This is a genomic window from Streptomyces sp. NPDC091292 (assembly GCF_044757265.1).
In the GTDB taxonomy this organism is placed as follows: domain Bacteria; phylum Actinomycetota; class Actinomycetes; order Streptomycetales; family Streptomycetaceae; genus Streptomyces.
On record NZ_JBIVUQ010000027.1, the window covers coordinates 56,620 to 97,579 of the forward strand.

Sequence of the window (40,960 nt, forward strand, 5' to 3'; positions counted from 1 at the left end):
CGATCGTGACGGCCGCGAACACCAGGACCAGGGGCGGGATGCCGAGGATGTAGGAGTCCCGCTCACCCAGGTTCAGGATGCTGTCGATGCTGATGACCTGGGTCTTGCCGTCGGTGATCTGGAGGGCGAGTCCGCGCGCCGACGCCAGCATGGCGAGCGTGGCGATGAACGGGACCATTCCTCCGTACGCGATGAGCACCCCGTTGACGAGTCCGCAGCCGAGGCCGACGAGTACCGCCGTGAACAGGACGCCCGCGAAGCCGTACTCCTGGGTGGCGAGGGTGGTCGCCCAGACCGAGGAGAGCGCGACGATCGCACCGACGGACAGGTCGATGCCGCCGCTCATGATGACGAAGGTCATGCCGACCGTGACGACACCTATGACGGACGACTGGGTGAGCACCAGCTGGAGGTTCCTGGTGTCCAGGAACGCGTCGGGCTTGGTGATGCCGCCGATCAGGACGAGGGCGGCGAGCACGCCGAGCAGGGACAGGGTGCGCACATCGGCGCGCGCCCACACGGCACGCACCGGGCCGCCGTTGTCCGCGGGTTCGTTCTTGCGGAGGGCGGGGCGCGTGTCGGCCCCGTCCTGCTGGGCCGGCGAGGCGGGCTGCGTCATGACGTCGGGCTCCCTTCTGCTCGACTGGACGCGGACTCCGTGGGCACGGGGCTTCCTTCCATGACGAGATCGAGTACGCGGTGTTCGTCCAGCTCCTGGGCGGGCGCCGTATGGACGACCCGGCCTTCGCGGAGCACCAGCACACGGTCGGCGAGGCCCAGCACTTCGGGGACCTCGCTGGAGACCATCAGGACGGCGAGGCCGTCGTCGGCGAGGCGGCGCACCACGGCGTACAGCTCGGCGCGGGCGCCGACGTCGACACCACGGGTCGGCTCGTCCAGGAGCAGGACCCGGCAGCCGCGCAGCAGCCAGCGGGCCAGGACCGCCTTCTGCTGGTTGCCGCCGGACAGGGTGCGGATCCGTGCGTCCGGGTTGTCCGGGCGCAGGGACAGCTCTCGGGTCGCCTCGCGGGCCGCGGCGCGTTCGGCGCCCCGGTCGAGCCAGCCGCCGCGTGAGAAGCGGGACATGGAGGAGACCGACACGTTGTTGGTGACGGACTCCAGCATCAGCAGCGCCTGCGCCTTGCGCTCCTCGGGCGCGAGCCCGAGTCCGGCGCGCACGGCGGACCGTACGCTGCCGGGCCGCAGCGGCTTGCCGTCGACCAGGACGCGGCCCGCGGTGGGTTTGCGGGCGCCGTACACGGTCTCCAGGATCTCGGAGCGGCCGGAGCCGACGAGTCCGGCGAGGCCGACGATCTCGCCGGGCCGCAGTTCGAGGTCGAGCGGCGCGAACTCGCCGTCGCGGGCGAGCCCTTCGACGGTGAGGACGGGCGCCGGGCGGTCGGTGAACTCGGGGCGCGGCGGGAACACGTACTCGACGTTGCGGCCGGTCATCAGCGAGACGACCTCGCGGGTCGGCGTCGAATCGGCGGGCAGTCCCCCCGCGACCGCCCGCCCGTCCTTGAGGACGGTGACCCGGTCGCCGATGCGGCGGATCTCCTCCAGGCGGTGCGAGATGTAGACGACGGCGACTCCGTCGGCGGTGAGGTCGCCGACGATCCGGAAGAGGTTGTCGACCTCGTCGGGGTCGAGGGCGGCCGACGGCTCGTCCATCACGATGAGCCGGACGTCGTGCGAGAGGGCCCGTGCCATGGACACGACCTGCTGGTGCGCGGCGGACAGTTCACCGACGAGGCGGGCCGGGTCGATCTCCGCGTGGCCGAGCCGGCGCAGCAGGGCCGCGGCCGACGTCCGGGCCTCCCGGCCGCGTACGACGAATCCGGCGGTGGTCGGCTCGTGCCCGAGGTAGACGTTCTCGGCGACCGAGAGGTGTTCGACCAGGTCGAGTTCCTGGTAGATGGTGGCGATCCCGAGGCGCATCGCGGCGATCGGGGACTTCAGGGTGACACGGTCGCCGCGCCAGGTGATCTCGCCGTCGTCGGGCTGGTGGGCCCCGGCGAGGACCTTGATGAGCGTGGACTTCCCGGCGCCGTTCTGGCCGAGCAGGCAGTGGACCTCGCCCGCGAGGACTTCCAGGTCGACACCGTCGAGGGCGCGGACTCCGGGGAACGACTTGGTGATGCCGGACATGCTGAGCAGGGGTGGTTCTGGGGCCATGACGGGTTCCCCTCGGCGGTTCGGCCGGTTTCAGGGCAGGGCTGACGTACGCAGGGCGTGGGTGAGGGTGGAGTGGATGAGGGTGGAGTGGATCGGGGTGGGGTGCGGATCAGGCAGGGCGCGGATCGGGCAGAGCGTGGATCAGGGCAGGGCTGATGTGCACGGGTGCGGTGATGGTGCCGGTGGTGCGGCTCGTGCACGTGGTGCGTCGATGGTGCGGCTCTTGCACGTGGTGCGGGTGGTGCGTCAGTGGTACGGCTCGTGCGCGGTGGTGCGGCTCTTACGGTTGGTGCACGTGGTGCGCGCCGGTCAGGCCGGCGAGAACAGGTGGTCGCTGATGAGCCGGGCGCCGCCGATGACTCCGGCGGCGGGCCCCAACTCGCCCAGGACGATGGGCAGATTGCCGGTCGCGAGGGGAAGCGACTGGCGGTAGACCTGGGTGCGGATCGCGGCGAGCAGGGTGTGGCCGAGTCCGGTCACACCGCCGCCGATGACCACCAGGCCCGGGTTGAAGAAGCTGACGAGTCCGGCGATGACCTGGCCGGTGCGGTTGCCGCCCTCGCGGATCAGGTCGAGTGCGGTGGAGTCGCCGGCCGAGGCCGCCGCGGCGACATCGGCGGCGGTCAGCTCCCCCGCCGTCTCCAGGCGGCTCGCCAGCTCCACGGACCGGCCCTGTTCGGCGGCCTCCTGGGCGTCGCGAGCCAGCGCCGCACCGCTGAAGTGGGCTTCCAGGCAGCCCCGGTTGCCACAGGCGCAGGGGCGTCCGTCGGGCTCGACCTGGATGTGGCCGATGTCGCCCGCGCTGCCGGTGGTGCCGCGGTGGACCTCGCCGCCGACGACGATCCCGCAGCCGATACCCGTACCGATCTTGACGCAGAGGAAGTCGCCCACGGAGCGTGCGACGCCCGCGTGCTGCTCCCCCATCGCCATCAGGTTCACGTCGTTGTCGACCATGACGGGGCAGCCCAGGTCCTGGCTGAGCGCCTCGCGGACCGGGAAGCCGTCCCAGCCGGGCATGATCGGCGGGGCGACCGGGACGCCTTCGGGGAAGCGGACGGGGCCCGGGACGCCGATACCGGCGCCGTCGAAACCTTCCGCGAGCCCCGACGCGCGCAATTTGGCCGCCATGGCGAGAACCTGCTCGAAGACGGCGACCGGTCCTTCGCGGACGTCGAGGGGCTGGGTGATGTGCCCGAGCACCTCCAGTTCGGCATTGGTCACGGCCACGTCGACCGAGGTGGCGCCGATGTCGACGCCGAGGAACCGCAGGGCGGGTGCGAGCCGGATGTTGTGGGAGCGGCGGCCACCGCGCGAGGCGGCGAGTCCGTCGGCGACCACGAGTCCGGTCTCCAGGAGCCGGTCCACCTCGACGGCCAGTTTCGACCGGGAGAGGTCGACCTGGTCGCCCAGCTGGGCCCGGGAGTTGGGGCCTCCGTCGCGCAACAGCCTGAGCAACTTGGCCTGATGCGCGTTCGCGGGTCGAGCCGTCATGCGTCTCACGTGCCCCTCCCCGCCACCTTGGCTGTGTTCCTTCGTGCTTTCGAGGGGAACGTAGCAGTGCTTTGCCGGGCTGGGAAGAAGTTGAGCGGGAATTACCCATGACTTTCTCCAGCCACAGGACAAAGGTCCGGACGCGGGCGCACCAAAACGGGCCCTGTACGCACAGGGCCCGCACGGTCAAATCGGGAGGAGGGTTACTTTTCGCGCTCGTGGTAGGTCGTGCGCGTATGTTCCGTATGGGCGCGCATCACTTCGGTCGCGCGCTGCTCGTCGCGCCCCGAGATCGCCGCGATCAGCTCGCGGTGCTCGATCCAGGACTGCCGGCCGCGCTGCCGGGCGACGGGTGTGTAGTACCAGCGCACCCTGCGGTCCACCTGTCCGGCCAGCTCGGACAGGACCAGGTTTCCGGCCAGCTCCATCACCTTGGCGTGGAAGGCGGCGTTGGTCGCGACGACCAGGTCCACATCGCCGTCCTCGACGGCCCGCTCGCCCCGGGCGCAGAGCGCTTCGAGGGCGGCGATCCCGTCCGAGCCCGCCTTCGCGGCGGCGAGCCGGGCGGCCTCGGCCTCCAGGAGGGTACGGACGGACAGGAGCTGGTCCGCCTCCTCCTCGGTGGGCTCGTGCACGAACGCGCCCTGCGCGGGCCGCAGATCGACCCACCCCTCGGTGTTGAGGCGCTGCAACGCCTCGCGTACGGGCTGCCGTGACACCCCCAGATGTCCGGCGAGTTCGGACTCCACCAGGTGCTGCCCGGGTTGCAGCGCCCGGGTCGTGATGAGTTCGAGCAGCGCTTCGTACACCCGCTCGCGCAGGGGGCCCGGCCGCTCAAGGCGCGGAACCGCTCCCTGCGGCAGTCCTTGGGACAACATCGAGGGTCCCCCTCCAGCTCGACGGAGTAGACAAGTAGCCGAAAAGAATCGATTGGTTATCGTCTACAGTCTACCGAGCACAAAGGGTAGGGCGGGCGTGAGTTCGTCTCGTCACATGTCCCTGACAGGCCCGCACCGCGCCGGCGGCCTCACGGGCAGCGGACGACCTGCCCCGCGTACGAGAGGTTTCCGCCGAATCCGAAGAGGAGTATCGGCGCGCCGGACGCGATCTCGCCGCGCTCGACCAGCTTGGAGAGGGCGAGCGGGACGCTGGCCGCCGAGGTGTTGCCGGAGTCGACGACATCGCGCGCGACGACCGCGTTGACGGCGCCGATCTTCTCGGCGAGGGGCTCGATGATCCGCAGGTTGGCCTGGTGCAGGACGACGGCCGCGAGGTCCTCGGGGGTGAGCCCGGCGCGCTCGCACGCCTGGCGGGCCAGCGGGGGCAGCTTGGTGGTGGCCCAGCGGTAGACACTCTGCCCCTCCTGCGCGAACCGGGGCGGCTCGCCCTCGATCCGGACGGCGTTGCCCATCTCCGGCACCGATCCCCACAGCACCGGACCGATGCCCGGCTCCTCGTCGGGCCCGCATGCCTCGATCACGGCGGCGCCCGCGCCGTCGCCGACCAGGACGCAGGTGGTGCGGTCGGTCCAGTCGGCGACCTGGGTCATCTTGTCGGCGCCGATGACCAGGGCACGGGCGGAGGCCCCGGCCCGTACCGCGTGGTCGGCGGTGGCGAGGGCGTGCGTGAACCCGGCGCAGACGACGTTGACGTCCAGGGCGGCCGGGCTCGGGATGCCGAGCCGGGCGGCGACGCGCGCCGCCGTGTTCGGGGACCGGTCGATCGCGGTCGAGGTGGCGACCACGACGAGGTCGATGTCGGCGGGGCCCAGGCCCGCGGCGGCGAGCGCCTTGGCACCGGCGTGCCCGGCCAGCTCGTCCACGGGCTCGTCCGGGCCCGCGATGTGCCGGGTCTTGATGCCCACGCGTGAGGTGATCCACGCGTCACTGGTGTCGACCATGCCCGCGAGGTCCGCGTTGGTGAGCACACCCGCGGGCTGGTAGTGGCCGACGGCGGTGATGCGCGAGCCGCTCATGTACGGGTCCCCCTGGGGTGCCGGTGAGATCACGGACCTGCCAGTCTGGTCAGCGACTCACCGGTAACCGGACAGGTAAAGCGACAGTATTGCGGCGAAGTCCTTGTGGGCTTCCGCATCGCTTCATGATCAACAGCGGGATCCGTCACAGAAGGTCACCAAGAGGGTGCGGTCTGTTCCGTGACCGGGGCTCACGACCCCGGAACAAACCATCGCAACCTTCACCCGGTGAAGAGTTTTGTCGCCTTCTGTACGAGTTCATACACCCCGTACCCGAGGGGCGCCCCCACCCAGAGCCAGGCGAAGACGATCAGGCCCCGGCGGCGGGGCGGGGCGTCAGGCGGACTGCTGGTGGCGCGCGGTGTCTCCATCGGCTGCCTCCCTCGGTGCGGGGATGTGGTGACGCGGGTGGACGGGCCGTACGAGTTCGTTGGCGACGAAGCCGACGACGAGCAGGCAGATCATGATGGAGAGGGAGAGGCCGTAGAGGCCGGAGCCGTGTTTGCCCGCCTCCTCCTGACGGTCGGCGACCCAGTTGACGATGAGGGGCCCGAGCACCCCGGCGGTGGACCAGGCGGTGAGCAGCCGGCCGTGGATCGCGCCGACCTGATAGGTGCCGAAGAGGTCCTTGAGGTAGGCGGGGACGGTGGCGAACCCGCCGCCGTAGAAGGAGAGGATCACCAGCGCGCAGATCACGAACACCGGTTTCGACGCGTCGCCGAACTGCGCGATCAGCAGATACATCAGGGCGCCGACACCGAGGTAGAGCCGGTAGACGTTCTTGCGGCCGATCAGGTCGGACGTCGAGGACCAGCCGATACGGCCCGCCATGTTGGCCGCCGACAGGAGCGCGACGAACCCGGCGGCGGCCGAGGCCGATACGGGGGCGCTGGTGTCCGAGAAGAAGTCCGTGATCATCGGCGCGGCCTTCTCCAGGATGCCGATGCCCGCGGTGACGTTCATGCAGAGCACCACCCACAGACACCAGAACTGCGGGGTGCGCACGGCCTGTCGGGCGGAGACCTGGGGGCCGTCGAGCGGCGCGGGTCCGCCCGGTTTCGCGGGCCCTTCGGCGCGCGGCACCCGGACGAGGAGCACACCGAGGCTCATGAAGACGGCGTACGTCAGTCCGTGCACCAGGAAGGCGAGGGCGATTCCGGAGGAGTCGGCGCCGAAGGAGTCCAGCATCTGCGCGGACCAGGGCGAGGCGATGAGGGCGCCGCCGCCGAAGCCCATGATGGCGATGCCGGTGGCCATGCCGGGGCGGTCGGGGAACCACTTGATCAGGGTGGAGACCGGGGAGATGTAGCCGATGCCGAGGCCGATGCCGCCGACGAATCCGTAGCCGATGACGATCAGCCAGTACTGGCGGGTCGCGGCGCCCAGGGCGGCGATCAGGAAGCCCGAGGAGAAGCAGACGAGGGCGACCGTCATCGCCCAGCGGGGGCCGCGGCGCTCGACGAGCGTCCCGCCGAAGGCGGCGGACAGGCCGAGCATGACGATGGCGAGTTGGAAGGGCAGGGCGCTCTGGGTGCCGCTGAGGCCGAGCGCCGACTCCAGCGGGGGTTTGAAGACGCTCCAGGCGTAGGCCTGGCCGATCGAGAGGTGGACGGAGAGCGCGGCGGGCGGCACGAGCCAGCGGCTCCAGCCGGTGGGGGCGACGGGTGGGCTCATGATCCCGAACCCTAGGAACCCGGGACGGTGTTGGGAAGATCCCGCACGGAACCGCCCGGGAACCACCCCGGAACCGCCCGGGAAGTACCCCGTTCCCCATGACTCCCCCAAGAGCCGCCCAGGTGCTGCGCGAACCCTTGCTGAGGCAAGTTCCATACTGTAGACAATATTTCGTCGACACAGTCGGGACCCCCTTCACTCCCTTCCCGGTCCTCCAACCGATCGGAGCGCCCCACGTGAAAGTCGCAGTACTCGGCGCCGGTGCGATCGGCGCCTACGTCGGGGCCGCGCTGCACCGCGCCGGCGCCGATGTGCATCTCATCGCCCGTGGACCGCATCTGGCGGCCATGAGGCAGCACGGAGTGCGCGTACTCAGTCCGCGCGGTGACTTCACCGCGCGGACCCACGCCACCGACGACCCGGCCCAGGTCGGCCCGGTCGATTTCGTCTTCCTCGGTCTCAAAGCCAACTCGTACGCGGCGTGCGGGCCGCTGATCGAGCCCCTGCTCCATCCGGCGACGGCGGTGATCGCCGCCCAGAACGGCATCCCCTGGTGGTACTTCCACCGGCACGGCGGCCCGCACGACGGGCAGCGCATCGAGAGTGTGGACCCCGGCGGCGCGGTCAGTGCGGTGCTCGCGCCCGAGCGGGCCATCGGCTGTGTCGTCTACGCGGCGACCGAGCTGGAGGGTCCGGGCGTGGTCCGCCATCTGGAGGGCACCCGGTTCTCGATCGGCGAACCGGACCGCTCGGTCTCCGCCCGGTGCACCGCCTTCAGCGAGGCCATGCAGGCGGGCGGGCTGAAGTGCCCGGTCGAACCGGAACTGCGCGGCGACCTCTGGATCAAGCTGCTCGGCAACATCTCCTTCAACCCGATCAGCGCCCTGTCCCGCGCGACGATGCGTCAGATGTGTCTGCACGGCGGCACCCGGCGCGTCATCGAGATCATGATGGCCGAGACGCTGGCGGTCGCCGCGGCTCTCGGCTGCGAACCGGACATCTCCATCGAGCGGCGCCTCGCCGGCGCCGAACGCGTCGGCGACCACCGCACCTCCACTCTCCAGGACCTGGAGCGCGGCAAACCGCTCGAACTCGACGTGCTGCTCGCGGCCGTCGTGGAACTGGCGGAGATCACCGGAGTGCCGGTGCCCACGCTCCGTACCGTCCACGCCATCTCGGACCTGCTCGCGTCGAGGAGCGCCGCATGAGCAAACGCGACCGAACACCGAAGACGTACACCCGGCTCACCCACCCCCTGGTGCGTGACTCCCGTGACGCGCCCTTCCGGCGGGCCACCTGGGACGAGGCCCTGGACCGGGCCGCCGAGGGGCTGGGCGCAGCGCGCGGCTCCTTCGGGATGTTCTCGTGCGCCCGCGCCACCAACGAGATGAACTACGTGGCGCAGAAGTTCGCGCGCGTCGTGATGGGCACCAACAACGTCGACTCCTGCAACCGGACCTGCCACGCGCCCAGCGTGGCGGGGCTGACCGCGGCGTTCGGCTCGGGCGGCGGCACCTCCTCGTACGAGGAGGTCGAGCACACCGATCTGATCGTGATGTGGGGCTCCAACGCCCGCTTCGCGCACCCGATCTTCTTCCAGCACGTCCTCAAGGGGATTCGGGGCGGCGCCCTGATGTACGCCGTCGACCCGCGCCGCACCTCGACGGCCGAGTGGGCGGAGAGCTGGCTCGGGCTGAACGTCGGTACGGACATCCCGATGGCGCACGCGATCGGCCGCGAGATCATCCACGCGGGCCTGGCCAACCGGGCGTTCATCGACCGGGCCACCTCCGGCTTCGAGGAGTACCGGCAACTGGTGGAGCCCTGGACGCTGTCGCTCGCCGAGAAGGTCACGGGCGTACCGGCGGCGGCGATACGGGAGTTGGCGCACGTCTACGCCCGTGCGGAGCGGGCCCAGCTGTGCTGGACGCTCGGCATCACCGAGCACCACAACGGCACCGACAACGTCCGGGCGCTGATCAACCTGTCCCTGCTGACCGGGCACGTCGGCCGGTTCGGCTCCGGGCTCCAGCCGCTGCGCGGCCAGAACAACGTCCAGGGCGGCGGCGACATGGGGGCCATCCCCAACCGGCTGCCCGGCTTCCAGGACATCCTCGACCCGGCGAGCCGGCTGAAGTTCGAGACCGCCTGGGACACCGTGATCCAGCCGCACTACGGGCTGAACCTCACGGAGATGTTCGAGGCGATGGAGGAGGGCACGCTCAAGGCCGTCTACTGCATCGGCGAGAACCCCGCCCAGTCCGAGGCCGACAGCGAGCAGGCCCTGCGCCGGCTGCGGGCCCTGGACTTCCTGGTCGTGCAGGACATCTTCCTGACGAAGACCGCCGAACTCGCCGATGTGGTGCTGCCCGCCACGGCGGGCTGGGCGGAGACCGACGGCACCACCACCAACAGCGAACGCCGGGTGCAGCGGGTCCGCAGGGCGGTCACCCCGCCCGGCGAGGCCCGCGAGGACATCGACATCCTCTGCGACCTGGCGGGCCGGCTCGGCCACGACTGGAAGTACGCGGACGCCGAAACGGTCTGGAACGAGCTGCGGTCCGTCTCACCCGACCACTACGGCATGACCTATGAACGGCTCGCCGAGCACCAGGGCATCCAGTGGCCCTGTCCCAGCACCGACCGGCTCGAACCGACGTATCTGCACGGCAGGCTGTGGGAGTCGGACCCCGCGCTGCGCGGTGTGCCCGCGCCGTTCGGCCTGGTGCGCCACGACCCGCCGGTGGACCTCACGGACGAGGAGTACCCGATCCGGCTCACCACCGGGCGGCGCCTGGACTCGTACAACACCGGGGTGCAGAGCGGTGGTTTCGCGTCGCCGCTGCGGCGCGGCGAGTACGTCGAGCTGTGCCCGGAGGACGCGGAGCGGTACGGGGTCGCGGTCGGCGAGGAGGTCCAGGTCAGCTCGCGGCGGGGTGCGGTGGTCGCCCCGGTGTGGGTCGATCCGGCGCTGCGGCCCGGCCTCGCCTTCATGACCATGCACTTTCCCGACGAGGTCGACACCAACCAGCTCACCATCGAGGCGAACTGCCCGATCGCGGGCACCGCGGAGTTCAAGGCGTCGGCGATCCGTATCGACAAGCTGCCCGTCGCGGCCGTGAGGAGCTGAGGCAGGACATGGATCTGCGTTTCGGTGACAGCAAGCCGACGGACGAGGAGCGGGCGGCGATCGACGCGCTGCTCGGCCCGCCCGATTCGGCGTGGGAGGCGCCCGCCGGGGTCTGGGTGGACCGCCCGGACGAGGATCTGCGCTGGGCGCGCGGCGGACGCGCGGCACGGGACCGGCGCGACCAGCTGTTGCCGGGACTCCACGCCGTCAACGACCGGATCGGCTGGATCAGCGAGGGGGCGCTGGACTATCTGTGCCGCAGGCTGACCGTGCCGCCGGCCGAGGCGTACGGCGTGGCGACGTTCTACTCGATGTTCGCGGTGAAGCCGCGTCCGGCGACCGTGCTGCACGTGTGCACGGATCTGGCGTGCGCGGCGGCGGGCGCGGCCGGGGTGTGCGCGGGGGCCGAGGCACGGCTCGGCCCCGGCAGCGGGGTCACCGTCGAGCGCAGCCCGTGTCTGGGGCTGTGCGAACGGGCCCCGGCGGCGCTCGCGGTGCGCGCGGGCGACCCGGTGCGTACGGCGGTGGCCGCGCCCGCGACGGCGGAGTCCGCGGTGTTCGCCGCGACGGCGCCCGACGCGGCGCCCGAGGAACCGCCCGCGGCGATGGCGGTGCCGCAGGCCGGGGACGAGTCGCTGGTGCTGCTGCGCCGGATCGGCGCGGTGGACCCGGCGTCCCTGGACGACTACCGGGCGCACGGCGGCTACACGGCGCTGCGCCGGGCCTTCGCGATCGGCCCGGCCCAGGTGATCCGTGAGGTCACCGACGCGGGGCTGCTCGGCCGGGGCGGCGCCGCCTTCCCGACCGGCGTCAAATGGCAGGCCACCGCGTCCCAGCCGGACCATCCGCACTACGTCGTCTGCAACGCCGACGAGTCGGAGCCCGGCACCTTCAAGGACCGCGTCGTCATGGAGGGCGATCCGTACGCACTGGTCGAGGCGATGACCATCGCCGGATACGCGGTCGGCGCGCACAAGGGCTATCTGTATCTGCGGGGCGAGTACCCGCGCGCCCTGGAGCGGATGGGCCACGCCATCGAGCGGGCCCGCGCGCGGGGTCTGCTCGGCGACGACGTCCTCGGGCAGGGCTACGCCTTCGACATCGAGATCCGGCGCGGCGCGGGCGCCTACATCTGCGGCGAGGAGACCGCGCTGTTCAACTCCATCGAGGGCTATCGCGGGGAGCCGCGCTCCAAGCCGCCGTTCCCGGTCGAGAAGGGCCTGTTCGGCAAGCCGACGGCCGCGAACAATGTCGAGACCCTCGTCAACGTGTTGCCGATCCTGACGATGGGCGCGGAGGCGTACGCGGCGATCGGCACCGGCAGGTCGACCGGGCCGAAGCTGTTCTGCGTCTCGGGGACCGTGGCGCGGCCCGGGATCTACGAGCTGCCGTTCGGCGCAACCCTCGGGGACCTCCTCGACCTCGCGGGGAAGCCTCCGGCGCTGCGGGCGATCCTGCTCGGCGGCGCGGCGGGCGGTTTCGTACGCCCCGACGAACTGGACATCCCGCTCACCTTCGAGGGCACCCGCGAGGCCGGTACGACGCTGGGCTCCGGTGTGGTGCTCGCCTTCGACGACACCGTCCCGCTGCCCCGGGTGCTGCTGCGCATCGCCGAGTTCTTCCGCGACGAGTCCTGCGGGCAGTGCGTGCCCTGCCGGGTCGGCACGGTCCGCCAGGAGGAGGCCCTGCACCGCATCGCGGACCGCACGGGCGCCGCGGCGGCCGGTGACATCGCCCTGCTCAGAGAGGTGGGGCGGGCCATGAAGGACGCCTCGATCTGCGGTCTGGGGCAGACCGCGTGGAACGCCGTGGAATCCGCCATCGACCGACTGGGGGCGTACGAATGACCGCGATCCCGCTGCAACCGCCGCGCCGCCTCCTGGAGTTCACGCTCGACGAGGAACCGGTGCTCGTGGTCGAGGGCGCCACGATCCTCGACGCCTGCCGCGCGGCGGGCAAGGACATCCCGACGCTGTGCCAGGGCGACACGCTGACCCCGAAGAACGCCTGCCGGGTCTGTGTGGTCGAGGTCGAGGGCACCCGGACCCTGGCGCCCGCGTGCTCCCGCAAGGCGGAGGCGGGCATGACGGTCCGCACGGACACCGAGCGGGCCCGGCACAGCCGCAAGATCGTCCTGGAGCTCCTCGCGTCGTCCGTCGACCTCTCCACGACCCCGAAGGTCGCGGACTGGCTGAAGGAGTACGAGGCGAAGCCGGACCGGTTCGGCCCGGACGCGGCCCGGGTGGACGAGGAGCCGAAGGTCGACAACGATCTGTACGTGCGCGACTACGACAAGTGCATCCTCTGCTACAAGTGCGTCGACGCGTGCGGCGACCAGTGGCAGAACACCTTCGCCATCTCGGTCGTGGGGCGCGGTTTCGACGCCCGGATCGCCGTCGAGCACGACGCGCCGCTGACCGACTCGGCGTGCGTGTACTGCGGCAACTGCATCGAGGTGTGTCCGACGGGGGCGCTGTCGTTCAAGTCCGAGTTCGACATGCGGGCGGCCGGTACCTGGGACGAGGAGCGGCAGACAGAGACGACGACGGTGTGCGCGTACTGCGGTGTGGGCTGCAACCTCACCCTCCATGTGCAGGACAATGACATCGTGAAGGTCACATCGCCGCACGACAATCCGGTGACCCACGGCAACCTCTGCATCAAGGGTCGCTTCGGCTATCAGCACGTACAGAACCGGGACTGATCACCCATGGGACGAGTCACCGAGCGCCGCCGTGTCATCCGTGTCAGGGACGGGCAGGTCACCACCCGCCCGGACACCCTCGTCGCCGAGGAGCCCCTGGAGATCCGGCTGAACGGCAAACCCCTCGCCATCACGATGCGCACCCCGGGCGACGACTTCGCGCTCGCGGCGGGCTTCCTGGTGAGCGAGGGCGTGCTCGGCTCGGCCGACGAGCTGCGGGGCATCGTGTACTGCGCGGGAGCGACCCAGGACGGGTCGAACACCTACAACGTGGTGGACGTGCAGCTCGCGCCCGGTGTCCCCGTCCCCGACATCACCCTGGAGCGGAACGTCTACACCACCTCGTCGTGCGGCCTGTGCGGCAAGGCGAGCCTGGACGCGGTCCGTACGACGGCCCGTTTCACGATCGACGACGCTCCCCCGGTCCGGCTGGAACCCGAACTGCTCGCGAGCCTCCCCGACCGGCTCCGCGCCGCCCAACGGGTCTTCGACCGGACCGGGGGTCTGCACGCCGCGGCCCTCTTCACGGAGGGAGGGGAGCTGCTGGACGTCCGCGAGGACGTGGGCCGGCACAACGCGGTCGACAAACTGGTCGGCCGCGCCCTCCAGAACGGCGGTCTGCCGCTGTCCCGGAGCGTCCTCCTGGTCTCCGGGCGTGCCTCCTTCGAGCTGGCGCAGAAGGCCGTGATGGCGGGCATCCCGGTGCTCGCCGCGGTCTCCGCGCCGTCCTCGCTCGCCGTCGACCTCGCCGCCGAATCGGGCCTCACCCTGGTCGGCTTCCTGCGGGGCGCCTCCATGAACGTGTACGCCGGCGCGCACCGGATCGCCCTCGCGGCCCCGGCCGCCCAGGGCTGACCCCGGGCCCGCCGACGACACGGCGGTGGGGCCCCGACCGGCGGGGAGCGCCCCCTGCGCCGGCGGGGCCCCGCCTTTTTCCCGTTCCGCGCCCGGCCGACTGGGCCGTCTGCGCCGCCGGTGTCATCCGTTGGGGTGAAGGCGGTCCCGCGCGGATACGCGACATTCGCATGGCGCACGGTTCTTGTGGGGTGCCCGAAGGCCCAAGTAGCGTCTGTTCCTCGCACGTTGGACGTGGGATGTCCAGATGTCCAGACGCCGTGAAGGGCAGGTCGCACCATGCCGTCGAGTCTCCGCGCACGTCTCAGATCCACACGTTCCCCTCGTTCCCTGCGTTCCTTAGGGGTTCTCCTCCTGGCCCTGTGCACGGCGGCGGTCGCCACCCCGCCGGCCACCGCACAGACCGCCGGACAGACCGTCACCGGACCCGCCGCGAGCGGCTTCGAGCAACAGATCCTGTTCAAGGCCGTCCAGGACCCCGGGTACACGTGCTTCCGTATCCCGGCCGTCGTGAAGACCAAGGCGGGCACGCTGCTCGCGTTCGCGGAGGGCCGCGTCAACGACTGCGGTGACGCGGGCGACATAGACATCGTCGTCAAACGCTCCACCGACAACGGCCGTACGTGGGGCCCGCTCACGGTGGTGAACGAGGGCGCCGGGGACACCCACGGCAACCCCGCGCCCGTCGTGGACCGCAAGACAGGCCGCATCCTGCTCGCCGAGACGTACAACACCGGACGCACGGACGGGCGCGGCTGCTCGGTGCCCTGCGACCGGACCCCGCACCTCCAGTACAGCGACGACGACGGTCTGACCTGGTCGCAGCCGCGCGATCTGAGCGCCGAGATCCGGCCGCCGCACTGGAACTCCTGGTACGCGACCGGGCCCGTGCACGGCATCCAGCTCACCCGGGGCCACCACAAGGGCCGGCTGGTGTTCTCCGCCAACACCGAGACCTGGGACGGCACCCGGATCAGCGCCAACCATGCCGCGCTGATCGTCAGCGACGACGGCGGCGACCACTGGAAGATCGGCGCGCAGGACACGTGGCCCATAGCGGCCGACGGCACCTTTCGCCAGAAGCCGTCCGAGATGACCCTCGCCGAACGCGCCGACGGCACGATCTACGTCAGCGGCAGGGAGCAGGACGGCACCGACCTGGGCCACCGCACGCACGCGGTCAGCCGGGACGGCGGCGACAGCTTCGCGTCGCCCTTCGCGGCCATCCCCGACCTGTACACACCTCAGGTCCAGGGCTCGGTACTGCGGGTGGGCAGAAGGCTGCTCCTCGCCGCCCCCGCCGACCCGGACCGCCGCCGCACCATGATGCTCCGCTCCTCCTACGACGGCGGCCGGACCTGGGACAGCGTGGACCGGGGCACGGTCGTCACCACGGACTGGTCCGGCTACTCCGACCTCGTCCAGGCCCAGGACGGCACGCTCGGGCTGATGTACGAGGGCGGCGCGGTCGACGCGCGCGACGAGATCCGATTCACGCGCTTCACCGAGGGCTCGCTGACGCCGCGGCGGGGCCCCGACCCGACGACCGACGACCGCGCCTTCGGGGCCTCCCGGGCCGCCGTGCTCGGCGGTGCGCGCATGACCGGCGGGCGGTTCGGCAACGCGCTGGAGTTCGACGGCACCGACGACGCCGTGCGCCTTCCGTTCAGTAAGCGACTGCCGCTCGGCGCCAAGGAGTTCACGGCGTCCCTGTGGTTCCGCTACGACGCGACGACGGGTGAGCAGCCGCTGTTGTGGATGGGCGGGATCGGCACCACGCAGCCGCAGGTGTGGCTGCGCGGCGAACCCGCGTCGAACCGGATCACCGGGCTGATCACGGCCCGTGAGGGCGGGTCAGCGGCGCGCACGACGTCCGTGCGGACGACGAGCGCGTACAACGACGGCCAGTGGCACCATCTCGCCCTGCGCAGGGGCGGCGGCCAACTGGCGATGTTCCTCGACGGGGCGCCGGTCGGCTCGGTCGCCGACATCCCGGGCTCCGTCAGCCGCAACTCGCCGTTCGGCGTGCACATCGGCCAGCGCATGGACAGCCGTGTCTTCTTCACCGGCGCGATCGACGAGGTCCGGGTCTACGGCCGGGCGCTGAGCGACACCGAACTCACCCGGCTCAGCACCGCACCGGGGACCGGGGTCGCGGGCCGGGACACCGTCCTGTGGCTGCCGCTGGACCGCTGACGGCTCCGCCGGAAGACCGGTGCGGAAGCCGCGGGCCTTCGGTGGCCGATCGCGCAGTTCCCCGCGCCCCTTGAAAGGCGCAGCACCGCACCGGACTCCCCGGCACCGCTCCAGCACCTCACCGTCGACCGGGGTCGCGGGCCGGGACACCGTCCTGTGGCTGCCGCTGGACCCCTGACGGCTCCGCCGGAAGACCGGTGCGGAAGCCGCGGACCTTCGGTGGCCGATCGCACAGTTCCCCGCGCCCCTTGAAAGGCGCAGCACCGCACCGGACTCCCCGGCACCGCTCCAGCACCTCACCGTCGACCGGAGTCGCAGGCCGGGACACCGTCCTATGGCTGCCGCTGGACCGCTGACGGCTCCGCCGGAAGACCGGTGCGGAAGCTGCGGACCTTCGGTGGCCGATCGCGCAGTTCCGGCACCGCTCCGGATTTCCCGGTACCGCTTCAGCACCGCACCGTCGACCGGAGTCGCAGGCCGGGACACCGTCCTGTGGCTGCCGCTGGACCGCTGACGGCTCCGCCGGAAGACCGGCGCGGAAGCCGCGGGCCTTCGGTGGCCGATCGCGCAGTTCCGGCACCGCTCCGGATTTCCCGCTACCGCTTCAGCCGCCCTTCCGGGCTCCGACCGGGAGGGCGGTGGCGTGTCCGCGCGGAGACGGGAGCACCACGGGTTCGGGGTCGCGCGAGCGGCGCTTCGCGATGACCGCGCAGACCATCAGCTGCAACTGGTGGAACAGCATCAGCGGGAGCACCGCGAGCGACGCGTGCGCGCCGAACAGGACGCTGGCCATGGGCAGTCCGGCCGCGAGGGACTTCTTCGACCCGGCGAACTGGATGGCGATCCGGTCCCCGCGCCCGAAGCCGAGCCGCTTCGCGCCGTACCAGGTCAGCGACAGCATCACCGCGAGGAGCACCGCCTCCACGCCGACCAGCGCGAGCAGCCGCAGCGGGGTGACCTGGTGCCAGATGCCCTGGACCATGCCCGCGCTGAACGCGGTGTAGACGACGAGCAGGATCGAGCCGCGGTCCACGAATCCGAGTACCTGCTTGTGCCGGGTGACGAAGGGGGCGAGCCAGCGCCGCAGCAGCTGTCCCGCGACGAACGGCACCAGGAGCTGGACGACGATCTTCCCCACCGCGTCGGCCGAGAACCCGCCGCCCCTGTTGCCGAGCAGCGCCGCCGCGAGCAGCGGGGTCAGCACGATCCCGGCGAGCGAGGAGAAGGAGCCCGCGCAGATCGCGGCGGGCACGTTCCCGCGCGCGAGCGAGGTGAAGGCGATGGACGACTGGATCGTCGAGGGGACGAGGGTGAGGAAGAGGAAGCCGCCGTAGAGGGCGGGCGTCAGGACGTACGGCACCAGGCCCCTGGCGGCCAGGCCGAGCAGCGGGAAGGCGACGAACGTACAGGCGAGGACGGTGACGTGGAGCCGCCAGTGGCGCAGCCCGTCCAGCGCCTCACGGGTCGACAGGCGGACCCCGTAGAGGAAGAAGAGGAGGGCGACGGCGCCGGTCGACGCGCCGGACGCGACCTCGGCGTACACGCCCCGGGCGGGCAGCAGCGCGGCCAGGCCCACGGTCGCGAGCAGCGTCAAGATGTACGGGTCGAGCGGCAGCCGGGACGGCCACCGACGGGCGTGGGTGCGCAAACTCGCGTCCTTGCTCTCGGTTCAGATCGTGCCCTCCCCATGGTCCTCTCGATTACCTTGATCGGGAATCCGGCATACCACTCTCACTGTCATCACGGATCGCGATGACCGACGTAGGCTGGAAGCATGTACGACCCCTCCCAGCTGCGGACCTTTCTCGCCGTCGCGCAGACGCTGAGCTTCACGCAGGCGGCGCGGCGGCTCGGGCTGCGCCAGTCGACGGTGAGCCAGCATGTGCGGCGCCTGGAGGACGCGACCGGGCGCCAGCTCTTCACCCGGGACACCCACTCCGTGGACCTCACCGAGGACGGCGAGGCCATGCTCGGCTTCGCGCGCCGGCTCCTGGAGGTCCACGAGCAGGCGGCGGCCTTCTTCACGGGGACGCGCCTGCGCGGCAGGCTCCGGTTCGGCGCCTCCGAGGACTTCGTGCTGACCCGGCTCACGGAGATCCTGGAGGCGTTCCGGCACGACCATCCGGAGGTCGACCTGGAGCTGACCGTGGAGCTGTCCGGCACCCTGCACGAGCGGTTGGCGGCGGGCAAACTCGACCTGGTGCTCGCCAAGCGGCGACCGCAGGACACCCGGGGCGAGCGGGTGTGGCACGACCGGCTGGTATGGATCGGCGCGGAGCGGCTGCGCCTCGATCCGGAGCGGCCGGTGCCGCTCATCGTGTACCCGCCGCCGGGGATCACCCGGGCACTGGCCCTGGAGGCGCTGGAGCGGCAGGGCAGGCCGTGGCGGATCGCGTGCACGAGCGGCAGCCTCAGCGGGCTGATCGCGGCGGCCCGCGCCGGTCTCGGGGTGATGGCCCACTCGCGCGGCCTGATCCCGCCGGGTCTGGTGCGGGTGCCGGAGCGGGCGGGCCTGCCGGAGCTGGGCGAGGTCGACTTCGTACTGCTACACGGCCGGGAGCGGGGCACGGGGCGCGGGCGGGGCGGCGGTACGGCGCCGGGCGCGGCGGACGCCCTCGCGGCGGCGATCCTGGCGGGCGGCGACCGGTTGCACCGCGCCCGGTGACACGTATCAGCCCAGGTCTGGACCGGAAGTGATCCTTCCGGGGTCCTGCCGAAAGGTCTCCCGGGGTAGAACCCCGGTAACCGCCCCGTACAGATTCGGTGGAGGTTACGGCTCCGGAACTTACCGAGCCGTCATGATTCTGTCCCGCCCCTCCCCTTGTGGCCGGATTTCACCGGCTGACCAGTGGGTTCACGCCCCCGGGCGCCCCGCTGCGAGCCCTCCCGCGCGGGCAGGCGGTGGGGTACCGTCACGGCGCTGTGCGGAGCGCCACGAGGAGCATCATTGCGCGAGTTCACGACCCCTCCCCTGGCGTCGGCCCCGCAGGTGGGCGGACTGGCCGACACCGTCTACGAACATGCCCTGGACACACCGGGGCACGTCGTCATGGGCCGCAAGGACGAGGACGGCGCCTGGCGCGACGTGACCGCCGCCGAGTTCCGTGACGAGGTGCTGGCACTCGCCAAGGGGCTCCTCGCACAAGGGGTGCGGTTCGGGGACCGCGTGGCCGTCATGTCGCGTACCCGCTACGAGTGGACGCTCTTCGACTACGCGCTGTGGAGCGTCGGCGCCCAGGTGGTGCCCGTCTATCCGACGTCGTCGGCGGAGCAGGTCTTCTGGATGCTGCACGACGCGCAGGTGTCGGCGGCGATGGTCGAGCACGAGGACCACGCGATGACCATCGCCACGGTCATCGACCGGCTGCCGAACCTCGGCCGGCTGTGGCAGCTCGACGTGGACGCGGTCCGCGAACTGTACGAGGCGGGCGCGCACCTGGACGACGAGGTGGTGCACCGGCACCGCAGGGCCGTCACACCGGACTCGGTGGCGACGATCATCTACACCTCGGGCACCACGGGCCGCCCCAAGGGCTGTGTCATCTCGCACGCCAACTTCATGTTCGAGGCGGACACCATGGTCGCGCGCTGGAAGCCGGTGTTCCACTCCCGGCGCGGTGACGAGGCGGCCACCCTGCTGTTCCTGCCGCTGGCGCATGTCTTCGGCCGGATGGTGCAGGTCGCCGCCGTCCGCGGGCACGTCAAGATGGGCCATCAGCCGCAGCTCAACGCGGCGGCGCTGCTGCCCGATCTGGCGGCGTTCCGGCCGACGTTCATCCTGGCCGTCCCGTACATCTTCGAGAAGGTGTTCAACGCGGCCCGTCGCAAGGCGGAACGGGACGGCAAGGAGGGTCCCTTCGACAAGGCCGTCGAGGTGGCGGTGCGGTACGCGGAGGCGCTGGAGGCGAAGGCGTTCGGGGCGGGCCCCGGACCGTCCGCCGGGCTGCGGATGCAGCATCAGCTCTTCGACAAGCTCGTGTACGCGAAGGTCCGCGAGGCGATGGGCGGCCGGGTGCGGCACGCGATGTCGGGCGGCTCGGGGATGGACCGCGTGCTCGGCCTGTTCTTCTGCGGCGCCGGGGTCACCATCTACGAGGGGTACGGGCTGACCGAGACCACGGCAGCCTCCACCGCGAACCCGCCCGAGCGCACCCGGTACGGCACGGTCGGCCAGCCCATCCCCGGGATGACCGTGCACATCGCGGACGACGGCGAGGTGTGGCTGCGCGGCGCCAACGTCTTCCAGGGCTATCTGGGCGACCAGAAGGCCACCGACGCGACCTTGCACGACGGCTGGCTCGCCACCGGTGACCTCGGCGCCCTGGACGACGACGGGTATCTCACGATCACCGGGCGCAAGAAGGAGATCCTGGTGACGTCGGGCGGCAAGAGCGTGTCGCCCGCGCAGTTGGAGGAGCGGGTCCGCGACCACCCGCTGATCGCGCAGTGCATCGTCGTCGGCAACGACCGTCCGTACATCGCGGCGCTCGTCACCCTGGACGGCGAGGCCGTCGAGCACTGGCTGACGATGCGCGGCAAACCCCAGCTCACACCCGGCGAGCTGGTACGGGACCCGGACCTGGAGACCGAGGTGCGGCGCGCGGTCGTCGCCGCGAACACGCTGGTGTCCCAGGCCGAGTCGATCCGTACGTTCCGCATCCTGGCCCGGCAGTTCACCGAGGAGCACGGCCTGCTCACCCCGTCGCTGAAGCTCAAGCGCAAGGCCATCGAGCAGGCGTACGAGAAGGAGGTCGCGGCCCTGTACGGGGCCTGACGGCTCCCCGGGAACCGGTCGGGGTGGGTCACTGCGGGCCCTGGCCGATCGTCACGCGGAAGATCTTGTCCGAACCGGCGCCGCCCGTCCCGTTGTTGTCGGCGTTGGTGGTGGAGACCCAGAGCTGGTCCTGCCCCGGCACCTTGGTGACCGTGCGGAGCCGCCCGTAGGAACCGACGTAGTACGCGGTCGCGGGGCCGACGTTCTCGGTGTCGCCGGTGATCGGGATCCGCCACAGCCGCTGGCCGCGCAGGGCGGCCAGATAGACGACGTTCCCGACGACGGCGAGGCCGCTCGGCGAGGCCTCGGCGACGTTCCAGACGGTTTTCGGGTTGGTCATCCCGGCGGTGCCGCAGGTGCCCTCGCAGGTCGGCCAGCCGTAGTTGGCGCCCGGCTTGATCAGGTTCAGCTCGTCCTTGGAGCTGTTGCCGAACTCGGCCTCCCACAGCCGCCCGTTGCGGTCGAAGGCGAGGCCCTGCGGGTTGCGGTGGCCGAGGCTGTAGACGTAGGTGCCGAACGGGTTGCCGGGGGCCGGGGCGCCGTCCGTGGTCATCCGCAGGATCTTGCCGTTGAGGGAGTTCCTGTCCTGGGCGAGCGAGGAGTTCTGGGCGTCGCCCGTGGAGGCGTAGAGAAGGCCGTCGGGGCCGAACGCCAGCCGTCCGCCGTTGTGGTACCTGTTCTTCGCGATCCCCTGGAGCAGCACCGTGTATCCGGTGAGCGCCGTGCCGTCGTAGGTCATCCGGACGACACGGTTGCCCTCGGCCGCCGTGTGCATGAAGTACACGCGGTGGTTGGTGGCCCACTGCGGGTCGACGGCGGCGCCGAGCAGACCGCCCTCACCGCCCGTGGTGACCGCCTGGGGCACGGTGCCGACCTGGGTCCTGACTCCGTCCGGGGTGACCTTGAAGACCTTGAACGTGTCCCGCTCGGTGACGAGCGCGGACTGCCCGTCGGGCAGCCAGTGGGTACCCCAGGGGATGGACCAGCCGCTGGACACGGTGGTGATCCCGGTGGGCACCCCGCCGTCGTCGGCGGGCGCGGCATGCGCCGTGTGCGGCACGGCCTGGACGAGGCCCGCCGTGAGGAGGAGGACCGCCACGACGGCCACGGCGCGGGACATCCGGGGCGCGGCGGTCATGAGCCCTCACCCCGTCCCGGGGCGGTGGTGCGCCGGAGTTGCTCGTTCATGATGAGGAAGGCCCCCAGACCGTGGAAGTCGTTGGTCGCCCGGGGCCGCGCCACATAGAAGGCGTAGTCCCCGACGTTGGTGCCGATCGAGATGTCGGTGAGGTCGGTCCGGCCGTCGGGGCCGAAGGCGATCTTCGCGAGGACGCCTTGGTGTCCGCGCCGGGCGACCTTGGCGTAGTGCGCGTCCACATAGCCGCGCTGGGCGGCGCGCGAGAGGGCGTAGGTGAACATGCTGGAGCAGGACGTCTCGGTCCAGTTGTCGGGCTGCGCGCCCTTGTCGACGACCTGGAACCAGCGTCCGGTGGCCGGGTCCTGGTAGCGCTCAAGCCCGGCCGCGAGCTTCCGCAGGATGCTCAGCAACTCCGGCCGGCGGGGCTGGTCGGCGGGGATCGCGTCCAGGACGTTCACGACGGCCATGGAGTACCAGCCGATGGCCCGGCACCAGTGCTCCGGGGCGCGCCCGGTGTCCGGGTCGGCCCAGCTCGCGGTGCGGGACTCGTCGTACGCGTGCCTGAGCAGACCGTTGGACACCTGCAAGTTGCCGCCGTAGACGGCGAGTTGGGTGGCCGCCTCGCTGTTCGTGTACGCCGAGTCGCCGAACTCCTTGCCGTACTCGACCAGGAACGGGTTCACCATGTACACGCCGTCGGCCCAGAGCTGGTGGGCGCGGCTCGCGGAGGTGGCGTGCCAGAAGCCTCCGTCGGAGGTGCGGGGGTAGGTGTCGAGACGGTCGCGGATCGTGCGGGCGGCGATCCGGTAGCGGTCGTCGCCGGTCTCGTGGTGAAGGATCGTCAGCAGCCGCCCGGCCTGCATGCTGTCGAGGTCGTTGAAGCTCCGCCCGATACCCCCGGAGCCGTCCACGAACCGGTCGACGTAGTCCTTGATGTAGGTGAGGTACCGGGCGTCGTGCGTGCGCTGGTACGTGAGGTACTGGCCGTAGAGATACAGGCCGACGGGGTACGACCAGCCGCCGATGGACTGCGGTGTGTAGCGGGCCATGGTCGACTCGACCAGGGCGACGGACCAGTCGGTGGACGTCGCGGTGGTGGGGGCCTGCGCGGATGCGGAGGCGGCGGGGGTGGCCGAGGCGGGGGTGGCCTGGCCGGCGAAGAGGGTGGCGCCCAGGAGCAGGGCGGTCAGGGCGGTGCGCGGGAGACGTACGCGGCGTACGCGGCGCGGACCGGCCCGGTCATCCGATGTTTCGGGGTCAGGGGTCTCAGCCGGGGAATGCGGATCGTTCATGAACGCGTCCTTGCCTTCCTGAAGGTGGGGGGTTCAGGGGCGCACAGGGGGAACGCAGAAGGCCCACGGGTCACAGAGGGCGTTCACATGGGTGTCCTGTGTTCAGCGATGTGCAACAGGGTCGCGGGGCGGCGGGGCGCGGTCAATGGCTCGGACCGATAAGGTCGGAGCGCTATTCGGCCAATCTCCCCCGCACCGGTCCACCGGCGGGCCCTGGAATGCGGCAAGGCTCGTGACCGTTGACGATGGGAGTACCTACGACGACGTGAAGGATCAAGAGCCAGTGAGCAAGGTCCCCCCGATCATCCTGAACAACGGTGTCGCGATGCCGCAGCTGGGCTTCGGTGTCTGGCAGGTGCCGGACGACGAGGCCGAGAAGGCGGTCGCCACGGCGCTGGATGCCGGATATCGCAGCATCGACACCGCCGCGATCTACGGCAACGAGGAGGGCACAGGCCGCGCCATCGCCGCCTCCGGGATCGCCCGCGACGACCTCTTCGTCACGACCAAGCTCTGGAACGCCGACCAGGGTTATGACGCGACGCTGCGCGGCTTCGACACCTCGCTGGAGAAGCTGGGCCTCGACCGCGTCGACCTCTATCTGATCCACTGGCCGACCCCGGCCAGGGACAAGTACATCGACACGTACAAGGCGTTCGAGAAGATCCTCGCGGACGGCCGCGCCCGCGCCATCGGTGTCTCCAACTTCGAGCCGGAGCACCTGGAGCGGCTGATCGACGCGACGTCCGTGATTCCGGCCGTCGACCAGATCGAGCTGCACCCGCAGCTCCAGCAGCGCGAGGCCCGCGAGTACCACGCGGAGCAGGGCATCACCACCGAAGCGTGGTCGCCGCTGGGCTCCGGCAAGGGCCTCCTCGAAGTGCCGGCGATCATCGCCATCGCCCAGAAGCACGGCCGCAGCCCGGCCCAGATCGTGCTGCGCTGGCACATCCAGCTCGGCAATGTGGTCATCCCCAAGTCCGTGACCCCGGCCCGGATCAGGGAGAACATCGACGTGTACAGCTTCGAGCTGGACACCGAGGACATGGCGGCGATCAGCGCACTCAACGAGAACCGGCGTCTCGGCCTGGACCCCAGGACGTTCAACTCGGCCTGATCCACGGCGACTTGACCTTTACGGCGAAGGGCGCCGTCACCCCGGCGGGTGGCGGCGCCCTTCGCCGTGGGCAGGCACGGCCCCTTCGGCAAACCCCGGGTCAAACCACCCCCGGAAGGGCTTGACGTGACCCTGCCGACACCACCACATTGACCGGGCCCGGTAAGGAAACTTTCCTAACAGAAGGGTCCCCCACAGTGCGTAATCGATCACTGACCCTCGCCGCGTTCTCCGGCGCCGCCCTGCTCGCCCTCGCCGCGCTCCCCGCCACGGCCCAGCCGTCCGCCCACCCGGGCGCCGAAACCGGCGCCGGCGCACCCGCTGTCGCGCAGGAAGGCACGGTCACCGCCGCCCAACTGCTCGCCAAGGTCCAGAGCTGTATACAGCTCTCGAACGGCAAGTACCGCACCGACGAGGAGACTTCGGCCACAATCCCGGTGTGCGGCAAGAACGGCGCCGTGTTCTGGAAGGCCGACATGGACATCGACTGCGACGGCCAGCCCACGTCGAAGTGCAACAGCTCCACGGACCCGTGGTTCCAGGACGACACGGCCTTCCACCAGTCGAACGGCAAACCGCTCAACGCCGAGACCCTGCCGTACGTCGTCGTGCCCAGCTCCAGCAGCATCTGGAACTACAGCAGCGCCGGTATCAAGGGCGGCGGAGTGGTCGCCGTCGTCTACAACAACCAGGTCCAGTACGCCGTCGTCGGCGACACGGGCCCCAGCCAGATCATCGGCGAGGCGTCGTACGCCACCGCGAAGGCCCTCGGCATAGACCCCGACCCGGCGACCGGCGGCGCCGACTCCGGCGTCACGTACATCCTGTTCAAGAACTCGCAGGTCTCCCCCATCGAGAGCCACAGCGCGGCCGTGACGCTCGGGAACTCACTGGCCCAGCAGTTCCTCCAGAACAACTGAGGCGCTTCCGACGGACCTGTTCAGCCCTGTTCAGCCGTCCTTGACCGCCGTGTGGAACGTCTGCGCGCCGAGGAGGAACACATCGGGGCGCCGGTGGAGGCTCGCCGGGTCGGCCGGGTCGAGGAGGCGGTCGAGGGTGGCCCGGTCGTCGTCGGCGAGCCGGTCCGCGAAGGCGTCGCGGCGCCGTTCGTAGGTGGCGACGACATGGTCACGGGCCTGTCCGGACAGCGGGGCGGGCAGGTCGGTGAGGAAGGTACGGGTACCGGACGGGCGCAGTCCGGCGGCGGTGAGCAGGGCGGGCCAGTCCTCGGTCTCGCTCTTCGCGCCGGGCAGCGCGGCCCGCATCTCCGTGAACGCCTCGTCCTCGGCGGCGTCGAGCCTGCTCTGCAGTCCGGGGCGCCCGATGCCGATGTCGCGGGGCAGGCAACGCGGGGGGAGGCCGCCTTCGAGGAGCGCGAGGAGTCCGCCGGGTGCGAGGAGCCCGGCGAGCGCGGTGAGCCCGGCCCGCTGATCGCCCACGTGGTGCAGCGACTTGCCCACCCACAGCAGGTCGGCGGGGTCCAATGTGTCCAGTCCCGAGGGGAGTTCGGCGCGCAGGGTGCGCACCCGGTCGCCGAGCCCGGTGCGTTCGGCCCGCGCGCGGGCCCGTTCGAGCAGCGCCTCCTCGGCGTCCACGGCGACCACATCGGCGCCCGGGAACACCTCGGCGAGCAGACAGGCGACCACGCCGGGGCCGCTGCCCGCGTCCACGATCCGGCGGGGCGCGGGCCGCGTCTCGGCGAGCCAGGCCGCCGCCCGGGTGTACATCGGCGCGGAGATCTCGGCGTTGCGCTCCAGGAGGGGCGCCATCTCCACCCAGTCCATGGGGGTGTGGTCGTCGCCATGATGAGGGTGGTGGTGGCGGTGCGGGGTTACGTCCTGCTGGTGCGCCATGGCCGGGGGCCGCCTTCCGTCGGGTACCGGGTCAGCGTGCTCGCGCTCACCCTCGTATGGCCAGCAGCCTTGCCGATCCGGCAAATCCCGCTGCCACGGCGCCCGGCGCTCCCGTACGAACGGGAGCGGTCCGACGGGGCCCTACTCGCCGGTGGAACGGGCCATCGGGTCGGGGCTCTCCGCATAGCGCCCGGCGAGTTCCCGTACCGTCCCCGCCATCCGTAGGCGCAGCTCCTCGGGCGCCACGACCTCGATGTCCGTCCCCATCCCGAGGAACGTGTCATGCGCGTGGGCGACGGACTCGATGGGCAGTACGGCGCGTGTCCAGCCGTCGTCCTCGGTGCGGCCGGTCGCCTCGGCGGCGCGCGCGGCGGCCCCGCCCAGGCGCGCGAGCCCCCGGGGCGAGAGCCGCACCACGGCCTCCGCCTGATGCAGCCGCGCGTGGAAGTCCCGCTGGTACGCCGTCCAGTACGCCGCGAGATCGAAGGCGGGCGGGCGGGCGAACTCCTCGTCCAGCGGGTCGAGTTCGAGGATCTGGTCGACACGGTACGAGCGGGGCGCACCGGAGGTGCCGGCGGCTGCGACGACGTACCAGCGGCCCGCCTTGAGGACGAGCCCGTACGGCTCCAGGCGCCGTTCGACCTCGGTGGGCTCCTTCCAGCGGCGGTAGCGGACCCGCAGGGCCCTGCTGTTCCAGACGGCGTCGGCGACGGCGGTCAGATACGGGACGTCCTCGTCGGCCGCGTACCAGCCGGGGGCGTCGAGGTGGAAGCGGGCGCTGATCCGGTCGGCGTGCCCGGCCAGTTCGCCCGGCAGGGCCGCCCGCACCTTGAGCTGCGCGGCGGTCAGCACCGGGCCGAGGCCGAGCCGGGCCGCCGCGTCGGGCGCCCCGGACAGGAACAGGGCCTCCGCCTCCCGGGCGGTGAGACCGGTGAGCCGGGTGCGGTATCCGGCGACGAGCCGGTAGCCCCCGGCGTGCCCGGACGATCCGTACAGCGGGATGCCCGCCGTGTGCAGGGCCTCCACATCGCGGTAGACGGTCCGTACGGACACCTCCAGCTCGGCCGCGAGCTGGTCGGCGGTCATCCGGCCCCGGTTCTGGAGCAGGAGGAGCAGGGAGACGAGTCGGTCGGCGCGCACGGGCCCAGTATCCGCCGCCGCCTTCCCTGACAGAAGGTGTCAGGGAAGGCGTCCTAACGTGCGGGCATGGCCTTCACGGAGAAATTCCTGACCGTTCCCGCACCGATCGAAGTGGCCGGGCGGTGGATCAAGCGCTACCACGTCACCGCCGACCCTGCCGGGATCGCGCCGGACGTCGAGAAGGCGGCGTACGCGATCCTGCCCGAGCTGCTGCCCGAGCCGGACGGCACCCCGCCCGCGACCTTCGTGGTGCTGCACCGGGGCGGCGACGACGGCGCCTATCTGAACGCGTACAGCTGGGTGTGGGACAACGTCCTGCACTACCGCAACGCCGCCGCCGGACAGCCGGTGCTCGGCTGCCCCGACCGGGACTCCACACACTTCGTGGTGCCGTCCCTGCCATGGATCGGCTGTGTGTGGGAGCTGCCGCCGATCGGCCATGAACGGGACGCCTGGGTACGGCACATACTCGCGCCGGACGCTCCCGACCTCGACGCCTACCTCACCGACACCCTCGCCGCCGGCACGACTGGAGACCGCACATGACCACCGCCCACGACTTCGACTTCCTGCACGGAGACTGGACGATCAGCAACCGCCGGCGCGAGGACTACCTCGATCCGTCGAGCGGCTGGCAGGAGTTCCAGGCGACGCACCGCTGCTGGGCTCTGTTCGACGGCGCCGCGAACGTCGACGAGATGGACTGCCCGAGCCAGGGCTTCAAGGGGGCGACGCTGCGCCTGTTCGACCCGGCGGCCAAGGAGTGGTCGCTGTACTGGTCGTCCAGCCGGACCGGCACCCTGGAACCGCCGGTCAGGGGCTCCTTCGGCGACGACGGCCGGGGCGTCTTCGAGGGCGACGACAGCTATGCGGGCACGCCGGTCCGGGTCCGCTTCCTGTGGCAGCGCCTCACGCCGACGTCGGCCCGCTGGGAGCAGGCGTTCAGGACCGGCGGGAAGGCCACGGAAGGCACGGAGGGCGGCGAGGGCGGCTGGCTGACCAACTGGATCATGGACTTCACCCGGGCGTAGGACCGTGGCCGGTCCGCGTCACGCCCTCAAGTAGGCGAGGACCGCCAGCACCCTGCGATGGGTGTCGTCCGCCGGGGGCAGGTCCAGCTTGGTGAGGATGCCGCTGATGTGCTTGCCCACGGCCGCGTCGGAGACGACAAGGTCGCGGGCGATCGCGGCGTTCGACTTGCCTTCGGCGATCAGGGCCAGGACCTCCCGCTCACGCGGGGTGAGCCGCTCCAGCGGATCGCGGCGGCGGCGCAGCAGTTGGCGGACGACTTCGGGGTCGACGACCGTGCCGCCGTCCGCGACCGTGCGGAGGGCGTCCACGAACTCCTCGACCTGCCCCACCCGGTCCTTCAGCAGATACCCGACGCCCGTACCGTCGCCGGAGTCCAGCAGGTCGGCGGCGTACGCCCGCTGCACGTACTGGCTGAGGACCAGGACGGGCAGCGTGGGCCGCTTCTCGCGCAGCCGCACCGCCGCGTGCAGCCCCTCGTCCTGGAACGCCGGAGGCATCCGCACATCCGTCACGACGATGTCGGGCCCGTACTCCTCGACGGCGGCGACCAGGGCCGTGGCGTCGCCGACGGCCGCCACCACCTGGTGGCCGCAGCGGGTGAGCAGAGCGACGAGCCCGTCCCGGAGGAGCACGCTGTCCTCGGCGAGTACTACGCGAAGGGCGGGGCCTGATCGGTCCGTTCGCAAGGGAACTCCACACGCAACAGGGTCGGTCCGCCCGGCGGGCTGGACAGGGAAAGTGTGCCATCGAGCACCGAAACCCGGTCGGCGAGCCCGGTCAGCCCGCTGCCGGCCCCGGCGTCCGCGCCGCCCCGGCCGTCGTCGCGCACCTGGAGGAACAGCCGCCCGTCGCGGTGTCCCCCGCTGACCTCCGCGCGGTCGGCGCCGCTGTGCCTGGCGACGTTGGCGAGGGCTTCGCAGACCACGAAGTAGGCGGCGGCCTCGACCGCCCGGGGCAGCCGTCCCGTCAGGTCCAGGTCGACGTCCACGGGGACCGCCGAGCGGTCGGCGGCGTCGGTGACCGCCGCGTGCAGGCCGTAGTCCGCGAGGACCTTGGGGTGGATGCCGTGGATGAGTTCGCGCAGCTCCGCGAGGGCCCGCCCGGCCTCCGCGTGGGCCGTGGCCAACTGGTCGGCGAGCGGTCCCGGTGGCGCGTCCATACGGGCCAGACCGAGCGTCATCGTCAGCGCCACGAGCCGCTGTTGCGCCCCGTCGTGCAGATCGCGTTCGATGCGCCGCCGCTCCGCTTCGAAGGCGTCCACCAACCGGACGCGTGAGCGCGTCAGTTCCCCGACCCGCGCGACCGGGTCGCCCGCGCGCGGCGCGATCAGTACGCGGGTCAGCTCGGCACGGGCACCGGCCGCGATCCCCAGGACGTAGGCGCCGACGGCGAGCAGGAGGAGTCCGAGCAGCGCGACGGCGAAGGCGGCCGGCCACGTGGTGACCGTCCACTGCTTGAGCACCTTGATCTCGCGGCCGTCGCCGGCCGTGGCGAGGAGCAGCGGGGTCAGGGCCATGGACAGCGGGAAGAACAGGGCGACCGTGAGCGCGAGGGCGTCGACCGGCCAGAGCAGTACCCCGAAGAGCAGCGTGTACCCGAGTTCGCGCCAGGTCGCGCGCTCGCGCAGCCGGGTCGTCAGCCAAGGCCACAGGCCCCTGGCGGCGGGCGTCCGGTGCGGGTCGGGCGCCGGGTCCCGGTCGATGAGGAGCAGCCTGCGCCGCTCCGCCCAGGCCACCGGGACACCGGCGAGTACAGCGGCGAGCAGCAGCAGGAACCCGACCAGGACGACCGCGAGGACGGCACCGGCGACCGCCGTGGTCACGATCGCCACGAGGACGACAACTCCGACAGGCACGCCGGTGAGCAGATAGGCGGCCGAGCGCCAGGGCCACGGCGACCGGAGGTAGCCCGGCGCCGGCAGGGCCTGCCATACGGTGCGGGCGGCGCGAGGGACGCGAGTGGGCATGGCCCTCACCGTAGAAGGCCAGGTCGGGCCGGTGCCACCGCCCCAGCACGAGGGTGGGGGGTATGCCTGGCCCTACCCCGGGTCTCGCCCCCGGCGTACTGCGCCGGGCCACCGCCGGACGGTTTCGTTGACGCATGCACACCGACACCACCGACACCTCCGACGCCGTAGAAGACCTCGGCACCCGCGACGCGATCCGATTGCGCGCCGTCAGCAGGCGGTACGGGTCGGGCGACGGCGCCGTGACCGCGCTCGACCGCGTCTCGCTCGCCTTCCCGCGCGCCACCTTCACCGCCGTCATGGGCCCTTCGGGCTCCGGCAAGTCGACCCTGCTGCACTGCGCCGCCGGTCTCGACCGCCCCACGTCGGGCTCGGTCACCGTGGCCGGGACCGAACTCACCGGGCTCAGCGCGACCGGGCTGACCCTGCTGCGCCGCGAACGCGTCGGATTCGTCTTCCAGGCGTTCAACCTGCTGCCGTCCCTCACCGCCGAACAGAACGTCGCGCTGCCCCTGCGGCTGGCCGGCCGCCGCCCCGCCAAATCCCGGGTGCGCGAAGCGCTCGCACAGGTCGGCCTCGGCGACCGGGCACGCCACCGGCCCGCCCAGCTCTCCGGCGGCCAGCAGCAGCGGGTCGCCCTGGCCCGCGCCCTGATCACCCGCCCCGACGTGCTCTTCGCCGACGAACCGACGGGCGCCCTCGACTCACGTACCGGCCGCGAGGTACTGGGGCTCCTGCGATCCATGGTCGACGGCGGATCAGGCGCCGAGGGCTCCGAGGGCTCCGAGGTCAGGGATGACGGGACCGGCCGGACCGTCGTCATGGTCACCCACGACCCGGTGGCCGCCGCGTACGCCGACCGCGTGGTCTTCCTCGTCGACGGACGGGTCCACGGCGAGCTGGCCGGGGCGGGCGCCGGGGACATCGCCGCGCACCTGGCCGGACTGGAGGCCGTCCCGTGCTGAGCGTCGCCCTGTCCACCCTGCGCGCCCGCTGGACCACCTTCGTCGGCAGCTTCGTCGCGCTCGCGCTGGGCGTGGCGCTGATCGCGGTGATGGGCCTCGCCCTCGCCTCGTCGTCGACGGCGCCCGACCGGAAACCGGAACGGTTCGCCGCCGCACCGGTCGTCGTCAGGGGCGCGGACACGCTGCGGGTGCCCACGGCCGCCGGTGACCGCGTGGTCGACCGGGTGGGGAAGCTCGACCGGCCGCGTACCGTGCCCGCCGCGACCGTCACGAAGCTGAGGGAGCTGGGCAGGGTCGTGGAGGACCGGTCGTTCCCGGTACGGGCCCGGGGTGGGCCGGACGATCTGGTGGGTCACCCCTGGTCGACCGCCGCTTTCGCCCCGTACACGCTCGACGCGGGGCGCGCGCCGCGTGCGGCGGACGAGGTCGTCGTCAGCGGTGACTGGGCGCGGCCGGGCACGCGGGTACGGACCGATCGCGGGACGGTCCGGGTGGTGGGGACCGTCCGGATCGGCGGCGCCGAGCGGGACACCGGCTGGGGGAAGTGGGCCGGGTCCGGCCAGGGTCACCAGGCGCAGGGCTTCGAGAACGCCGTCTTCTACCCCGACGACCGCGCCGCCGCCCTGTCGCCGCGCAGCGTGCAACTCGTCGTGGACGCGGACCCGGCGGCGGTGCGGGCGGCGGTGCGCGACAGCGCGGGCACGGCGGAGGTCGCGGGTGTCCAGGTGCTGACCGGTGACGCGCGCCGGTACGCCGACGCCGACCCGGACCGGGACAGCGAGACCCTGACCGCGATGAACGCCCTGTTCGGCACCGCCGGCGGCGTCACCGCCTTCGTGTCGGTCTTCGTGGTGGCGTCCACCTTCGCGTTCGCGGTCGCCCAGCGGCGCCGGGAGTTCGGGCTGCTGCGCACGGCGGGGGCGACCCCGGGCCAGATCCGCCGGACGGTGTTCTTCGAGGCCCTGGTGGTGGGCGTACTCGCCTCGGCCACCGGCTGCGTGCTCGGCTCGTACGCCGCGCCGCCGCTCGCCGCCCGGCTGGTCGACGGCGGTCTCGCACCGGGCTGGTTCACCATCGGCGCGCACACCTGGCCGTACCACCTGGCGTTCTGGACGGGCCTGTTGGTCGCCTTGTGCGGTGTGGTGGCGGCTTCGTGGCGGGCCGGGCGCACCGCGCCCGCGCAGGCGCTGCGCGAGGCGTCCGTGGACACCCGGACGCTGACCCGGGGGCGGCTGGTGTGCGGTGTCGCGCTGCTCGCGACCGCCGTCGTGACGCTCGCTCTGGCGCTGGTCAGCGACCCGGGCGACCTGCTGCACCGCAAGACGTACGTCAGCCGCCCGATGCTCCTGATCACCGCCGTCGCCCTGCTCGCCCCGGTCGCGGTGCGCCCGCTGGTCCGGCTGATCGCCTGGCTCCCGGCCCGGCTCCCCGGCGCGGGCGGCATGGTCGTACGGGAGAACGCAGCCGCCGGTGTGCGGCGCACGGCGGCGGTCGCGGCGCCCGTCCTGGTCACCGTCGCCCTGGCCGGTTCGCTCCTCGGCGCCACGGCGACGCTGAACGGCGCGAAGGCCGCGGAGACGCGGGAGCAGACGGCCGCGGACTTCGTGGTCACCCCGGCGAACGGCGAGGGCTTCGACGCGGCGGCCGTACGGAAGCTGCGTGCTGTGCGCGGCGCGGAGATCTCCGCGACCGCCTCCGGCGCCGTCCACGTCCTGGAGGACGGCACGGCGCTGATCAGGTCCGATGCCCGCGCCGCCGACCCGGCCGCCCTCGCCGCCACCACACGGCTGCCGGTCGAGGCAGGGAAGGTGAGCGATCTGGACGACGGTTCGATCGTCGTCAACGCCGAGTGGCAGCGGCACACCGTGGGGCAGCGGGTGCGGGTCTGGCTCGGCGACGGCACGGAGAAGTCGCTGCGGATCGTCGCCGTACTGGCCACCGGCACCGGGAACAACGGCGTGTACGTCACCCCGCGCAACGCACCGGGCGCCCCCGTCGACCGGATCGACGTCGCCCTCGCGGACGGCGGCGACACGGACGCCTCGGCCACCGTGGCCGCCGAGCTGCACGCCGTGGCGAAGGCGTCGGGCGGGCGGGTCCTCACCAAGGAGCAGTGGGTGGCGGCGACTTACCCCGAGACGAACCGGACGACCCGGCTCGGCCTCCTGCTGGTGCTGGGCATCGCCCTCCTCTACACCGGTATCTCCGTGGCCACCACCATGGTCATGGCGACCTCGGACCGGGTGCGCGACCTGGCGGTACTGCGTCTGGCCGGGGCCACGCGGTGGCAGGTGCTCCGGCTGGTGGCCGCCGAGGCGCTGACGGTGGTGGCGGTGGGCGGAGTGCTGGGCCTGCTGGTCGCGGGGGCCAATCTGGCGGGGATGGGGACCGCGCTGCGCCTGCTGTCCGCACCGGCCACGGTCACGCTGCCCTGGACGGCCGTCGGAACGGCCGTGGCCGCCTGCGCGGTGCTCGCCGTCGTCGCGTCCGTCGTGCCCGCCGCCCTCGTCCTGCGGCGCGGCGCCACGGAACAGGCCGGGGTACGGGACTGATCACGCCACGACGGGCGGCGGGGTGGCCGGGATCTTGCGTTCGGATCAAGCCATTTCACGCACCCGGGAGCCCGGTCCGATCCGTACGGGAGGCACCGGCCCCGATCGGTGCCGGTGCCGGTCACCGCGTACCGTCGAGACATGACGACCGCCGCACCCGCCACTTCCGGCACCCCGACCCCGCCGACGGCAACCGCCCCGACGGCCAAGGGAATCGGCCCGCTGCTGCGGAGCTGGCGTGAGCGGCGCCGGATCAGCCAACTGGAACTGGCGCTGCGCGCGGACTCCTCGGCCCGCCACATCAGTTTCGTCGAGACCGGCCGCTCCCGCCCCAGCGAGGACCTGATCCTGCGGCTCGCCGACCATCTGGACGTCCCGGTCCGTGAGCGCAACGCCCTGTTGCTCGCCGCGGGCTACGCGCCCCGCTTCCCGGAGACGCCCCTGGACGACCCGGCGCTGTCCGGGCTGCGCGCCGGTCTCGACCAGCTTCTGCGGGGCTACGAGCCGTATCCGGCGGTCGTCGTGGACGCCACGTACCAGGTGGTGGCCGCGAACCGTGGCATCGCGATGCTCCTGGAGGGCGTCCCCGAGTGGCTGCTCGCGCCGCCGCTGAACTCGATGCGGCTCACCCTGCACCCGGATGGCCTGGCGCCCAGGATCCGGAATCTGCCCGAGTGGCGGGGCCATCTGCTCGACCAGATGCGGCGGCAGATCGCCCTGGACCGCTCCGACGCGCTGCGGGCCCTGTACGAGGAGGTGGCCGCGTACCCCTTCACGGACGGGCCGGACACCTCCGCCACCCCTGACGGCGCCGCTGACGGCCCTGACGGCACAGACCCGCAGGTCACAGCCCCGCCCCTGCCCTTCGCGCTCCCCCTCCGGATCGAGCACGACGGGCAGGTCCTGTCCTTCGTGTCGTCCATCTCCACCTTCAACACACCGATGGACGTGACCGTGGCAGAACTGGCCATAGAGACGTTTGTCCCTGCGGATCCGGCCACAGTGACCTATCTTCGGGCACTCGGGACATGAGCGGAACGTTAGTTTCCATGTGATGGCCGGAGTGTCCCCGGACAGTAGCGGGTCCATGACACACTGCGCGGGGACTCGGCGCGTGGGGAGGCGTGAGGTGAGTGAAAGGCGGCCGGCGCCGACCGTGGGTCAGGTGGTGCTGGGCAGACGTCTTCAGGAACTGCGGGAGTCGAAAGGGCTGACACGTGAGGAGGCGGCGGGCGCTCTGCGCGTCACCGCGGCCACGGTCCGCCGCATGGAGACCGCCGAGGTCACCCTGAAGGTTCCGTACGTACAGGTCCTGCTGATGACGTACGGCGTCTCCGAGCACGAGGTCGACGGTTTTCTGTCGCTGGTGGAGGAGGCCAACCGGCCGGGCTGGTGGCAGCGGTACCACGACGTCCTGCCCGACTGGTTCAGTCTCTACGTCAGCCTGGAGGGCGCGGCGCAGGTCATCCGCGCGTACGAGCCGCATTTCGTACCCGGACTCCTCCAGACCGAGGCGTACGCCCGTGCGGTCATGACCGCCGGGACGCTCGGCCAGTCGCAGTCGAACGAGATAGACCGGCATGTCGCCCTGCGGATGGACCGTCAGGAGCTGCTGACGCGCCCCGACGCGCCCCATCTGTGGGTCGTGATGGACGAGACGGTGCTGCGGCGGCCCGTGGGCGGGCCCGCGCTGATGCGGGAGCAGGCGCAGCGTCTTGTGGACGCCGCCGAGGAGCCGCGCATCACGCTCCAGATCGCCGAGTTCGCCCGGGGCCCGCACCCGGGGACGTACGGGCCCTTCGCGCTGTTCCGCTTCGCGGAGCCGGAGTTGCCGGACCTCGTGTACAGCGAGTTCCTGACCGGTGCGGTGTATCTGGACGCGCGGCCCGAGGTGGTCACGTATCTGGAGGTCCTGGACCACATGTCCGCGCTGGCCGCGTCGACCGACCGGACGGTCGAACTGCTGCGGGAGTACCGCGACTCGTGGAAGACGTGAGCGTTCCGGGGGGTGCGCGGGTGTCGTCCGCGTAAGGCGCGCGCAAAGCGTTCACGCTCTCGTCTACGCGGCCCCGGCGCCGCCCTTCGTGTCCCGGTCGTCGTCGTCCACGATCTCCGCGTCGACCACGCCGTCGTCGTCCCCGCGCGCCTCGTCGGGCCCGCCCGAGCCGCCCGTACCGCCCGCCGCGCCCGCGCCGTCCTGCGGGGCGCCCTCGCCCGCCGACGCCGACGCGTACATGGCCTGCCCCATGCGCTGGCTGACGGTGGCGAGCTTCTCCACACCGCCGCGCAGCGCCGCCGTGTCGGCCTCGTCCGCGAGGAGCGCCTTGAGTTCGCCGACGGCCGCCTCCACCTCCGTACGGGTCTCCGCGGGGATGCGGTCCGTGTTGTCCCGGAGGAACCGCTCGGTCTGGTAGACGAGTTGTTCGGCCTGGTTACGGGTCTCGGCGGCCTCGCGGCGCCGGTGGTCCTCGTCCGCGTACTGCTCGGCCTCGCGCATCATCCGGTCGATGTCGTCCTTCGGCAGCGCGGAGCCGCCGGTCACGGTCATCTTCTGTTCGCGTCCGGTGGCGAGGTCCTTGGCGGAGACGTGCATGATGCCGTTGGCGTCGATGTCGAACGCGACCTCGACCTGCGGCACCCCGCGCGGCGCGGGCGGCAGCCCGGTGAGGTCGAAGACGCCGAGCTTCTTGTTGTACGCGGCGATCTCCCGCTCGCCCTGGAAGACCTGGATACCGACGGACGGCTGGTTGTCGGCGGCGGTCGTGAAGATCTCCGAACGCCGGGTGGGGATCGTCGTGTTGCGTTCGATGAGCTTGGTCATGATGCCGCCCTTGGTCTCGATGCCGAGGGACAGCGGGGTCACGTCGAGCAGCAGGACGTCCTTGACGTCGCCGCGGATCACCCCGGCCTGGAGGGTGGCGCCGAGCGCGACGACCTCGTCCGGGTTGACGCCCTTGTGCGGGTCCTTGCCGGTGAGTTCCTTGACGAGGTCGGTGACGGCGGGCATCCGGGTCGAGCCGCCGACGAGGATGACGTGGTCGATCGCGGCGAGTTTGACGCCGGCGTCCTTGACGGCCTGGTGGAAGGGCGCCTTGCAGCGCTCCAGGAGGTCGGCGGTGAGTTCCTGGAACTGGGCGCGGGTCAGCTTCTCGTCCAGGTGCAGGGGGCCTTCGGCGGACGCGGTGATGTAGGGCAGGTTGATGCCGGTCTCGCTGGACGAGGACAGCTCGATCTTGGCCTTCTCGGCGCCCTCACGGAGCCGCTGGAGGGCCATCTTGTCCTTCGCGAGGTCGATGCCGTGCGCGTTCTTGAACTGCTTGACCAGGTGGTCCACGATCCGCTGGTCCCAGTCGTCGCCGCCGAGCAGCGTGTCGCCGTTGGTGGCCTTCACCTCGATGACGCCGTCGCCCATCTCCAGGAGCGACACGTCGAAGGTGCCGCCGCCCAGGTCGAAGACGAGGACGGTCTGTTCGTCGCCCTTGTCGAGTCCGTAGGCGAGGGCGGCGGCCGTGGGCTCGTTGATGATGCGCAGCACCCGCAGCCCGGCGATCTCACCGGCCTCCTTGGTGGCCTGGCGCTGGCTGTCGTCGAAGTACGCGGGCACGGTGATCACGGCGTCCGAGACGTCCTCGCCGAGATACGCCTCCGCGTCCCGCTTGAGCTTCTGGAGGACCCGTGCGGAGAGTTCCTGCGCGGTGTAGCGGGTGCCGTCGATGCTGCCCTCGTCGGGGAAGCGCCACGCCCCGTCGCCCATGTGCCGCTTCACGGAGCGCGCGGTGCGGTCCACATTGGTGACGGCCTGGCGTTTGGCCACCTCGCCGACGAGGACGTCACCGTTCTTCGCGAAGGCGACCACCGACGGCGTCGTCCTGGCTCCCTCGGCGTTGGCGATCACCGTGGGGTCGCCGCCCTCCAGGACGGCCACCACCGAGTTCGTGGTCCCGAGATCGATCCCGACCGCACGCGACATGTCCGTACCCCTTCCGGCCCACCCCGGTCTGCCTCTCTGTCCCTCCTTCCATCACAAAACTTGAGTGCGCCACTGTCAACCCCACAGCCGGACATTCCCGGAGACAGAACAGTGCCGCGCCCCGTGAGGAGACGCGGCACCGGGTCGTGCACCGGAACGGAGGTCAGGCGAGCTTCGCCGCCAGCGTGATCGTCGTCCCCGTCAGCGCCTGGCTGACCGGGCAGTTCTTCTTGGCGTCCTCGGCCGCCGCGACGAACGCGTCCTCGTCGATGCCGGGCACCGTGCCCTCCACCGTGAGGTGGATGCCGGTGATGCCCGTACCGGGCTGGAACGTCACATCGGCCGAGGTCACCAGCTTCGTGGGCGGGGTCCCCGCACCGGCCAGGCCGTGCGACAGCGCCATGGAGAAGCAGCTGGAGTGCGCGGCGGCGATCAGCTCCTCGGGGCTGGTCTTGCCGTTCGCCGCCTCGGCCCGGGACGGCCAGGACACCGGCTGGTCGCCGATGCCGGAGGAGTCGAAGGTGACGACGCCGTTGCCCTGGAGGAGGTTGCCTTCCCACACGGTGTGTGCGGAGCGCGTGGTTGCCACGATGAATCCCTTTCGGTTCAGGACCCGTTGCCGGGTTCCGTGGCCACCATCCGACCACATCCCGCGTCGGCGCACGAGGAAGACGGGTCCCCGGGGTCGCGGGCGGTCAGGCGACGGACGCCTGCTCACCCTCGCCGTCGGCGTCGCCCTCACCTTCGCCGTCGCGGTCGGCGGCCGTGGACACGGGCGTGGTGAGCGGCACCTGAGGTCCGTCGGCCACCCGCAGCCAGTGCCGCAGCACCCGGTGGACGTGTTCGGCGCCGACGAGTGCGCCGCCGTCGGCGACCGGGTCCGGCAGCTCGACCGGGGAGAGCAGGAAGGGGCGGCCCTGGGCGCCGCCGAGCCCGCCGTGCGAGCCGATCTGCTCCTCGAACGCGAGGACTTCGCCGTCCTCGGGGTCGTACCAGGAGTTGACCATGATGTCGGCGACGTGCGGGAAGCCGTCGGTGCGGCGGACGGCGTCGGCGGCGCCCGGCCCGAAGTCGGCGAGCGGTCCCGGATCGGCGTCCAGGTCGGCGAGCGGGACCTCCGCGCCGTGCGCCCCGAGCACGAGCCCGCCGTGCCGCTCACTGGCGACGAGGACGAAGCCGACGCCCGGATGGTTGGCGAGGGTGGACAGCAGGGCCGGGTGGCGGGCGTCGATCTCCTCGCGGGTCATACGGTGCGGGACGTCCGGGAAGGACACCAGGCCGAGGTTGCCGGATGCCAGCACGATCGGTTCCGAGTGGCGGGACGGGCGGTGCTGCTCGGCGCCCTCCTCGACCGGCCTGCGCAGGGCCGCGCGGACCGCGGCTCGGGCTTCGGCGCCGCTGTGGGTGCGGCGGGCGCGGCGCGGTACGGGCAGCCCGCAGCCGGCCCTGACCAGATTGCCGAGGGAGAGCCCGTAGCGGCCGAGGAAGGTCTCGCCGGGGCTCTGCCCGTGGTCGGAGAGGACCACGATCCGATACGGCCGCGGGCTGTGCTCGGCGACCTTCTCGATCAGCGCGAGCGACCGGTCCAGACGCTCCAGGACCTTCTCCGCGTCCCGGCTGCGCGGGCCGGAGTGGTGCGCCACCTCGTCGTACGCGACGAGGTCCGCGTAGACCGCGCTGCGCCCGGCGAGCATGTCGCCGATGACGGCCGCCACCACGACATCGCGTTCCACGACGGTCGCGAAGGCCCGGATGAACGGGTAGAGACCGCCGCGCGAGACCCGGGGCCGGCGCTTCTTGACCTTCGCGTACGTGGACTGCCCGATCTCCCGGCCGACCTCGGCGAAGAAGGACAGCACGGTACGGACGGCGTTCGCCGGGTCGCTGAAGTAGGCGAAGTAGCCCGCCCGTGAGCGGTTCTCGCGGCCCCGGCGGGCGGCGACCGACAGGACGAGGGCGAGCTGGTCGGCGCCGCCGCTGAACAGGTTGCCGCGGCTGGCGCCGTCGACGGTGAGCAGGCCGCCGTCGCCGGTGTAGCGGACGGCGCGGCGCTGGAGTTCGGCGGCGCTGGTGGGCCGGTTGCAGACCATGACCTCGCGGGTGTCCTTCTCGTACCAGCGGAAGGCGGGGATGTCGTGGTTGCTGCCGTGCAGGATGCCGAGCTGGCTGGCGCCGGTCTGGCTGGACCAGTCGGTGCGCCAGGGCGTGAGCCGGTGCGTGGGCTCGCCGCCGGGTTCACCGCCGGATTCGCCGAGCCAGGCCGCGAGGGTCGGTACGAGCCCTCGGCGCACCGCGTCGGTGAGGACGTCGTGGCCGACGCCGTCGAGCTGGAGGAAGACGGTGCCGGGGGTGGGCGGGCAGGCTTCGGCGGCCTGGCGGCGGCGTCGCCGGTCGGCGAGCCGGTAGAGCCTGCGGCGGTACGCGTCGTCGTCGCGGACCGCGAGGGCGCCGCCGGTCGCCGACGCGACGGCGGACATCACGGCGGCGACGACCACGGCGGTCTCGGGGGCGACGTCGGTCCGCCCGGAGGGGTTGAGCCGCAGCGCGAGCAGGAGCAGCGAGCCGTTGAGGAAGAAGACGAGGAGCCCCAGGACGAGCGCGGGCACGAGCAGCAGGGTCCGCACCAGGAGCGGCCAGACCAGGGCGGACAGCAGACCGAAGGCACCGGCGCCGAGGGCGGCCGTGATCGCGATACGGGTGGCGCTGTCACCGTCGGCCGACTGGAGCCGGAAGTCCGGGAGAATGCCGGCCAGCACGAGCATCGTGACCGTACTGACCGCCCACACGGCGATCGACCGCCACACCGCACTGACGACCGTCCGCCATCGCCCTCGCACCACGCCGAGCCCCACCTCACCTGGACCTGGGGTCTCTCGTTTGGATCAGGCCGGGCTCGCGGGCCCTGGCACCGCACCTCGCCGCGTTGTCGTCGGTCGCCAGGGCGCCGCCCTGACTCCCTCC

At 71.8% G+C, this 40,960-nt stretch carries 33 protein-coding genes (1 of these 33 cut by a window edge); 16 read left to right on the top strand and 17 right to left on the bottom strand.

Annotation, left to right across the window (positions count from 1 at the left end):
• The 7 genes from ACIQNU_RS39260 to ACIQNU_RS39290 all read right to left on the bottom strand — a co-directional run.
• Nucleotides 1-619 carry the 5' portion of an ABC transporter permease gene (locus ACIQNU_RS39260; RefSeq protein WP_401376107.1) on the bottom strand. It extends 422 nt beyond the left edge of the window, so the window shows 619 of its 1,041 coding nt (coding positions 1-619); it begins with the start codon at nt 617-619; the stop codon falls past the left edge of the window.
• Entirely contained in the window at nt 616-2,175 is a 1,560-nt protein-coding gene (locus ACIQNU_RS39265) for a sugar ABC transporter ATP-binding protein (protein ID WP_401376109.1), read from the bottom strand. Before ACIQNU_RS39265 ends, ACIQNU_RS39260 begins: the two co-directional genes overlap by 4 nt.
• 309 nt (nt 2,176-2,484) lie before the next feature.
• On the bottom strand, nt 2,485-3,666 hold the full coding sequence (locus tag ACIQNU_RS39270) for an ROK family protein (RefSeq protein ID WP_401376112.1): 1,182 nt from the start codon (nt 3,664-3,666) through the stop codon (nt 2,485-2,487).
• Between the two features lie 203 nt (nt 3,667-3,869).
• Entirely contained in the window at nt 3,870-4,544 is a 675-nt protein-coding gene (locus ACIQNU_RS39275; RefSeq protein WP_401376115.1) for a GntR family transcriptional regulator, read from the bottom strand.
• Nucleotides 4,545-4,693: 149 nt separating this feature from the next.
• Nucleotides 4,694-5,641 carry a beta-ketoacyl-ACP synthase III gene (locus tag ACIQNU_RS39280; protein WP_401376118.1) on the bottom strand — a complete coding sequence of 316 codons (948 nt, stop codon included), beginning with the start codon at nt 5,639-5,641 and terminating at the stop codon, nt 4,694-4,696.
• A 221-nt stretch (nt 5,642-5,862) separates the two neighbouring features.
• Nucleotides 5,863-6,012: a hypothetical protein gene (locus tag ACIQNU_RS39285; protein ID WP_401376121.1), complete on the bottom strand. Its 150-nt coding sequence runs from the start codon at nt 6,010-6,012 to the stop codon at nt 5,863-5,865.
• Complete coding sequence (locus ACIQNU_RS39290; protein WP_401376124.1) at nt 5,978-7,315, bottom strand: OFA family MFS transporter; 1,338 nt, start codon at nt 7,313-7,315, stop codon at nt 5,978-5,980. The genes ACIQNU_RS39285 and ACIQNU_RS39290 overlap by 35 nt, the downstream gene beginning before the upstream one ends.
• 236 nt (nt 7,316-7,551) lie before the next feature.
• Between ACIQNU_RS39290 and ACIQNU_RS39295 the strand changes: the two genes are divergently transcribed.
• From ACIQNU_RS39295 to ACIQNU_RS39320, 6 genes are all read left to right on the top strand, one after another.
• Nucleotides 7,552-8,523 carry a 2-dehydropantoate 2-reductase gene (locus tag ACIQNU_RS39295; RefSeq protein WP_401376127.1) on the top strand — a complete coding sequence of 324 codons (972 nt, stop codon included), beginning with the start codon at nt 7,552-7,554 and terminating at the stop codon, nt 8,521-8,523.
• The gene (locus tag ACIQNU_RS39300; protein WP_401376130.1) at nt 8,520-10,445 is read left to right on the top strand and encodes a molybdopterin oxidoreductase family protein; all 1,926 of its coding nucleotides are present in this window, start codon (nt 8,520-8,522) and stop codon (nt 10,443-10,445) included. The genes ACIQNU_RS39295 and ACIQNU_RS39300 overlap by 4 nt, the downstream gene beginning before the upstream one ends.
• 8 nt (nt 10,446-10,453) lie before the next feature.
• Nucleotides 10,454-12,292, top strand: coding sequence for an NADH-ubiquinone oxidoreductase-F iron-sulfur binding region domain-containing protein (locus tag ACIQNU_RS39305; RefSeq protein ID WP_401376132.1), 1,839 nt, complete (start codon nt 10,454-10,456; stop codon nt 12,290-12,292).
• Nucleotides 12,289-13,149 (top strand): 2Fe-2S iron-sulfur cluster-binding protein, encoded by an 861-nt coding sequence (locus ACIQNU_RS39310; RefSeq protein WP_401376134.1) that lies wholly within the window; start codon nt 12,289-12,291, stop codon nt 13,147-13,149. Before ACIQNU_RS39305 ends, ACIQNU_RS39310 begins: the two co-directional genes overlap by 4 nt.
• Before the next feature lie 6 nt (nt 13,150-13,155).
• Nucleotides 13,156-14,004, top strand: a complete 849-nt coding sequence (fdhD, locus tag ACIQNU_RS39315) for a formate dehydrogenase accessory sulfurtransferase FdhD (protein WP_401376137.1) — start codon at nt 13,156-13,158, stop codon at nt 14,002-14,004.
• Nucleotides 14,005-14,283: 279 nt separating this feature from the next.
• Nucleotides 14,284-16,200: an exo-alpha-sialidase gene (locus ACIQNU_RS39320; protein WP_401376140.1), complete on the top strand. Its 1,917-nt coding sequence runs from the start codon at nt 14,284-14,286 to the stop codon at nt 16,198-16,200.
• 604 nt (nt 16,201-16,804) lie between these two features.
• Here the strand turns inward: ACIQNU_RS39320 and ACIQNU_RS39325 are convergent.
• Nucleotides 16,805-17,815 (bottom strand): bile acid:sodium symporter family protein, encoded by a 1,011-nt coding sequence (locus ACIQNU_RS39325; protein WP_401376187.1) that lies wholly within the window; start codon nt 17,813-17,815, stop codon nt 16,805-16,807.
• A gap of 159 nt (nt 17,816-17,974) precedes the next feature.
• Between ACIQNU_RS39325 and ACIQNU_RS39330 the strand changes: the two genes are divergently transcribed.
• Together ACIQNU_RS39330 and ACIQNU_RS39335 are read left to right on the top strand one after the other, a co-directional pair.
• Entirely contained in the window at nt 17,975-18,865 is an 891-nt protein-coding gene (locus ACIQNU_RS39330; RefSeq protein WP_401376142.1) for a LysR substrate-binding domain-containing protein, read from the top strand.
• A gap of 282 nt (nt 18,866-19,147) precedes the next feature.
• On the top strand, nt 19,148-20,974 hold the full coding sequence (locus ACIQNU_RS39335) for an AMP-dependent synthetase/ligase (RefSeq protein WP_401376144.1): 1,827 nt from the start codon (nt 19,148-19,150) through the stop codon (nt 20,972-20,974).
• A gap of 28 nt (nt 20,975-21,002) precedes the next feature.
• Here the strand turns inward: ACIQNU_RS39335 and ACIQNU_RS39340 are convergent, their stop codons facing one another.
• Together ACIQNU_RS39340 and ACIQNU_RS39345 are read right to left on the bottom strand one after the other, a co-directional pair.
• Nucleotides 21,003-22,112 (bottom strand): PQQ-dependent sugar dehydrogenase, encoded by a 1,110-nt coding sequence (locus ACIQNU_RS39340; RefSeq protein WP_401376146.1) that lies wholly within the window; start codon nt 22,110-22,112, stop codon nt 21,003-21,005.
• A complete protein-coding gene (locus ACIQNU_RS39345; RefSeq protein ID WP_401376149.1) occupies nt 22,109-23,404 on the bottom strand; it encodes a glycoside hydrolase family 105 protein in 1,296 nt (431 codons plus the stop codon). Before ACIQNU_RS39345 ends, ACIQNU_RS39340 begins: the two co-directional genes overlap by 4 nt.
• 325 nt (nt 23,405-23,729) lie before the next feature.
• Here ACIQNU_RS39345 and ACIQNU_RS39350 point away from each other — a divergent pair, with 325 nt between their 5' ends.
• Nucleotides 23,730-24,521 (top strand): aldo/keto reductase, encoded by a 792-nt coding sequence (locus ACIQNU_RS39350; protein WP_401376190.1) that lies wholly within the window; start codon nt 23,730-23,732, stop codon nt 24,519-24,521.
• Nucleotides 24,522-24,718: 197 nt separating this feature from the next.
• Nucleotides 24,719-25,441, top strand: coding sequence for a glycoside hydrolase family 75 protein (locus ACIQNU_RS39355; RefSeq protein ID WP_401376150.1), 723 nt, complete (start codon nt 24,719-24,721; stop codon nt 25,439-25,441).
• A gap of 30 nt (nt 25,442-25,471) precedes the next feature.
• Here ACIQNU_RS39355 and ACIQNU_RS39360 read toward each other — a convergent pair whose 3' ends face one another.
• Together ACIQNU_RS39360 and ACIQNU_RS39365 are read right to left on the bottom strand one after the other, a co-directional pair.
• Nucleotides 25,472-26,374, bottom strand: a complete 903-nt coding sequence (locus ACIQNU_RS39360; RefSeq protein WP_401376153.1) for a class I SAM-dependent methyltransferase — start codon at nt 26,372-26,374, stop codon at nt 25,472-25,474.
• Between the two features lie 141 nt (nt 26,375-26,515).
• A complete protein-coding gene (locus ACIQNU_RS39365) occupies nt 26,516-27,514 on the bottom strand; it encodes a helix-turn-helix transcriptional regulator (protein WP_401376156.1) in 999 nt (332 codons plus the stop codon).
• A 66-nt stretch (nt 27,515-27,580) separates the two neighbouring features.
• Between ACIQNU_RS39365 and ACIQNU_RS39370 the strand changes: the two genes are divergently transcribed.
• Together ACIQNU_RS39370 and ACIQNU_RS39375 are read left to right on the top strand one after the other, a co-directional pair.
• Complete coding sequence (locus ACIQNU_RS39370) at nt 27,581-28,060, top strand: hypothetical protein (protein WP_401376158.1); 480 nt, start codon at nt 27,581-27,583, stop codon at nt 28,058-28,060.
• A complete protein-coding gene (locus ACIQNU_RS39375; RefSeq protein ID WP_401376160.1) occupies nt 28,057-28,545 on the top strand; it encodes a hypothetical protein in 489 nt (162 codons plus the stop codon). The genes ACIQNU_RS39370 and ACIQNU_RS39375 overlap by 4 nt, the downstream gene beginning before the upstream one ends.
• Before the next feature lie 18 nt (nt 28,546-28,563).
• Here the strand turns inward: ACIQNU_RS39375 and ACIQNU_RS39380 are convergent, their stop codons facing one another.
• Both ACIQNU_RS39380 and ACIQNU_RS39385 read right to left on the bottom strand, forming a co-directional pair.
• Nucleotides 28,564-29,232, bottom strand: coding sequence for a response regulator (locus ACIQNU_RS39380; RefSeq protein WP_401376162.1), 669 nt, complete (start codon nt 29,230-29,232; stop codon nt 28,564-28,566).
• Complete coding sequence (locus ACIQNU_RS39385; protein WP_401376165.1) at nt 29,196-30,512, bottom strand: sensor histidine kinase; 1,317 nt, start codon at nt 30,510-30,512, stop codon at nt 29,196-29,198. Before ACIQNU_RS39385 ends, ACIQNU_RS39380 begins: the two co-directional genes overlap by 37 nt.
• Nucleotides 30,513-30,646: 134 nt before the next feature.
• Here ACIQNU_RS39385 and ACIQNU_RS39390 point away from each other — a divergent pair, with 134 nt between their 5' ends.
• From ACIQNU_RS39390 to ACIQNU_RS39405, 4 genes are all read left to right on the top strand, one after another.
• Nucleotides 30,647-31,477 (top strand): ABC transporter ATP-binding protein, encoded by an 831-nt coding sequence (locus ACIQNU_RS39390; RefSeq protein WP_401376168.1) that lies wholly within the window; start codon nt 30,647-30,649, stop codon nt 31,475-31,477.
• Complete coding sequence (locus ACIQNU_RS39395; RefSeq protein ID WP_401376171.1) at nt 31,471-34,029, top strand: FtsX-like permease family protein; 2,559 nt, start codon at nt 31,471-31,473, stop codon at nt 34,027-34,029. Before ACIQNU_RS39390 ends, ACIQNU_RS39395 begins: the two co-directional genes overlap by 7 nt.
• Before the next feature lie 141 nt (nt 34,030-34,170).
• The gene (locus tag ACIQNU_RS39400; RefSeq protein ID WP_401376173.1) at nt 34,171-35,061 is read left to right on the top strand and encodes a helix-turn-helix domain-containing protein; all 891 of its coding nucleotides are present in this window, start codon (nt 34,171-34,173) and stop codon (nt 35,059-35,061) included.
• Between the two features lie 97 nt (nt 35,062-35,158).
• Entirely contained in the window at nt 35,159-36,025 is an 867-nt protein-coding gene (locus ACIQNU_RS39405) for a helix-turn-helix domain-containing protein (RefSeq protein WP_401376176.1), read from the top strand.
• A 63-nt stretch (nt 36,026-36,088) separates the two neighbouring features.
• Here ACIQNU_RS39405 and dnaK read toward each other — a convergent pair whose 3' ends face one another.
• From dnaK to ACIQNU_RS39420, 3 genes are all read right to left on the bottom strand, one after another.
• Nucleotides 36,089-37,999 carry a molecular chaperone DnaK gene (dnaK, locus tag ACIQNU_RS39410; protein ID WP_401376179.1) on the bottom strand — a complete coding sequence of 637 codons (1,911 nt, stop codon included), beginning with the start codon at nt 37,997-37,999 and terminating at the stop codon, nt 36,089-36,091.
• 163 nt (nt 38,000-38,162) lie between these two features.
• Entirely contained in the window at nt 38,163-38,588 is a 426-nt protein-coding gene (locus ACIQNU_RS39415) for an OsmC family protein (protein WP_401376180.1), read from the bottom strand.
• A gap of 106 nt (nt 38,589-38,694) precedes the next feature.
• Nucleotides 38,695-40,839 (bottom strand): phage holin family protein, encoded by a 2,145-nt coding sequence (locus ACIQNU_RS39420; RefSeq protein ID WP_401376183.1) that lies wholly within the window; start codon nt 40,837-40,839, stop codon nt 38,695-38,697.
• Nucleotides 40,840-40,960 lie beyond the last annotated feature (121 nt).

Bases quoted from the DNA above. Each gene is read 5' to 3' on its own strand.
- ACIQNU_RS39285 (WP_401376121.1), bottom strand. From the start codon at position 6,012: ATGGAGACACCGCGCGCCACCAGCAGTCCGCCTGACGCCCCGCCCCGC.
- ACIQNU_RS39350 (WP_401376190.1), top strand. From the start codon at position 23,730: ATGCCGCAGCTGGGCTTCGGTGTCTGGCAGGTGCCGGACGACGAGGCC.
- ACIQNU_RS39385 (WP_401376165.1), bottom strand. From the start codon at position 30,512: ATGCCCACTCGCGTCCCTCGCGCCGCCCGCACCGTATGGCAGGCCCTG.
- ACIQNU_RS39265 (WP_401376109.1), bottom strand. From the start codon at position 2,175: ATGGCCCCAGAACCACCCCTGCTCAGCATGTCCGGCATCACCAAGTCG.
- ACIQNU_RS39320 (WP_401376140.1), top strand. From the start codon at position 14,284: ATGCCGTCGAGTCTCCGCGCACGTCTCAGATCCACACGTTCCCCTCGT.
- ACIQNU_RS39400 (WP_401376173.1), top strand. From the start codon at position 34,171: ATGACGACCGCCGCACCCGCCACTTCCGGCACCCCGACCCCGCCGACG.
- ACIQNU_RS39375 (WP_401376160.1), top strand. From the start codon at position 28,057: ATGACCACCGCCCACGACTTCGACTTCCTGCACGGAGACTGGACGATC.
- ACIQNU_RS39330 (WP_401376142.1), top strand. From the start codon at position 17,975: ATGTACGACCCCTCCCAGCTGCGGACCTTTCTCGCCGTCGCGCAGACG.
- ACIQNU_RS39370 (WP_401376158.1), top strand. From the start codon at position 27,581: ATGGCCTTCACGGAGAAATTCCTGACCGTTCCCGCACCGATCGAAGTG.
- ACIQNU_RS39340 (WP_401376146.1), bottom strand. From the start codon at position 22,112: ATGACCGCCGCGCCCCGGATGTCCCGCGCCGTGGCCGTCGTGGCGGTC.
- fdhD (WP_401376137.1), top strand. From the start codon at position 13,156: ATGGGACGAGTCACCGAGCGCCGCCGTGTCATCCGTGTCAGGGACGGG.
- ACIQNU_RS39305 (WP_401376132.1), top strand. From the start codon at position 10,454: ATGGATCTGCGTTTCGGTGACAGCAAGCCGACGGACGAGGAGCGGGCG.
- ACIQNU_RS39270 (WP_401376112.1), bottom strand. From the start codon at position 3,666: ATGACGGCTCGACCCGCGAACGCGCATCAGGCCAAGTTGCTCAGGCTG.
- dnaK (WP_401376179.1), bottom strand. From the start codon at position 37,999: ATGTCGCGTGCGGTCGGGATCGATCTCGGGACCACGAACTCGGTGGTG.
- ACIQNU_RS39345 (WP_401376149.1), bottom strand. From the start codon at position 23,404: ATGAACGATCCGCATTCCCCGGCTGAGACCCCTGACCCCGAAACATCG.
- ACIQNU_RS39300 (WP_401376130.1), top strand. From the start codon at position 8,520: ATGAGCAAACGCGACCGAACACCGAAGACGTACACCCGGCTCACCCAC.
- ACIQNU_RS39275 (WP_401376115.1), bottom strand. From the start codon at position 4,544: ATGTTGTCCCAAGGACTGCCGCAGGGAGCGGTTCCGCGCCTTGAGCGG.
- ACIQNU_RS39390 (WP_401376168.1), top strand. From the start codon at position 30,647: ATGCACACCGACACCACCGACACCTCCGACGCCGTAGAAGACCTCGGC.
- ACIQNU_RS39310 (WP_401376134.1), top strand. From the start codon at position 12,289: ATGACCGCGATCCCGCTGCAACCGCCGCGCCGCCTCCTGGAGTTCACG.
- ACIQNU_RS39360 (WP_401376153.1), bottom strand. From the start codon at position 26,374: ATGGCGCACCAGCAGGACGTAACCCCGCACCGCCACCACCACCCTCAT.
- ACIQNU_RS39290 (WP_401376124.1), bottom strand. From the start codon at position 7,315: ATGAGCCCACCCGTCGCCCCCACCGGCTGGAGCCGCTGGCTCGTGCCG.
- ACIQNU_RS39280 (WP_401376118.1), bottom strand. From the start codon at position 5,641: ATGAGCGGCTCGCGCATCACCGCCGTCGGCCACTACCAGCCCGCGGGT.